The sequence below is a fragment of the Microbulbifer sp. TYP-18 genome, from assembly GCF_040932045.1.
In the GTDB taxonomy this organism is placed as follows: domain Bacteria; phylum Pseudomonadota; class Gammaproteobacteria; order Pseudomonadales; family Cellvibrionaceae; genus Microbulbifer.
Window position 1 is genome coordinate 57,672 of record NZ_JBFRBC010000009.1, and the last position, 57,230, is coordinate 114,901.

Below are 57,230 nucleotides of genomic sequence, written 5' to 3' on the forward strand. Positions count from 1 at the left end.
TTTGAACGAAATTTCAATGTTTTTTCGTGGCGCTTAAATCGTATGCCCAATACTTTATTTTGCTAAGCTTAGATTAGCCCTAAAATTTTTAATCCAGAATCTATTGTTGTGTTAGCGTTTTGTATACGCAAGAGAGCCATTGGTTAAACTTGACTTGCCTTCTCCCTGGGATGAAAAATTCAATTTTCTGCTTAAGGCGCCAAAATGGGCTCTATAGCCATCTTCAGTTTGTAAGAGAACCCCTTTGAGGGAGCCCCATATAACTTTTACCTGTCCGCTCTCGGTAAAAATTTTCTGCTCAGGCCAGCCGTCACTATTGGAATAGGTGCCCAGCAGGTTTGGTGGAAATGCATCCGCTGCGACCACCTGTTTGTGGATAGGTGCATCCGACAATTCGGACTGGATCGACTTGGTCAGGCGTTTTGATTCCTGCTGCAGCAACGCCAGTTTGTTGCTTTTCTGCAGTGCCGAGTTGTAGACATAATTGGCCAGTACATGGGGCAGGGTATAGGCTATATCCTGGTTGGTAAAGGCGATGACCCCGAGCTGGTGTTCCGGCATAAAGGAAACATGAATGCTATAGCCGCCGTAATTACCAAATCGGGCCAGTAGTTTTTCCCCATTGTATTGCGCCGTATCCCATCCCAAGGTATAACCATCCCGCGGATAGGTGAAATAGTTTCGGTCCTGCTCCACCTGTTTTGTATGAAGCAATGCAAAAATATCCTTTTTGGAAAATTTAGTGTAATCCCGGTTTATATTGGTCTGTAGCCAGATCGCCATATCCCCGGCAGTGGAAGCAACACCGCCGGAAGCATGCATGGTTTTATCGGTTTTATGATGGTCGTAATCGAAAATGGTGCCATCCTTTGCGGTGGTAATTGCGGGGAGCAGATTTCTGGCTGCCGAAATATGGGTGGTGGTATTGGTCATTTCCAACGGATCGAACAGGTACTCCGACATTAGTTGATGCCAGTCAGAGTCTAAAGCGGATTCGGCCAGCATGGTGGCCACAATAGGCCCTGTATTCGAATATCTAAAGCGGTTATCCGGCGCGGTTAGGATACGATGGTTGAGAGACTGTTCCAGATCACTTTGATCTGTATAGCCAAGAAAAGCGGACTTGAAGGTATGCTGTACGCTAGTAAAGCCAGCGGTATGGGTCAACAGGTTTTTCAGAGTAATCTGCTTTGTATTTATTTTTTTATTTGTAATCAACTGTTTGTCATAGGCGTGGATACTTTTATCTAAGTCGATTTTATTGGCAGTATCCAGTGTCGCCAGCAGGGTGGCGGTCATCGCCTTGGTATGGGATGCAATCAGAAACTGGGTGTCTTTGCTGATAGTGGTGCCATTCCCGGAGTGGGTGGCAAAGGAAGCCAGGCCGTTTTTGTCCACCAGCGCCACAAAATGAGAGCCCACCAATTGGTTGGTATCGGCCAAATCAATCAATAGCTGTTGTATTTCAGATTCCTGCGCTTCGCTGAGCGCAAGGGATTCGGTGCTGAAAATCAGTCCGGACAGAAACAAGATGATTGATAGGTTTCGCATAAATTGGATATCCATTTTTCTTGTGGTTTATCGGGCCTGAAAATGTATTTATGCCGCACCGGTTGGCTGGATTTAATCCAGGCCTTATTCATAGCGGACTTTATTTTTGTTAGGGAAACTATGATTTATCTTTTTTGCCAAAGCCAATGGCACGCCCCAGTTTTTGCCAGAGGGCCACTTCCCAGGCCATCAGACGGGCGACCCATGGCGGCATATCGGCAGCTGTGGTCAATTTTTCGGCGACCTTTTCCGGTGGCTGATGCTTGCGGAAGGCTTTCCAAATCAGGATTGCCACCTTGATTTCTATCAGTACCAATACCCCGAGGCCGAGATAGCGCAGAAATCCAAATTCCCGGATCAGCGTTTGCTGTGTTTCGGGAATCAACAATGTCGCGCCCCAAAAGCCGAGGCAGGCCAGGGCGATGGCTTTTACCAGGGCACGCTTCAAGTCGTGACGAAAGCAAAGGATATAGAGAAGTGGAATGGTGAGACAGAAGTCAACAATCACCGCTGTTTCAAGAAAAATTCCAGTGCTTTCTCTATACCAGGGGGAGGCGGCGACCAGATTGGTGGCGACAATGGCAAAGGCGGTAGCAAAAAAAATACCTTTTGGATGGATGCTGAACATTTTTTTGTCCCCGTCTTATTTCAGCTGTGGTCCAATGAAAGAAGATAACATCTGGCAGATGGCGGAAAAAGCCTGTCAGTGGCTTTTAGCGGTATCCCCAAGGCAGTTGGTCGCAAACATTCCGGTCCCGCTATTATGCTTCTTTAAAAAATCAGTTCGATAGTACCAATTGGTTCCCGGGGCTGATCCCGGGAGCCGGTGGAATAACCCTTATTGGCTGCAACTTGACTCTATAAAGCCCGCTCAGATCGATAAAGGTGTCGCTACTTCCATAGGGTTGCTTTGTGTCCCTTATGGAACAGGCTGGTGACCAGTCCATTGAAGCTGGGTCCGGGAGGTCAAAGCGGGGGCTTTATCAACGCGGGTTAATGGTTGGGGCGGCTGGGGAGGGGCAGTATTGGCCGGGCGGCGGTATATAAGACGAAAAGGATGACGCTGCGTCATCAAAGCTTTACGGGACCGTAACCGGAGGGTAATAGGGCTAGGAGAAGCTTGTCTTGGGGACAGATGGCGGCAGGAAGCCCGCTAACGTCTATACTCCCCATAGGTCGCCGAAAGTCGGGAAAGGTGATGTACTGGCGGCGACTCAATGTGAAGGCCGGCTTTATGCCGGCTTTTCTCTTATTACAATGGGACTTTGACTTCCCGGTCGGCGATAAGTTGATTGCTGTCCTTCCCATTAGCGCCTTTCTTCCAGCGCCTTTCCTCCAGCGCCCCGCCGGCAGCCAACCCAGCAGTAGGGTGCAATTGACCTACTACCGCTGCTATTTCACTTCCCCCACAGGCACCAGGGGCAGCCCATCCCTGCAACAGCTGGCTTGCTTTGAAGGTGACGGGCCGCTCAGCGTGGGCCACTCTGCAAATGCTGAATAGGACTGCCGTCTACCGCGGTAGCCCTGGTGTTTTCCAGCTTCTCGATATCTTCCTTGGAGAGCTGTGGGCGGTCTATCTCGATGGTCAATTTATTGAGTTGGGCGGTTAATGGAAACGGTGGCAGATAGTCTGCGTCGTTTACGCCGGTGAGGGTATCCGAACCGATATCAAAACTTTCGTCCCATTGCAGGATCATGGGAAGGGTATGCTTCATGGTGATGGCCTGGACTTCCCTGCCGTCCACTTTGAGGGTGCCTGTGCCGGAGCGGCCCAGGCCGCTCATGCTGTTGTAGGCCAGTGTGCCTATACCAAAGCCGTCATATTTGAAATCGAATTCCAGTTTGTGGCGGCCCGGCGACAGCGCGGTGGGTCCCGCCCACTTCACGCGCTTGAGGTCGAGCAGGTTCCACAGGAATACCGGTTTGCCTTTCAGGAGGTAAAAGCCGTAGCCGGCAAAGCGCCCGCCGGAAGTCAGAATCATTCCCTCGGCGCCCCCTTCGGGAATGGTGATGTCGGCGGTGATGGTATAGGAGGTATTGAGCAGCGAAGGGGAGTCGCCCTGCGGCAGACCCACCATGGGACGGGTGTAAACAAACTGTGTGCGGCCGGCGGCAATATTCGGTCGCGGAGCGATAAGCCGTGCCGCTACGGACGCGTCGAGGGGAAAAACCTGGTATTTTTTCGCCTCTTCCACAAACAGCTTTTTAAGCTTCTTTACCTTGTCCGGGTGTTGGTCGGCAATGTTTTGCGACTGGCTGAAATCCTCTTCCAGATTGTAGAGTTCAAACACCTGGTTATTCAGCGGGTCTGTGTTGGGGGAGCCGAAGCCCTCCCAGGGAGCCCGGTTCACTTTGGTACCCAAGAGCCAGCCATCGTGATAGAGGGCCCACTGGCCCATGATCTCGAAATACTGTGTTTTATGCCGTGAGGCCGCCTTGGCGTTGTTTTGGTCAAAGGTGTAGGCAAAGCTGGTACCGTCGATGGGCGCCTGCCGGATGCCGTCCACGTATTCGGGTGCACGGATGCCGGTCGCTTCGAGGATAGTGGGGACCACATCGATCACATGCGTAAACTGTTCGCGCAGAGTGCCCTTGTCCTGAATATGGCCGGGCCAGGAAATGGCCATGGACTGGCGGATGCCGCCGAGTTTTGACGCATTTTGCTTGAACCAGGTAAAGGGGGTATCGAAGGCCCAGGACCAGCCGGCGGCCATATGATTGTATGTCTCATCGGTACCCCAAACGTCGTACCACTGCATCTGCACATCCACCGGCATATTGTTGATGCCATTGAAGTAGGCGACTTCATTCGGCGTACCCAGCAGGCCCCCTTCGGCGCTGGTGCCATTGTCCCCGTTGATATAAATGATGAGCGTATCGTCCAGCTTGCCCATATCCTCGATGGCCTGGATGACCCGGCCTATCTCATGATCGGTGTAAGCGACGAAGGCGGCAAAGACTTCTACCTGGCGGATAAAGAGCTTTTTTTCCTTTGGGGTTAAACCTTCCCAGTTTTTCAGCACTTCCGTTGGCCAGGGGGCCAACCGGGTGTTGGGGGGAATCACGCCCAGGCGTTTCTGGTTCTCGAAGATGCGCTCCCGCAGCTTGTTCCAGCCGTCGTCGAACAGGTGCATCCTGTGGATTTTGTCGAACCACTCCCTGGTGGGGTGGTGCGGCGCGTGGGTGGCGCCGGGGGCATAGTGCAGAAAGAAGGGTTTGTCGGGGCTGGTTTGGTCGATGCGATTCAGCCAGTCGATGGCATCGTCCGCCATGGCGGTCACCAGGTTCCAGCCGGGCTTCCCCCTGAAGGGGTAGATCTGTGTGGTGTTGCGAAACAGGTTGGGTTGCCACTGGTTGGCGTCGCCGCCCACAAACCCATAAAAATATTCGAACCCCATGCCGATGGGCCACTGGTCGAATGGTCCGATTTGGCTGGCGGCGAAGGCCGGTGTGTTGTGGTTTTTGCCGAACCAGGATGTGGCGTAGCCGTTGTCACGCAGGATGCGCCCTATGGTGGCCTTGTCCTTGCCGATAATGCTGTTATATCCGGGGAAGCCGGTGGACTGTTCCGAGATGACACCAAAGCCCGCCGAGTGGTGATTGCGCCCGGTGAGCAAGGCGGCGCGGGTCGGGGAGCAAAGCGCCGTGGAGTGGATATTGTTGAACAGCAGGCCGTTTTTGGCGATGCGATCCAATGTGGGCGTGGGAATGACACCGCCGGAAGTGCTGGGTACACCGAAGCCCGCGTCATCGGTCATGATCAGGAGGATATTCGGTGCCTTTTTCGGCGGCACGATACGGGGCGGCCACCAGGCTTTCGACTGCATGGCATTGTCTTTGATGACGCCGCCAAACTTTGGTTGGGGCGGAGGTAGCTGCTCGCCGCTGATCGTCGTGGTTGCATTGGGCGATCCGAGTTTACCGGTGGTCTCCTGGGCAGTTGCGGACACCGTTGATAGAAACCCGATGATAAAAACCAAAGCAGTGCTGATAAACCCGGTCGGCCGTTTCATTTCCTGTCCCTGAAATTTCGAAATTTTTCCGTTGCAGTGAGTATTGGCGATCGGAGGGGTATTGCAATTCGCGGTTAGGACCTGTGGCGTCGCTAACATAAGGGGCTTTACGCGACAGGTGCCGCCGACAGGGATAAAGGGTACTGGTGCTGAGCCAATGAGGTCCTGCGGCCAGCCGTTGCTGAACGGATATCTGGCCGCAGACTTTCGATGGTTAAAGGGGGGCAGGGCCGGCACTATGAAAGCCGCCGCCCGGCCCGGCGTTTGTGCGAGGCCAGGCCAATGGACGGGAAGGGGCTAGCTGGATGATACCTCTGTGGGTGTTGTAGCAGTGGACTGATCCTGCGCGGCCGCCGCGCCCTGGATTTCAATCCACTGGTTCATGCGGGACTCCAGCAGGTTGAGTGGTATAGCGCCGGCGCCCAGCAGCTGGTCGTGGAAGTCGCGGATGTCAAACTCTTCCCCCAATGCCTGTTCGGCCTCCGCGCGCAGTTCCCTGATTTTCAGTTGACCCAGTTTGTAGGCCAGGGCCTGTCCGGGCCAGACCAGATAGCGGTCTATCTCCACAGTGATGTCGTGCAGGGGCTTGGCGCTGTTATTTTTGAAATACTCGATGGCCTGCTCGCGGCTCCAGCCCAGCTCATGCATCCCCGTGTCCACCACCAGGCGCACGGCGCGCCACATATCGTAAGTCAGGGCCCCGAACTCGCTGTAGGGGTCTTTATACAGGCCCAGGTCGTAACCCAGGCTCTCGGAGTAGAGGCCCCAGCCCTCCACAAAGGCGGTGTAGCCGCCGAGGCGACGCAGCGGATGTACGTCTTCCAGTTCCTGCGCCAGCGCTATCTGCAGGTGGTGGCCGGGCATGGCCTCGTGCACCGTGAGGGCTTCCATTTCCCAGATGGGGCGGCTGGGCAGGTTGTAGGTGTTGGCGAAGAATACACCGGCGCGGCCGGCCTTGTTGGAACCGGGCATATAGTAGGCGGTGGTCTGGGATTTTTCCGCATAACTGGGAATCCGCTTTACCCCGTAGGGCAGCCGCGGCAGCCTGCCGAACAGTGCCGGCAGTTCGCCGTCGATGCGCTTGGCGATATCCCGGTAGCCCCGCATCAGGTCTTCGCGGCTGCTGTGGTAGAAGCGGGGGTCGTGGCGCAGGAAGTCGGTGAAGGCTTCGAAGTCGCCGTCGAAGCCGGTTTTCTCGATGATTCTGTCCATCTCGGCGCGGATACGCCGCACTTCACCGAGACCGATGCGGTGGATTTCCTCGGGGCTCAGGCTGGTGGTGGTGTTTTCCCGCACCTTGTGGGTGTACCAGCGCAGGCCGTCGGGCATATCGGTGAAGGCGGTACCGACGCGGGCGCCGGGGATATATTCGCGCTCGACGAATTCCGCCATCCCCTGCCAGGCGGGCACCAGGGTTTCCCGGTAGAGGCTGTGGGCGCGCTCCCGGAGCCGGCGCTGCTGGGCGGCGGACATGCCGGAGGGCATTGTGGCGAATGCTTTCAGCAGTGGGCTGTCTTTGGGCTCGGCGGGGATCAGGGCGCGAATCTGTCCCGGCAGGTCCCGCAGGGTGATCTGGGGCGGGGTGATTTTCTGCTCCAGGCCGCGACGCATCAACTCCTGGGTTTGCCGGATCAGCCGGGGCAGTTTTTCCAGTCGCGCGAGAATGGTCTGGTAATCCGCCTCTGTGCTGCGGGGCATGCTGTTGAGGACGCTGGGAACCTGGCGCTGGATACCGTCCATATGGCTGACCGGCATCAGGTGGTCCGGGAACTGAAAGCCTTTCACTTCAGTGAGCAGGTCCTGATACAACAACTGATAATCCAGCTGCTGTGCCGCCGGCAACTGGTCGGCGTCCAGCTGGCGGTTGGCGGCCAGCAGGCGGCGGGTCTGCTCCCGGCGGCGCTGGATAGCTTCCGGGGAGGCATCGGTCCAGCGGTGGTTGACGCCGGGATAGCCCTGGTAGGTGGCCCAGCCGGGAAAGGTCTCCATCAGCCAGCGGTAGCGCAGGTCCTGCAGCGCCTTGAGTTGTACGCCGGCGCTCTCCCCCTTGGGCAGGGCGGCGAAAGCCCGGTCGAAGGCCCGGTTCTCCATGGCCGCCACCTGGGCGGCCGCCAGCAGGACTGTGGCAAAAAGCGTTTGTTTAACAAATAGGGGCACGGGTTTCTCCCGGTGGAATGATGGATGCGTATCGGCCGGGGGCAGGCTGAAGAGCCGTCGGGTCGATAGCGGGTAAATTGACTGTGGCCAGGATTGTGTCGCGATTAAAAGGCCGCCGCCTGGCCGCGGATGTTTTTATTTTCCAACTGGTGCAAACGGCGGCGTACCCGGTCTTCGATACCGGCGGCGTCCAGACCGACGCCAGCGAGCAGCTGCGGGTGCTTGCCATGTCCGACCGCTGTGTCGGGCAGCCCCAGTTGCAGCAGCGGCGCCACTGTGCCGCGTTCATTGAGGTATTCCATTACCGCGCTGCCGGCGCCGCCGGCGATGGTGTTTTCCTCCAGGGTGACCAGCAACCGGTGTTCCGCTGCCAGCTGATCTATCAGCGCCTGATCCAGGGGTTTGACCCAGCGCATGTCCGCCACGGTGGCCCCCAGTTTTTCCGCCGCCGCCAGGGCGGGTTGTAGCAGGGCGCCAAAGCTGAGGATGGCCACGTCACTGCCCTGGCGCAGCAGCCGGCCCTTGCCCAGGGGCAGCTGGGTCATCTGCTGCTGTATCTCGGCGCCGGTGCCGGTCCCGCGGGGGTAGCGCACGGCGGAAGGCCCGGAGTGGAGGTAGGCGGTGTAGAGCAACTGCCGGCACTCGTTTTCGTCGCTTGGGGCGGCGATCACCATATTCGGCAGGCAGCGCATGAAAGTGAGATCGAAACTGCCGGCGTGGGTGGGGCCGTCCTCCCCCACCAGGCCGGCGCGGTCGATGGCGAAGGTGACATCCAGGTTCTGGATGGCGACATCGTGCACCAGCTGGTCGTAACCGCGCTGCAGGAAAGTGGAGTAAATGGCCACCACCGGTTTCAGGCCCTCGCAGGCGAGACCGGCGCCCAGGGTGACGGCGTGCTGTTCGGCGATGGCGACGTCGTGATAGCGCTGCGGGAAGCGCTCGGCGAATTCCACCATGCCGGAGCCCTCGCACATGGCGGGGGTAATGGCCACCAGGCGCTCGTCCTGCTCTGCCATGTCGCACAGCCAGCGGCCGAATACATCCTGGTACTTGGGCCGCTTGCGCTCACCGGGCACTGCCACCTTTACCTTGGGTTCCGGCTCCAGCTTGTTCAGCGCATGGTAGCCCACCGGGTCCTCCTCCGCCGGACCAAAGCCTTTGCCTTTGGTGGTGACCACGTGCAGTAACTGGGGGCCGCGCTGTGTGCGCAGGTTGCGCAATGTGTGTACCAGGTCGTGCAGGTTGTGGCCGTCCAGGGGGCCCACATAGTTGAAACCCAGTTCCTCGAACAGGGTGCCGGGGGTGATCATGCCCTTGACGTGCTCTTCGGTGCGCCGCGCCAGCTGCCAGGCTTTGGGAATGGTGGACAGGATCCTGCGGCTTCCCTCGCGCATGGAGAGATAGGTTTTACTGGCGAGAATCTTGGCGAAGTAGGTGGCCAGGCCCCCCACATTCTTGGAAATCGACATGCGGTTGTCGTTCAACACCACCAGCATGTCCCTGCCGGTGTGGGCGGCGTGGGTCAGGGCCTCGAACGCCATACCGGCGGTCATGGCGCCGTCGCCGATCACCGCTACCACCCTGCGCTCCTCCGGTGAGCCCAGCGCCATGCCCAGGGCGGCGCTGATGGAGGTGCTGGAGTGGCCGACCCCGAAGGTGTCGTAGAGGCTCTCGCTGCGCTTGGGAAAGCCGGACAGCCCGTCCTGCTGGCGCATAGTGAGCATTCGCTCGCGGCGACCGGTAAGTATCTTGTGGGGGTAGGTCTGGTGGCCCACATCCCACACCAGCCGGTCATCGGGGGTGTCGTAGATATAGTGCAGGGCGATGGTCAGTTCCACCACGCCGAGACCCGCGCCGAAATGTCCCCCGGTCTGGCCGACGCAGTAGAGCAGGTATTCGCGCAGCTGACTGGCGACTTCCGGCAGCTGCCGCTCGTCCAGGGCGCGCAGCTGCGCCGGCCCGTCGATAGTGTCGAGCAGCGGTGTATGCGGGCGTGTACGTGGGATTTCGTCGAACATCGAGCGTAACAACTACAAGCGTGGCAACTGGAAAAGGGATTGTATGCCCGTGACAGGGATATTGCATCCCGGCGGCGGTGATGCGGGCGGCAGCGGCGCTACTCAGTGACGCCGCTGAACCACATAGTCCGCCAGTTGGCGCAGCAGGGCGGCATCGCCCCCCAGGTCGTCCAGGGCGGCAAGGGCGTCCCGCTGCAGTTGCTGTAGCTTGTCGCGGGCAGCGTCCAGCCCCAGCAGTGAGACATAGGTGGGCTTGTTGCGCGCCGCGTCGGCACCCTGGGTCTTGCCGAGGGTGGCGGTATCGGTGGTGACGTCGAGAATGTCGTCCCGTACCTGGAAAGCCAGGCCCAGGGCCTCGGCATAGCCGGTGACCGCCTGCAGCTGCGATTCGTCAGCGCCCCCCAGAAGGGCGCCGATACGGGCGCTGGCGCGGATCAGGGCGCCGGTCTTGAGGCGGTGCATCTGTTCCAGCGCCACCGGGTCGAGGCTGCGGTTCACCGCCGCCAGGTCGATGGCCTGGCCGGCCACCATACCGCGTGCGCCGGAGGCCTGCGCCAGTTCGGCGAGCATTTGCAGTTTCAGCGCCGGAGCGGCGTAGCAGTGCAGCAGCAACTCGAAAGCCCGGGTCTGCAGGGCGTCGCCGGCCAGAATGGCCGTGGCCTGATCGAATTCCACATGACAGGTGGGGCGGCCGCGGCGCAGGTCGTCGTCATCCATTGCCGGCAGGTCGTCGTGGACCAGGGAGTAGGCGTGGATACACTCCAGGGCGGCGGCGGGCGCGTCACAGGCAACGGGATCGAAATCGGCGCCACCCAGGGCGCCGGCGCAGGCGTATACCAGTGCCGGGCGCAGCCGTTTGCCGGGCCCCAGCGCCGCGTAACGCATGGCGCTGAACAGTGTTCCGGCGTCTGCCACCTCTGTTTTCAGGCTCGCCTGCAACTGCGTCTGCTGGCGCTCCCCGACCAGTTGCAGAAACTCCGCCAGCGGTTTCTGCAGCATCTGGGCTGCCGCCATTCAGGTGTCTTCCCGGGTATCGTCGGTGTCGAACGGCAGCTCGCGCACTTCGCCGTTTTCCTCCATCAACAGGCGCACTTTCTGCTCGGCGGCAGCGAGCTTCTGCTGGCATTCGCGGGTGAGTTTGACACCGCGCTCGAAGTCCGTCAGCGCCTCTTCCAGTGGCAAGTCTCCGGCTTCCAGCCGCCCGACCAGTTGCTCCAGTTCTTCCAGCGCCTGTTCGAAAGTCGCACTCTGTTTCTTCGCTGCCATTGATCCGCCCTGCGTTCACCGGTTGCTTCGCTGCGCGGCCACCTTAGCGGCTGGCAGCAGGGGGGTCAATTGGCACTGTGGTTTGACCCGCGCCATTAGGCGGGGCCACCTCCAGTGACATCAGATAATGGGCCAGGGCGCGTTTTTGCGGCGCGCTGAAGCCGTAGTTCGGCATCGGCGGGGTGGGAGTGTCGAAGTAGTCCCCCAGCTCCTGCAATGTGTATTTTGCCGACAGGTCGTGCAGCAGCAACTGTTGGGCGTGGCACTGGTCACAGTTGTACTGCCGGTAGAGTTCCTTTCCCCGCGCCGCCGCGCCACTGTCGATGGCCACCGGCTTGTTGGGGGCCCGCAAACGCGGTCGGCCGGAGCCGGTATCCGCGCGCCCCTGCGCCGCGCCACGCTGCACCCGGTAGATGGCACCGGCGTAGTCGTCGGAGACATAGACATTGCCGGCGGTATCCTCGGCGATGGCCACCGGCCGCCCGTAGACCTCCTGCCGGTCCGGGCTGAGAAAACCCCACAGGAAGTCCCGCTGGGAGATACTGCCGTCGTCGCCCCAGTGCAGCGATACCACCTTGTAACCGTCTTTGACACTGCGGTTCCAGGAGCCGTGCAGGGCCACCAGGGCCGCATTGCGATAGTCACCGGTGTGCATCTGACTGCGCAGGAAATAAATGCCCAGCGGCGCATTGTGGGCCGCAAAATCGTGCACCGGCGGCTGTGATGCAGCGATTTTTGCCTGAATTTCAGGCCCGGCGCCGACGCCGAAATCCGGGTCCGGCACCCGGTCACCGTTGGCGTAGGGCCAGCCGTAAAAGGCGCCCCGCTGGACCAGGTTCAGCTCGCAGGGGGGAAAGTCGTCGCCCAGCCAGTCGCGGCCGTTGTCGGTGGCATAGAGGGCACCGTTGAGAGGGGACCAGTCGAAGCCGACACTGTTGCGCAGACCGGTGGCGAAGATTTCAAATTCGCTGCCGTCGGGCTGAAAGCGCATGATGGTGGCGCGCTTTGGATCTTCTTCCCCACAGGCGTTGCAGGTGGAGCCGCTGCTCAGATAGACCCAGCCGTCCGGGCCCATGCCGATGGTCTTGGTCCAGTGATTGCCCTGATCCGCGAGCCCGGTGACGATGTGCTGGTAACTGCCGGAGAGGCGGCCGTCGGAGTGATCGAAAGGTACGCGTCCCACCGCGTCGCTCTCGGCGATATAGAGCCAGTCATCGTGCAGGAACAGGCCGTGGGGGCGCCGCAGGCCATCGATCAGGACACGCTGACCGTCGGCGCGGCCGTCCCGGTTGCGGTCCCCGTAGACCAGGCTGACCTGGCCCAGTTTGGGTTGTGACACCAGGAGATCGCCGCGGCGGGTGACTGCCAGCCAGCGCGCATTGGGCACTGCATCCGCGAACAGAGTAACGCTGTGGCCCGATATGGTGCGCAAATTTGTGGACACCGTCTCTTCACTGGTCTCGGCCCCGCCGGTGATCTGCCTCCAGGGGATATCCACGCCGGGGAACAGGGCGATCACCAGCGCTGCCGCGGCGATCAGCAACAGCAATAGGATCGACGCGTATTTCAGCAGGCTTTTCATGGCGGTGCTTGACCTCATAATAATTGTGGTTATAGTGATGACTGGCCGCATCTGCGGCGTCTTTGTATATCACTGCCCCCCGATTTTCCACTTCCCCTTGTAAGATATCTCTGCGGCATGTGAGATATGTCTCACAAGAAATTCAGCCAATTGCCTCTATCGCTTTTTCCGCGCGGGGTCATAATAAAAATGCAAGGACGCTTAAGGGACTTCAATACCGCGGCAATGGATCGAATGGATTGTGCCGCATGCCCAAAGGATCTGGGCTCCATCCTGTGCATGCACCACCCGGGCGGGAATGCCCGGGTGGTGTTTTAATCATTATCCAATTCCGGCCCCTTTTCAGTTGCAGTGGCATTTCGCGTCTCCTCGGGCTAATGGCGCGCAGAATATCTCTTTTGTAGAAATCGATTTTTTTACTAGCGGATTTCCCCACGGCTACCATACTTAGAGCGCAGGGAAGCCCAAGGGATTGCAATCTGCGGCGAAGGATACAGGGACTGAGCCGCACGCCCAAAGGATCTGGGTACCATCCTGTGAGTGCACCACTTGGGCCGGATTGCCCGGGTGGTGTTTTTATTTTGCCCCATCGAAAGATCCGCTACCCACCGGCAGCCCCTGTTCAAACCCCATCCCTGCCTCTGGCAATTTGTTACTGGCAGATTGTTGAAAAAGCCCTCCCTGGCTTTTCGCAAACCCTCCACGAGAAATCAAGCCGTTACACGCTTGAGTTGCGGCCCGAACACCCCTGCTGGTAAGAAACGCCAGAGTGAATTTTTCCGCCAACTTCGGCCCGACACCTTTTTACTGCATGGTGTCTGTCACAATTCCGGCAATGGAACTGCCCTTGCGTATGGAAACTGAAACAATTATTCGCTTTAATCAGATCGAACCACTCGCATTACACGCGACCTGCGGAGGGTTGAGCCTTCAGAATCTCAGTGCCGCCCATGCATGCTGTCCCGGTACCTCCCGAGCCCTGGTGGGCTCTGCCACTGTCGTGCCCCGAGTCAAACCCGCGCGCTTTTCAGTGCCTCCCAGGGAATGGGCTGGACCCGTATAAAAAGGGGACGGCGGGATGATGGAAGCCAAAATCCTGCGCCTGAACCTGGCCGGGCAGCCATTGGAATGGCTGAACTGGCAGGAGGCCGCCTGCCTGTATGTGCGCGAACTGGTGACCTGGTCCCTGGGGGGGCTGGTGCTGAGGGTGCACGGCGGCATCAACCGCGAAGGGGAGCGTTCCCATCTCGACCTAGCCGCTATCATCGCCTGTAACGGTTCGCGTATGGCGCAGCCGCGCCGGCGCCCGCCTCTGACCAATCGCGCACTCTTCTTCCGCGATGCGCACACCTGTCTCTACTGCGGCAGCGGGTTTTCCGCTGTGGAACTGACCCGGGACCATGTACAACCGGTTTCCCGCGGCGGTCGCGACACCTGGGAAAACGTGGTCACCGCCTGCCGGCGCTGCAACCAGCACAAGGGCAGCCGCCTGCTGGAGGAAATAGGGATGGAGTTGCTGGCGTTGCCCTTCTGTCCCAATGCGGCGGAATACCTGGCGCTGATCAACAGTGATCGGATCCGCGGCGATCAGATGGAATTCCTGCGCGGCCAGTTTTCCCGCCTGCGCCAGGATAGCTGGCTGCGCTGCGGCAACGGCTGACGGGGCCAGCGGGAGCCCGCCCGATGTCGGCGGGATTGTCGATACCGGGTTCAGCTGTGTGCGGAAGCGGTGGCCCGGCGAATCAGGCTGGCCAAATAGTGGGAAAAAGAGTGGCCCATATTGGCCAGCATTTTCGGGAACATGGAAATAGGTGTCATGCCCGGAAAGGTGTTCACTTCATTGAGGTAGATATCCCCCTCGTCGGTGAGGAAGAAGTCAATCCGCGACAGATCTTTCAGGTGCAGGCCGAGGAAGGCGCGTCGGGACGCTTCCCGCACCCAGCCCAACTGGGCGTCGCTGAGTCCCTCGGCCTCCACAAAGGTGGAGGCGCGGCTGTGTTCCCCATATTTTTCCTCGTAGTTGTAGAAGGTATCCGCGGGTGCGCGGACCTCGCCGGGTGGGGTGATAATCAGTTCGCCGTCATAGTCGTAGGTGGCCACTTCCAGTTCCCGCCCGGTCAGGCACTTCTCCACCAATACATAGGGTGACAGCTGGAAGGCCTGTTCCACGGCGTGTTGCAATGCGTCGGTGTCGTCGGCCCGGTAGCAGCCTACGGAAGAGCCCTGGTTGGACGCTTTGACGAATACCGCGCCCCACTCCCGCAGGGCCATGCCGGCCTTGGCGAACTCCTCCGGCTCATTGGCGAACAGGAACTGGTAAGGCGTATTGTCGATACCCAGTGCCCGCAGCCACAGCTTGGTGCTCACCTTGTTGAAGCAGAATTTGCTGGCCTCCGGCCCGCAACCAAAATAGGGGATGCCGAGAATATCCAGTTCCGATTGCAGGTCGCCGGTCTCGCCGGGATAGCCGTGAATGGCTGGGATCACATAGTGCACCGGCCAGTTGTGGCCCGGCTCTCTGTGCAGGGAGCGGTCAGGCCCCAGTTGGCAGACATTGCCGTCGGTATCCATTAGCTGGCCATTGGCGCTCATCTCTACACGAGTCACTGCGATATCCGCGACTTCCTCCAACTGGCGCTGGATAAAGTCCGCCGTGCGCAGTGACACCTCGTGCTCGCTGCCACCACCGCCGCAAATAAGCAGGGTATTGATCATGCCGTTTTTGTCCTTGTCTTTCCGACGCGGTGAACTTCAGCGCGCCTCCAGTACACGGGTGCATTGCGCGGGCAATTCCGGTTTGCGCTGCGGCTCCCCGAGCGGCACCTCACCGCGCAGAATAGCGAGGGCTTCGTCGCTAAACCACCAGTCCAGATCCTTGCCACAGGCCGCGTCGCGCACCGGTCGCTGGGGCTTGCAGCTATTGTCGCCCGGTGGGCAGGCGAGGCGCACATGGAAATGGTAGTTGTGTCCCCACCAGGGGCGCACCTTGCGCAGCCAGGCATTGTCATCCCCGGCCAGGTCGCACATTTTGCGCTTGATGGCCGGGTGCACAAAGATGCGCTCCACACGCTCGTCCCCGGCTGCCAGGCGCAGTATTTGCGGCACCCGGGGGTCCCAGTTTTCCTCGATCAGCGCGTGGCGCTTTTCGTCCGCCAGGGGAATGGCGGAGATATTGTCGCGCTCCCACCGACTCAGGGGGCGCTGTTTGGCGCGCCAGTCCTGTGAATACCAGATATCGACGTCGAGCCCCATCTGGTGACTGCGGTGGCCGGAAGAGAAGGGACCGCCGCGGGCCATGGAGATATCGCCAATCTGCAGCCGCCCCAGGCCGCGCCGCGCCACGGCGCGGGAAAACTGCTGCAGGAATGCCACTGTCTGCGGATGGGCAAAATAGCGATGGCGGCCGGTGCGCACCAGTTGGAAACCCTCGCCCCGCAGGGGCATCGGCTGGGCACCCGCCAGGCAGCCGTTGGTATAGGTGCCGATACTGGCGGGGGGCTGGGCGCTGGGATCCTCTATCTCCTGCCAGGGATTGTCTGCGGCCCGGGCCGCGGCACACAGGGTTGCGAAAGCCAGCCAAAATACTTTCGGCAATCTGCTGAACATTAACTCCCCCACTGCTGACCTCTGAGTGGACCAAGAGCGCGCCCGCCGGTTTCAGCGCACCGTTGAATTCTGGTGTGTGGCGATAATTTCCCTGCACGCCTCCAGCAGCTGCGCCATCTCAGTGTCTGTGCCGATGGAGATGCGCAGGTACTGGTTGATTCGCGCCCGATTGAAGTGCCGAACCAGAATACCGCGCCGGCGCAATTCGGTGTACAGCTGCCCGGCCTCCATGGTACCCGGTCGCGCCAGGACAAAATTCGCTTTAGAGGGCACCACCTCGAAATCCAGGGCGGTCAGGGCTTCGGTGACACTGTCCCGGGTGGCGATCACTTTTGCGCAATTCTCCTCCAGCCAGCGGTGGTCCGCGATGGCCGCGGCGCCGACCCGCTGGGCCACACCGTCCACCGGATAGGAGTTGAAACTGTTCTTGGTTCTCTGCAGCCCCTCGATCAGGTGCGCCTGCCCCACAGCATAGCCCAGCCGCAATCCCGCCAGGGCGTGGGATTTGGACAGGGTGCGGATCACCAGCAGGTTGGGATGGCGGTCGACTAGGCACACGGCGCTGTCACCACCGAAATCGATGTAGGCTTCATCGACCGCCACCACCCTTTCCGGCTGCAGCCGCAGCAGTTGCTCTATGTCTTCCAGTGGCAGTTGGCGACCGGTGGGAGCATTGGGATTTGGCAGTATTACACCCGCCGCTTCGCCGGCGTAATCCTGTACTGAGATGGAGAAATCCGCCCCCAATGCCGGGGTGCGAAAATCGATGTCGTAGAGCTGGCAGTAAACCGGGTAGAAGCTGTAGGTAATATCCGGGAACAGCAGTGGCTGGTCGCGGCGAAAAAAACTGTAGAAAGTGTGTGCCAGCACCTCGTCGGAACCGTTGCCGACGAACACCTGGTTCGTTGCTACATTGTGCTGCGCGGCGATGACGCTGCACAATTCGCTCGACTCCGGATCCGGGTAGCGGCGCAGCGCCCGGTGCAGTGCCGGATCACTCAGTGCCGCCAGCGCCTGCGGCGATGGCGGATAGGGATTTTCATTGGTGTTGAGTTTGATCAGCCGCTGGGCACGCGGTTGTTCCCCGGGGACATAGGGCTCCAGTTGCGCCAGTGCGGGGCTCCAGAAAGGGCTGCTCATGGTGCCGCCCCGGCGACGTGGTTTGGCGCTGCCCGGCGGGCGCTGTCGCCTGTCCCAGCTTCCGCCTCGTCACTTTGATCGGAAGGCGGCTCCTGCTCCCGCTCTTCAACGGGGATATCGAACAGTGTCCGGGTCCCGGCGATAAACGGCTGCAGCGGTTCCGGCTTGCGCCAGAGCAGCGATTTATATTTGATTTCGGTGGAGATCTGCGGCACACGGTGGAACTTGCTCAGGCTGGTGATCTGCTCGGACAGGCCCAGGCCGAGAAATCCCAGCGGCAGTACCAGGGCCACACCCAGGCGCCAGCGGGGCGATATATTGGTGGCCAGGTAGCAGGCGCACCACAGCATCGTGGGCAGCAATACCGCCAGTACGGCAAAATTCAGCAGTGGCAGCGCCAGCCTGCCCAATGCGTAGTTGTAATCCAGCAGGCTGCCGAACCACTCCCACAGGGTGTAGAGGAGTGCGCCCAGCGCGGCGATGGTGAGGTGGGTAAAGAACTGGGAATCGTGGCGCACCACGCGACCGATAAATGCCCAGGCGGCAGCGTACAACAGAATGCCCAGCAGGGTGCCGGCCACCAGGTTGAGGGCCAGGGTCCACTCGTAGGCGCGCGCGTATCCCAGGTAGCTCAACAGCAGGGCGGAGCCGCCCATCGCCAGCAGAAGGGCGATGGCAACCATGGGGTTGGACAGCTGGTGCAGAATATTTTCCAGCGAGTGCACCGGCACCGCCGGCGGCAAGGGGGTGTTGCTGTCGATCAGGCGCAGATGGGTCTTGCCCACTTGAATCTCGTCGCCGGACTCGATCACCCGCTCGTTTTCTATCTGGTGATAGCTGACCGGGCGGCCGCGGCTGTTGCGCAGCAGCTGTATACCGTTGACGCTATCCAGGTCCCGCAGGTGATAGCGGCCGTTTTCATCGCGTAGAATTTCCGCGTGGGCGGTATCCGCGTGCAGGTCCTCGATAATGGCATCGTTCTGGTAGCCGCGGCCGAGGGTGAAACGATCCCCCTCCATGCGATAACGGGCCCGCACCCGGTTGGCGCGGTTCAATTCTTCGATGATCAGTGCCATTGGATTTCGCTCGTAAATTTCTCACTAAACGCTGCGGCGGACTCCTGGGTAAAGCCGGACAGGGTAAAGTGACTGACCAGCGCGCGGTCTTTCTGGTCGACACTGAGGCTCAGGTAGAAGACGTCGAACAAATCCGGGAACTGCTTGTAGCGGCGCACACAGTAGCTGGTGCGGGCGATAATAGGATCGGCATCGCTATCGCCGTTCTCACCGCGGGGCTGGGAGGTGAATAGCTGGCGACAGTTAAAATTGGTCACATCCTCCTCGCCCGCATCGTTGCCCGGTGCGAAACTGCTCATCTGCTGCTCGTAATCCGCATAGAAGCGCGCCGGGTTCAGGTCATCTGCCTGCAGCCAGAAAAACTCGTATTCCACCCGGCCGGTGTTGAAGTCCTCAGAGAGGAAAATCACATCCTTGCCGGTGCAGCCTTTGTCGATGCGCTTGATGGTGCGTTCGTCATCTTCCTGGGTGTTGCCCCAGCAGTGGATGGGCGGGACTATCTCGCCCACCACCATGGCGTCACCCAGGGGCAGCAACTGCCATTTGGCGCCCAGAATCCGGTCGATGATGTCCTGCTGGTTTTTCAGCAACTGCTGACGGGTGACGGTGTGCAGGTCCAGTTCATTACCTTCCCGGCCGTAGTGTTTCGCCAGTCTGGCCAGCTTTTCCACCGGTACCAGGAAACTCAGCTGATTGCCCGCGGTGGCCACGTTGATACCCACTACCTGGCCCCCGGAATTGATCGCCGGACCGCCGCTCATGCCGGGATTGATGGACCCGGAGAAATGAATACGGTCGTAAAAGCTGCCACCGGCGATGCCGTTGTAGGTGCCGGGAATCAGAGTCATCCCCAGGTCCAGCGGGTTGCCAAGGGCGAAAATGGTCTCGCCCTTTTGTGGGGTTTTCTGCGCCAGGCCCAGGTGCTTGGCACCCGGCTTGTCCATACGCAGCAGGGCCAGGTCGTTGACCACATCTATGTCCAGCAGCGTCAGGGCGCCCAGGGTGCCGTCGGTGCTGAGGTATTCCAGCCGGTACTTTTCCGGGTCGTTCACGGTTCCCGCGACCACATGGTAATTGGTGGCGATGAGACCGTCGGGGGAAATCTGGAAGCCGGAGCCCAGGCCGGCCTTGGAATTGGAGGCTTTTTCGATCAGGCGGACCTGATACAGGCTGCCGCGGTATTTGCTGTAGAGGTTTTCGTAGCTCTGCGCCGCGGCGAGACCGGAAGTACAGCAGAACAGCAGGGCTAGCAGGCGCGCGCAAATGGTCGGCATCGTATGTGATCAAACTCTGGGCACAGGGTCGGGCATGTTACGGGATAAAGCATAGTGCAACAATCCCGGCGCCCCGCGGGCCGGCAGGATTTCCGTGACCGGAGTTCCAGAATGGCCGAACAGACCCTGGAAGGCGCGTATTTACAGGGCCTGTGCCTGTCCCTGTGACCGGGTGTAATAGGCTGTGCCGGCCTGTAATCGACGCTGGGTGGCGAAGGCGCTAAGGTGGCCGGCCTTTAAAGCAAGAATTATAAACGACAACTGTCATTGATCCCGCCGCAGGCTGGCGGTGGGCTTTGCGTATCAGTCAGGGCACTGGCGGAGTTGCCGGCCCGATGCGCCATTTAGCAGTGGAGATTCCGCATTGAAAAGCGATGCGCACGTCGCGCTGATCAGTACCCAGGGCAGCGGGGGGGTGATTTACCGCCTGCGCGAATTGCCGCCATTTACCACCCGCAGATCTTTCCAGCTGTTGGTCTACCTGGTGTACAACCGGGGGGTTGTCTTCCCGCGCGAGCGTCTGGCGTCGCTATTCTGGCCACAGATCCAGCCGAGCCTGACCCGGCGGCGTCTGAGGACCGAAATCTGGCGGGTAAAGCAGTACTTCGATAAACACCTGTTCGACCTGTCCCCATATACAGTGAACGGCAAAAACGAGTTCGGCCTGACCGAGGAAGTTCCGGTACGCCTGGACATGCATCCGCTGCTGGAGATGGACCGGAGACTCCGCGACGGCCAGCCGCTGCCGGACGAACCGGAGCAGGGCTGGCTGTTGCACCACTGCAACAGGGATTTTCTGCCCTATGTCTACGTCCCCTGGGCCGAGGGAATCCGGGAGCAGCTAAGGCAGAGATACCGCAACTGCATGGAGTCCCTGTACCAGTGGCACAAGCGGGATGGGCGCTGGCGCAGCGCGCTCGACTATGCCCGGGCGATACTGGAACTGGATGAGCTGGACGAACACATACACTACGAAGTGATGCTGTGTTATTTGCGCTGCAATATGCGCTCCCGGGCTATCCGGCAGTACACCGAGTGCCGCAGAAGGCTCAACCAGGAGCTGGGCCTCACCCCGGTCCCGGTGATTGAAGACCTGTACCGGGAAATTTTGCGCAGTGATGCCCGCTCAGTTGGCTAGGGCTTTTTAACCGTTTGCTGAAAAAGCCTTCCTTGCCTTTTCCTGCCCATGTTTGCGGCGCATATCCGCAAAGCCTCCAGGACAAATCAAGCGGTGACAGGCTTGATGTACGGCCTGAATATCCCTGTTCGCGACAGCAGCCTGTTATTAACCCGGCAGTTCACTAGCAGGTTGTTGAAAAAGGCATCCTGCCTTTTTCAACACACGAAAAGCGAAAAATGTGATTTTCACTTTTCTCCCAAAATCAACGACTTAGGCGTCGCCGATTTTGCCGGAACATCCATATTCCGGTAGTAGGCATCGAAATTCTTCGAATTTCAACAGCCTGCTAGACGATCCCCCGGCGATTGGGTCGCCGCCCTTGAAAGTCTGCCCATTTATCTGCAGTCAATTGTTTTTCAAGGGTTAGCGCCGGGCTAATTTCCCCTCACTCCACAGCCCCTCTTTCTCCCCCCTATTTTCCCGTTCCCCGGGAGTGTCCCACTCAGGGCCGGCCGGCGAAAGACCGGGACATATTTGTGACGTCAGCGGGGCGAAACTGCAGCGGTGCCGAAACTGCATTGCGACTTCACTGTGTTGCGCCGGGAGTAAATTGTCCCGCAATTACTTGGTAGGGAGCATGGCCATGTCGACTGCAGGGCAATGGCGCTGGATGGAGACGGATTATCCGGCCACCCGGCGCGCCATGGGGCGGGACAGAAAGATTGTCACTGACCGCGAGCTGGAGCAGCAGCTGGCCGAGCTGTTCCCGGGCGCAGCGCCGGAGGACGTGGAGGACTTTATGCGCAACCTGCAGCGGTTTGGCCGCCAGGCCGCGCCCTACGCTGTGCGCGCATTGTCCGGTGCCGTTCAGGGTGGATTGGCCGGCGCTGTTGGCGGCGTTCCCGGCATTGTGGCGGGTGCGGTTCTCGGTGGAGCGGCCGGCGCCCTGACCACCCCCAGGGGTGGGGCGGCTCGCCAGGCCCCGACACAGGCGCCCCCGACACAGGTACCCCGGACACTAGCGCCGCCGATACAACAAGTACCCCGGCATGCGCCGGCGCCGCAGGCCCGGACACCCCACAGCCCGCCCGCGGGGCAGATGTCCCCACAGTTGCTGGGCGGTCCCGGCCCTTTTGGTGCCGCGCCCGCGCCGCCCACCGCAGCGGCCCAGCCAGCGGGAGCGCAGCAAGCGCTGCAACAACTGCTGCTTCTGCTGTCGCGCCCGGAAACCCAGCTGTCCCTGCTGGGCTTGTTGATGGGGCGCAATCACGTTTCGCTGGGCGCCAGCCGGGTACCCGCGATTGCGTTCGCCAGCGCTATTGCCGAGCTGGCCGGCGAGGTGGCGGCTGGCGATCTGCCCGCCGCCGACCAGTCCTTTTTCCTGGATGACACTGGAGAGCCGCGCTGCGATCTCGCCGATCCGGCACAGAGGACGCAATTGTTGATTCGGGAAGTCTACCAGGCGGCACAGAGGCAGGCGGCCGAGACCGGCCATTAACCGCGCAATGACAGGAGCAACAGACACTATGCAGTATTCAACCGCACCAGACCCCACTGCCGCGGACCCGCAGCCGGCCCCAATAGATATGGCCGCCCTGATCAGGCTGCTGGATCAGAACCGCCGCCAGGCACTGTCGGACATAGTCGCTACGCCCCAGGGCAGGGGTGTGATCGACAAGCTGCTCGGCCTGCTCAACCTGTCTCCGGGCAACCGGCGGTTGGCGGACAGCTGGCTGGAGATTCTGGCGAACGCAGAGGAAGACGAGGAGCCCGGCTATTTGATCGAGTCCCCGCCCGACGACGAGGACCTGCAGCGGGAACTGGCGGATTTGCGCAACGTCAACGACAACCTCGCCGCCGCCCTGGGTGCCTGTGCGGACTGTTGGGGTGCCGATCCAGACTGTGAATTTTGCGACGGCCACGGCGAGGCGGGTTGTTACCAGCCGGACCGGCGGCTGTTTCGGGAATTGGTGGCGCCGGCTGTAAAGCGGGTGGGTGCCAACAAGGCGAGGCAGCTGCGCCTCGCTCACGCCGGGCGCTAGGGCCAACTCAGTTAATGCGAACTGGCCCTGGTTGGCAACAGGCTTTTGCCCTTGGAATCCGGAGCTTGCTGCGTCATGGCTCCCCAATTTTTTAGAGGAAACATTATGAATCAGGAACTGCTTGACAGCGCGCTGGAGGCGGACGCCGAAGTATCGGATCTGTATCCGGAATCATTCGACTACGAGATGGATGAGGAGGAAGAGCTGGACGATATCTTCGAGGCATTGATGGAAGATGATGACGAGGATTTCGACGACGATGAAGACGACGATTTTTCCGAGCGTCGCCGTCGCCGCCGTCGTCGTCGCTCGCGCAAGAAAGGCTACCGCACGGATCCGCGCGTCAAGCGGGACCTTGTCGCCCTCAAGCGCAAGAACCGCCACCAGGACAAACTGATCTATCAGAACCGGAGACGCTCGCTGCAAAACCGCAAGCGCTCCCTTGCCAATGCCAGAGTCAACCGGGTTCAAAACAAGCGGTTGGGGCAGTTACAGCGGCAGCAAAAGCTCGACGGAGCACTGGAGATTGCCCGCAGTATCTCCGCCGCCGACAACGGCCTGGATATCGATCTGGTGCAGCTGTTCCAGGGTGCGGTCAAGTCCGGCATGTTCGGCGACTTGAGCGGCGCCCTTGGCAATCCGGCGCTGATGGGTGGCATAGCGCTGTTGCTGAACAACCGGCAATTGCTCGGTGGGCTGGTAAAAGGCAGCTAAAAACCCGGCCTAACGGTGTGGGAACGGCGCACCCGGTTGTTGCTGGCCGGGTGAATGGCCGTGCACTTTTCAACAGGGAAATTCGGTTATGAAAATCAATATTCCACTGAATGTGGATTCGGACACAAATGGGTGCGAGGCCGCCCATCGCGGGGCCAGGTTGCGTCTGCCACTGGGGTTGTCCCGATCGAAGCTGGGGCTCGTCGAGCCGAGCCGCCTGCAGTCGCGGACTTTGCGCGCTATAGCGGCCGCCGTCAGCGTACTGAATCCGGCCAAGGCGCTGGAGATTTCCCAGCAGGCGGAAGAGAGTCCGGAAGATGTTGTCGGCGCCACCCTGGAGGGCGCGGCACTGGAAAAACTGAAACAACTTTCCAGCGCCATCGCAACGGCGGAGACTGAACTCGCCGACCTGCCGGTGCCGGGCGAAGTGGTGAGGGTCGCGGCGCGGGCGGTGGACGCAGATGCGCGGCTGGTGGGCGTGGCCATGGCGCGGATTCGCGGCGAGGGTAAGGACAAGCTGGACAGCCAGATGTACTCCGCGGCCCTCAACTGGGTAGCGGCCATCGACTTTCAGTTGTTGCGCAAGGCACCGCGGGAAGGAGTGCGGGAGCGCCTGATCAATCTGGTGCCGGAGGCCCCGGACAGCGACGCCGAGCTCGAGAGCCGCGTCGAACAACTGGAAACGGCGCTGCAGAAGCTGCGGGAGGAATGTGCCAAGGCTGAAAAGGCTAAGGCAAAGTAGGTGAGCGAACCCATGACAGGGACCGCCGACCGGGACCCAGCGCTTGCCGAAGCCATCGCCGACAGCGGTGAAGGCGAGCTGGCGTTGGTGGCGCAACTGGCGGAGAACTGGGAGCTGCCGGCCGGGTTTCTCGGTCGCGCCCGTATCGTCAGCCGCTTTGGCGACATCGCCACTCTGCGGGTGAAGCGGGAAGGGCTCGAAGCCCTGCTGGCCCTGCCGGAGGTGAGCTGGGCCGAGATATCCCGCCCGGTGACCGAGCAGCGGCCCCCGGACTGGCCGCAAGAGGACACGCAGGAGCCAGCCGGCGGCGGAGATCTGCGCCGCCCCGAAGGACTGGCTTACGGCGGCCGGGGGGTGGTTGTCGGTGTACTGGACTGGGGGGTGGATTTTACTTCCCCGGCGTTTCGCAACGAGTCGGGGCAAACGCGCCTGCTCGCCCTGTGGGATCAGCGTCACCGCCCCGCCGCCAGTGCTTCAGCCAGCCCCGGGGCGCCGGCAAACCGCTGGGGCTACGGACGTATTTTCTCCCGCCAGGCCATCGACGAGGCCCTGAACGGCGAAGACCCCTTCGCACAGCTGGACTATCACCCCGGCGATGCCGACTCCCGCGGTGGCGGTGGGCGCTGGCGCGGCAGCCACGGTACCCATGTGCTCGATATCGCCGCCGGCAACGGCCGCGGCGGCGGACCCAGCGGGGTGGCGCCGGAGGCGGAGCTGGTATTCGTGCATTTATCGCGCACAGCGGACGTACTGGGCACACAAAACCTGGGTGATTCCGCCTCGCTGCTGGAGGCCATCGACTTCGTTCAGACGCTGGCCGGGGATCGCCCCTTTGTGATCAACATGAGTGTCGGTGCCCACGGTGGGCCCCACGACGGCAGCACCCTGGTGGAGCGGGGTATCGACCGGGCCGTGTGGATGAGGGATGGCCGGGCCATCGTCAACAGTGCGGGCAACTACTTCGCCGCGCGGGCACACGCCTCCGCGCGCCTGAACCAGGACGGAGAACACTGGCTGGACTTTCAGGTGCCGCACCACGACCACTCCAACAGCGAGGTGGAGATTTACTACGCCGCGGGTGACAGTTTCAGCGCCGAAATCTATGCCCCCGGGGACAGGTTGCTGGCGCGGGTGGTGCCGGGCCGGGAGGCCTCTCTGGAGCTGGAGGGCAGCCGCGTCGGGCGCGTCTACCACCGGGCACGATCCCGGGCCAATGGCGACCGGCATATCGATTTGTTTATCCATCGCTTCGCTCCCGGGGGCCACTGGAAGATCCGGCTGGTGGGCGACGCCGTGACCGACGGGCGCTTCCACGCCTGGATAGAGCGGGAAAAGGGTCCGCGACCGCGTTTTCTCGCCGACGACCGCACCGGTACCCACACCACCGGCACACTGTGCAACGGGCTCTACTCCATTACCGTGGGGGCCTTCGATGCCCACCGGGAATCCCACCCCATGGGCCATTTTTCCAGCGCCGGGCCCACCCGCGACGGACGCCCCAAGCCGGAGGTCACCGCTCCTGGCGTGGGTATTCTGGCTGCGCAATCGACTCCGCCGGGGGAGGCGCCAGGCCTGCGCAACACCCGCAAGAGCGGCACCAGTATGGCAGCGCCCCATGTGGCGGGCACTATCGCCCTGATGTTCGAGGCTGCCGCGCGACCCCTCCCGATCACCGAGACCCGCGCCCTGTTGTTTGCCTCTCTGGCGAGGCCGGAGGACGATCAACTGACTGGCCCGGCGGAAATCCACCGCCTCGGTTTTGGCCGGCTCGATGTAGCGGCGGCGGTGGCTGCCGCGGAGCAGCGGCGCCGCGCGGATGGCTCTGAACAGGCTTCGCCCGAGGCCCCGGTGGACCCGGGCTGGCAGGGGGAAGTCAGTGACCTGCTGGAAGCGGCACCCGGGTCGGGTCAGGTGCCCGGGAACCATGGGCAGCTGCTCAGCGCCTGGCAACAGATACCCGAGCGCCACCCCCAGATCGATTCAGAGAGTCTGCTGCTGGATGTAGCCGAACTGATTCTGCGACAACTGCGGCGCAGCGACGATCAGAGTGAAGCCCACGCGGATGCGCAGCGCCCGCGGCTGCTGCCGCGCAGCGGCCTGCCGCGGGCCGGCGATGTGCTGTTGCGCCGGCGCCCCGCCGAGGGCATCCACTACGCGGGCCTGATCACATCCCTGCACAGCGCCGGAGACAGGGGCGAACTGTTGCTGGACCTGGTGGAGGTGCCCTATCCCGGCGCGGGGGTGCGCCGGGCGCAGCGGCGTTATTCCACCGGAGCCAGAGTCAAGGGTGACGCAATATTCCACCTATCCGCGGCCGACGGATGGGTTAATCATGAGGAGATACAGGGATGACCACGCCTGTGATCATAGTGCCGGGCATACTCGGCACAAGGCTGGTGAACAGCACCGGCCGCTCTATCTGGGACCCGGATGAAGGGTGGACCTTCGACAATGGCCGCGGCCTGCTGCAACTGCGGGATATGCGCAATGCGGCCAGGCCCAACCCCAGGGCGAAACCGGCGGTGGAGCGGCTGCTGCGGCACCGCGGGGTGGTCAATGGAGGCAACCTGGTATGGGACCGGGGTTACGGCAACCTGGTGACCGTATTGTCGGGCCCCCGGTTTGCCGCCATCTGTGGCGGCAGGGTAAAACTCTATTGCGCCGGCTATGACTGGCGCCAGTCCAATATCGACTCGGCCCGCCGGCTACGCCTGGTGGTGGAGCGGGCTTTGCGCGAGACAGGGGCGCGGCGGGTGGTGCTGGTGGCGCACAGCATGGGTGGGCTGGTGTCGAGACTCTTCTGCCGTTTCTCCCGCATCGGCGGGCGGCCCGGCAGCGATGTGGTCGCCCGCCTGATCCTGCTGGGCAGCCCTGTGCACGGTGCTTCCAAGGCCTATCGGGTGCTGCGCCAGTCACTGGTGGAGGCCGACAGCAGTGAACTGCTGTCGGATATCCAGCTGGACGAAACCACCGAGGGTGCGGTGGGGGCCTTCGCCGGCCGCGCCCTGGCGAGCCTGGCGCGCCGTATTCCCTCGGCCTACGAGCTGCTGCCGACGCGGGCATTTTGTAGCGCCAATCCCGGCTGGCTGCAGTTCGACCATCGCAGGGCCGGTCTCACCAACGCGGCAGATCCGGCGCGGGTGTATCGCAACCGTGTCACGGGTATCGACGGGGACCCGGCCCTGCTGCGTATGCGCGACGGTCTGGACCGGGGGCTGGGCAGCTATGTGCCGGCCCAGTCGGTGGTTTTGTATTCCAGCCAGCTGCCCACCGAAACCCATTTTCGCATCGATCGCAGCGGCAATTTGCGCCGGCATGGTTCGGCAGTCGCCAACCGCGGTGACGGCACAGTGCCGGTGTTCTCCGGCAGTGCCGCCGCCAGCCGCACTTCGTCCCTGGTGCGCGAGGATCTGCGCAGTGTGGATCACGGCGGCCTGGCCAATAGCCCCGTTGCCATCGCCCGTATTCAACACTACCTGGCCGCGCTGTGCCGGCCGGCGGCTGCCCCCGAGGTCAGCCGGGCCATCGGGTTTTGACCTGTCGGGGATGTGGCGCGATCACCAAATAGGGTGTCCGCCGGCCCCGGCCGGTCGGGTCGATCAGATTGAGGAAACAACCATGTCCGAGTCCAGTATTTGTGCCAATTGCGCAGCCCACACAGGGCCGGCGCAGGCCCACGCGGGCTTTCCGCCCGCCGCCCTGGAAACCGAAGACCTGCTGTGGCCGCAGGGGGAAGAAATCCTGGAGGAGGTGGATGACGCTGAGACGGTGCTGTGGCCGATTCCGGGCATCAACCGCTGTAGTTTCCGCGAACAGCAGCCGGGCCGGGACGGGGTCGGGCCCTATCATATCAACACCCACATCGCATTTTTCCGCCCGCCGGCCGGGTTCGATCTCAACACCGCCTGCGACCGCCTCTTCAGGCGGTTTCCCGCAGTTTTTTCCCCGGGCAACCTGGCGCGGGCTGAATTTTCCAACTGTCGCTTTAACGGCAAGCGGACGGTGAAGTTCACCCTGAATGAATTCGTCGGCAACCTGCGCGACGACTGGGTGGCGATGGACAAAAAACGCTACAACTTCGTCGCCACCACCCTGGAGCGGCAGTGGTACGAGCTGCTGGAAGCCGCGGCACACAGCGGCAGTGTGGTCGGCGCGCCGGGTATCGGCACCCTGTTCGGCCGCATAGCGGTGGATATCAATCGCCGCCACTTCCTCGCCGGCCGGCGCTCCTGGACACTGGGGCGCCTGCCCAACGGCCTGCACTTTATAGAAACAGCCGCCTTTGAACGCTATTCCCACCAGGCATTTATGGCTATGGAGGGGCCGGCGGGAATGCGCAGCAAGATCCTGGAGATCTGGACCAATCTGCTGCGCAACTATGTCCACTCGGTGGGCGGGCACCTGGACGCCTATCTGCCGGCGGGTTACCGCCACCACCGCGGCGTCTGCCACCGCGAGTCCCAAAGCAGTAATCCCCGCGCCCTGCGGGGCGGCTGGTTCGCCCGGGTGCTGCGCCGTCACCCGGGGCTCTGAGGCCAGTCGGTGAGGGGGTTCACTGTGGTCATTGCATCTTGCGTGAGCAGGCGCTAACTTCCCGTTGATCCGGGGCTGCGCTCCCGGTCCTGTAGTTCCCGCGCCTGTTTGAGGATTTCCGCCATGGCACTGTCCTCCACCGATAGGGTATCGATGATGGCCGCCAGCAGGTCCGCCGAAAACATGCACTTGCTCACTTTGCTGCGCAGGTTTTCCGTCGTGATTGCGATTCCTTTCCCGGCCAGGGCCAGGGCCAGATCCCCGTAGCGCATACCCCGCAGGGCCATAGAGGCGCGCACATAGCGCGCTATGGCCTGTTTGTATGGAGCCAGTGCCTGTCGGTTGTCGAGGCTTTGCTTGTGGTCCATAGGCGCTACTCCATTACGACTGATGCTGCAAATGGGGAAAATACTATCTTTATGTGTATTATTTGCAACATAAATTTGAAATAAGTTATTGACCGCCATTTTTTCGATGCGATATATTGTGACCAATATTCCACAGTGAGGGAGTTTAAATGACCTGGAACAATGACAATCTGCGCCAGTTGGCGGAAAACCATCCTGGCTGGGTGGTGGAGCCCGAGGGGGACTGCCTCAGTATCTCCAACGATGAGGGCATCGATGCGTTCATCTATGTGGGCGAACAGCAGATAGTGGTGGAGAGCATCCTGTTTGCCGTCGATCAGGTGGAGGATGTGGCGGCACTCAATGAGATGGTCTTGCAGACGCACCAGCTGGTGCCCCTGACGGCCATCGCCATCAGGAATATCGGCGGCGAGAAGTATTACGTTGCCTTCGGTGCTCTGTCCGTTTCCAGCCGGGACCAGGTGGTGATCGAGGAGATAGAGACCCTGTTTTCCAATGTGGGGGATTTTCTCGACTTGTACGCGGATCATTTTGAAATGGAGGGTGTGGCATGAGCCTGAGTAAAATCTGGACCGCTCTGAAGGGTGCCGTCAACGAAGGGGCGGAAGCGGTGGCGGACAGCCAGTCCATTCGTATCCTGGACCAGGAACTGCGCGAGGCGAAAAGCGAATTGAAAGCCTGTGACGAGAATCTGACCAAGATTATGGCCAAGCGCAAGCTGGTCGAGAACAAAGTGAAGTCGCTGCAGACGGACATCGATACCTACAGTGCGCACGCCATCAGCGCCAGCGAGAAGGGCGACAACAACCTGGCCCTGGAGTGTGCCGAGCGGGTCACCGAACTGGAGACCCAGCTGGAAACGGAAAAAAGCCTGCTGGAGGGTTTCCTCAACTCCGAGCGCTCACTGAAAGCCAATATTGCCAAGGCCAAGACCAATGTGCGCCGCATGGAGCAGCAGATCGACCAGATCAAGGCTACGGAATCGGTGCAGAAGGCGCAGGTGGCGGTGTCCTCCCGCCATATGGGGGCCAACAGCAGGGTCAAGACCGCCCTGGACAGTCTCGACCGCATCAAGGACCGGCAGCAGCAGCGCGCCGCAGAACTGGAGGCGGCGGAGGAGCTGGCCTCGGAAGAGAGTGGCTCCAGCCTGGATGCCAGGCTCAAGGCCGCGGGTATCCAGCCCGGTGGCCAGGTAAGCGGCAGCGACAAGCTGGCGCAGCTGCTGGCAAGTCGCGAAAAAGCTTAGGATGCTGTTATATCGGGTGCGACGCCTTCTGGCGTCGCTTTTTATTAAGGCCAGTGCCAGTACCGTGATCTTCGCGGTGGCCGGCTATGTGGCGAGCTGTTACCTGTTGCTGAGTGCCGTGGGGGAAAGCGACCTGACCGCTCCCGGCAATTTTATCTACTGGCTGGTGGTCACCGCCTCCACAGTGGGTTACGGCGATCTCTCACCGGTGACGCCGGCGGGCAAGCTGGTGGTGGTGGCCTGGGTGATACCCCTCGGCCTGAGTCTCTTTGCCATGGTAATTACCCAGGTGGGCTTCGCGGTGTCGGAGTTTGCGCAGCGGGGAAAGAGAGGTTTGCGTATGACAGATCACAAGAATCACACGGTTATTATCGGCTGGAATGGCACGCGAACCCTGCGCCTGATCGAGCTGTTGCGGTCCAAAACCAACGGCGCCGCAGCGGAGATAGTGCTGTGCGTGGAAGCCGATATCGAAAACCCCATGCCCGGCAAAATCGACTTTGTGCGGGTGGAATCCTTTTCCCACATAGAGGGGATGCAGCGCGCCGGGCTGGCCGATGCGGCGCGCATTATCATCGACAACCCCCTCGACGACGTCACCCTGACCACCGCCCTGTTCTGCGACAAACTGAGTCCCCGCAGCCACAAGACCGCCTATTTCCAGGATGAAAATGTGGGCGAATTGCTGCGCGCCCACTGTCCCAATATCGAGTGTATTCCCTCGGTGGCGGTGGAGTTGCTGGCCAAATCCTCCCTGGACCCGGGCTCCGCCCGTTTGCACCGGCAGCTGCTGGACAGCACTTACGGCATGACCCAGTACAGTGTGGAGTACCGCGGCGAGCAGCCGCTGCCGATTGCCGCCCTGTTCGATCGTTTCAAACGGGATCTGTCCGCCACGCTGATCGCCGTGCGCCGTCCGGACCAAGTGAAGATCGATGTAAACCCTGCGCTGACCGCGCGGGTGGGCAAAGGGGACATGCTGTATTACATTGCCGCCCAGAGGCTGGATGAAAAACAGTGTTTTGACATAAAAACCCAGGCAGAGGAAGGTGTTGGTCAATGTTTACCGGACTGATCGACAAGCTGAAGGGAAAGCGGACGGCAGCGGTGAAAACGCCGGAAATCATGGGGTTGCGCCTGGGGGCCAGCTTCGAACTGGACCCCCTCGCCATTCGCCTGATACTGGACGAACTCACCATCGAGTCCTGTTCCCCCACGCAGATCATCCGCGCCGCCGGCCTGGTGGAGCTGGACGGAACCTGGGTTTACCGCTTCTATACCGACGACGATGCCTGGCTGCAGGTGGTGGCGGAAGGCGGCCAAACTGACGAGCATGTGGTGGACGTAAAACTGTTTCACTTCTACGACACCCTGGACGTCGCCGGCCAGCAGGCCTGGGACCGGCTGTTGCAGCGTGAGATAGGCGCCGCCAGCTATAGCCTGCGGGAAAGAACCTACGGCCGGGTCTGGACGTCCGCCGGCGATTATCACAACCCGGTGCACATGGCGGAGAAAACCTATGACGGGGACGGGGAGCATTCGCTTACGGACCAGTTCACCATGCTGTTCGAAAGGCCCCTGTCCGACCAGCGCACCGAATCCCTGTTTCTCTCCGCCGAAGAGAAGCAGGAGCAGGCCGGATATCTGAGCCGCAGCCTGGTGATCAGCACCGGCATCACCCTGACCCCTTCACAGCTGACTATTCACGGATAACAAGGAGAAAACCCAATGGACCAGCCCTATGATTTACTGACTGGTATCCTGCATTTTGGTGCTTATTTTGGCCTGTCACTGGTATTTTTGATCGCGTTTAAATTTCTCTACGCACTGGTGACGCCCCACGACGAGTGGAAACTGATCCGCGAGGACAGGAATGTGGCGGCCGCCATCGGGTTTGGCGGGGCCGTGCTGGGTTTTGCCATCGCCGTCGCCGGCGCCGCCAGCAATTCGGTTTCCCTGGTCGACTTCGCCACCTGGGCGCTGGTGGCGCTGGTGGCGCAGCTGCTCGCCTTCGCCATCATCCGCTTCGTCTTTATGCCGCGCATCGTCGAGCGAATCGAGGACGGCGAGCTGAGCGCGGGTGTCATGCTGGCCGCCACCACCATTTCCGTCGGTGTGCTCAACGCCGCCTGTATGAGTTACTAACCGGAGAGTGGCCATGAAACGTACCGGATATATCGACCTGGCCAGGATGCGCAAGGACAGGGGGGCAAATTTTGTGTTGCGCCCCCTGGTGATCGGCGTGGCCGCCGCACTGATGGGCTGCTCTGCGGACGAAGAGGTAAAGGTGGTCTCCTCGGTGCAGGACTGTGTGGACAACACCAGCCTGGATCAGGCCAAGTGTGAGGCCGCCTACCAGCGCGCCCTGGCGGAGGCCGAACGCACCGGGCCCAAGTACGCCAATTTGTCCCAGTGTGAAGCCGAGTTTGGCAACTGCAGGGAAACTGGCAGCGGTGTCTGGATGCCCCTGATGACCGGCTTTATGGTGGCCTCGCTGCTGGACAGCGACAGACGCCACTATTCCGGCTATTACAACCCGGTTTATCGCTACTCCGGCTCCCGCTACCGGGACCGGCTGATGACCGCCGACGGCCAGGTGATCGGCCGCTATGGCAAAACCAGCTATACCGTCGACAAGAGTGCAACCCAGCCCAAACCCAAGGTCACCAGGACCGTTTCCCGCGGCGGCTTTGGCGCCGTGGCCTCCGCCAAGTCCAACTGGGGTGGCGGTCGCTCCGGTGGCCGTTCCGGTGGCTGGGGCGGCTGAGCAGTGCTGCGCTTGCCGATTGGGGAGCGCCCGCGCTGGCAGGAGCGGGCGCGGGAGTTCGGTTTCCATTTCCATACCATGTACGGCCAGCCCTACTGGGATGAAAGCGCCTATTACCAGTTTTCCCTGGAGCAGATAGAGCGGGACATCGAGGACCCCACCGAGGAAATTCACCAGATGTGCCTGGAGGTAGTGGCACAGGTGCTGGAGGACGAGGCTCTGCTGCAGCGCTTCTGTATTCCCGCACAGTACTGGGATTTTGTGCGCGATTCCTGGCACAACGGCGACCCCAGCCTCTATTCTCGCCTCGATTTCGCCTATTCGGGGCAGGGCCCCGCAAAGCTGTATGAAAATAACGCCGACACCCCCACCAGCCTGTACGAAACGGGTTTCTGGCAGTGGCTGTGGCTGCAGGACAATGTGGATCGGCGCGCACTGCCGCTGCAGGCGGACCAGTTCAACAGCCTGCAGGAAAAGCTGGTCAACCGCCTGCGGGATCTGCAGTTCCTGACCCCCGGCCGGGAGTTGCACTTCGCCTGCTGCAGGGACACGGAGGAGGATCGCGGGACTGTCCAGTATCTGCAGGACTGTGCCGACCAGGCGGGTATCGCCAACCATTTTGTTTTTATCGAGGACATAGGCCGGGATGCCCAGGGCCGGTTCAGCGACTTGCGCGATCAGGTGATTACCTGGATGTTCAAGCTGTACCCCTGGGAATTTATGTTTCGCGAGGAGTTCGGCGCCCTGTTGCCCGGCAGCCAGGTGCGCTGGCTGGAACCGCCGTGGAAAGCGATTCTTTCCAACAAGGCGCTGCTACCGATGTTGTGGAAGCGATTTCCCGGCCACCCCAACCTGCTGCCGTCGTTTTTCGAGGACGAACTGCATTTGGCCGGCGATTTTTCCGAGCTGGTGAAAAAACCGGTTTTCTCCCGGGAGGGAGCCAATATTTCCATAGTGCGCGGCGGCGAGGTACAACCGCTGTCCGACGGGCCCTACGGTCAGGAGGGCTATGTGTATCAGGGTATGCACCCGCTGCCGAAGTTCGGCGACAACTACACATTGGTGGGCAGCTGGCTGGTGGACGACAGGGCCGCTGGTATCTCCATCCGCGAGGACCGCGCTCTGGTGACCCAGGATATGAGCCGCTATCTCCCGCATATTATTCTTTAGCAGTTTGTTGCAAAGGTGTTTTTGCAACAGGCTGTCGCCCTTTAATCAAAGGTTCCTTTACTTGTCAGAGTCGGGCTCCGGCCTGCTGACCAGATAGCCGGCCACCGTCACAAACAGCAGGGCTATCCCCGCCAGCACCCAGGTGCTTTCCAGGCGGTGATAAAGGATTGTCCAGCTGACCACTAGCATGATGATTGCCAGCAGCTTGGCGCCTCTGGAGATGGCACCCTGTTGTTCCCAGTCGATCAGCAGTTTGCCCAGATGGGGGTGCGCATAGAGCCAGCGATGCAGTCGCTCCGAGCCCTTGGCGGCAAACCAGGCGGTTAACAGCAGGAAGGGCACTGTCGGCAGACCGGGAACCAGAATCCCCACCAGCGCCAGGGCCAGGAAAAGGTAGGCTAGGATCAGTGCCAGGAAACGGCGCATCTCGGCATTCCAGTGGGTGGAGTCCTTTGAACCGCCGCGGCGATCCGGGTCGGTATCGCCGGGGTGGTGTAAACAGGCCCCGGGGTGTCAGATATTAAAGACCACTGTCGCCAATGAGTGTGTTTTCGGGTAAATCCAACCACCCCCCGGTGTTAGACCGCCCCGATTTACGCCAGGCAGTCTGATTGGCTTTATGGGAATTCAGCGAACCGGGCCATGCTAACACGCAATATGATTGGCCGCACCCGGGATGTCCAACCCCCAGCCATAGTTAAGGTTGCTCCTTCCCCCAGGGTAGCGTATCAAGTTCAGGCGTAAGATTGTGACAGGGGTCACCGCAATTGCTTGAATTGATTAGCTGAAAGGGCTCACTAAAGCTGTGATACTCCCGCAGTCGTGTTCCAGCGGATTTTCCATAGCTGGAAATTTTGGATTTAAAGTCTGTTTTAAACTCCCTTTTATATAAACCTGCAACGATCATTGGTCGTAAAGGCACAGGTATTCAGTGCTTTTCAATCTATTTGCCCGGCAATTAAATAAGCTGGCTGGTGAATAATCGTCCGGCAGGAAGCGATAAATAGAAGCTACAGATAGAAATTTGGGATTTTTTTGTTTTTTTGAGGTTTTCAATGCATAGAGCAGCAACTCCTCGGTTGACCAGCCGATTGATCAGTTTTGTAACAGTTTTGCTTGTTAGCAACAGTGCGGCAGCCTTCACGCAAATTGGCGGCGGCGGCACTATTCCAATGGGCCATGAGTGGCTGACGCGCACCTCCGCGCTGGAACTCCTGAACGCGGAACACATTATTGCGGCCGACCCCAATGATCCACGCTCCGGCTGGAGTCAGGGGCTGGCCAAAAACACGGACTTGCAGCTGGCGCAGAATGAGGTAACCCGGTTGACAGGTTTTCTGAACAGCAATACGCAGTTTGAGCCTCGCTACGACTACATCTACGCGGCCATTGTTGGTGAACGCTGGGTGGATACCGGCGGCTTCAATGTTGCCAAGGCGACGGTTGGCGGAATCGACTGCTTCAATGCCGTTGCGCAAGAGCCGGCAGAGCTTCAGCGAGATCACTTTATGCGCCGTTACGATGATGTGGGGGGGGAAGGCGGTGTCGATGCGGCGATTCGCTCCCAGCAGCGGTTTGTCACACACTTCGTCAACGCGGCAATGGCCGAGCAAAAAGATGCAAAAGTGTGGGATGGCGGCGCCTATTCCGCACATGTCAATGTCGATCTCAACTATTTTCTGTTTGGCCGCGCCGTGCATTTATTCCAGGATTCTTTCAGCCCGGAGCACACGGTGCGCTTGCCTGATGACAATTATGAAAAAATCCGCCAGGTCAAGGCGTACCTGTGCTCTGAGGGCACAGAGCAGCATACCCACGACGCGACAAAGGCGGTGAACTTTACCAGTGGTGATGTTATCTGGTATCCCGATACCCGGCTCGAGGCCGGTTGGGGTGCCTACAAAGTCAGCTCCATGAAACCAGTAGCCCTGGTTGCCATGGAAGCCAGCAAGGACTTATGGGCGGCTTTTGTCCGCACCATGGCAACCCCCTATGCGCAGCGGGAGAATGTGGCAACCCAGGAGGCTCAGGTACTGGTGGACAACTGGCTGTCCTTCGATGAAGCGGAAATGCTGGGTTGGTATGACGATGAATCCCACCGGGACGAGACTTATGTTCTCGCACCGGAACAGACGGGTCCTGGTATGACCCAGTACGACTGTATGCTCGGGCTCGGGGTGGAGTCTGGCAGCCAGGCGGCAAGAGTGGCGGAGCTGGAGCAACAACGCCGCCAGTGTCTGTATAATATCGAGCCTGTGGATGGCTACAGCGACTTAAATGATCCCTATATGCAAATGCCATTCAATTGGCAGTGGAAGTCTCTGAGCTGGCTAAATACTCCCGCGAATTGGAGTATTCCTCAGCTGCCGGCGGATTCCGGCAATTCCGTTGTGATCAGAAATTCTATCGATATGGAGCCATTGGTTGTCCGTGGCAGCCTGTCCAACAATGAAACCCTCTACTCAGAGAGTGGAGTGGCAATTGAGTTCATTGCGGTAGAAGCCGGTGATAAAACTTTCTTTCGCACAAAGAAGAATGCGGACTTGTTTTTAAGTTACGATACCCTTTCCGGTCGTGGAAAATTGTATAATTCCGCCAGTCAGGCCGGCTATGAATTGAATCCGGCGGGTAACTTGTGGACCATCAAAAATACTTACTGGAACGACTATTTGTGGTTTTATTCCGGTAACCGCAGCCCCTATCTGACGGGTACAGGAGACCCCAATCTGTCCCACTCCCAGTGGATCGTCGAAGGCTTATAAATCTCTTAGCAGGTTGTTGAAAAAGGCATCCTGCCTGTTTCAAAACACGAAAAGCGAAAAATGTGATTTTCACTTTTCTTCCAAAATCAACGGCTTAGGCGTCGTCGATTTTGCCGGAACATCCATATTTCGGTACCAGGCGTCGAAATTCTTCGAATTTCAACAGCCTGTTAGGGCTTAGCCCTGTGGCCGTTCAATCGGCGGCCACAAGGGCTGGGCAAGCCCGTCTGCGCAGCTCCGGCCTCAGCAGCTCCGGGGCTGCAGCTTTTACGGCTGGCTTTCCGCCAGTTGTTTCAGTTTAGCGAGAAACCTGTCCCTAAAGGTCGCCTGGCGCTGGCTGGCGAAGTCAGCGGATACCCGCGTTGCCCGCTGGGGGTTTTCCGCCTCGTAAAACCAGTGGTAAATCCGGTTCATAAACAGGGAAACCAGGGTCTTGCCGTCGGATTCCGCAATGGAAATCATAGCGATGCCCTGTGACTGCCCCTGTCGGTATGGGGCAGATTGGCCAGCAGAATCATTTTCCGGGGAATTATCTTCACCACTTCAATAGTGACATCGCCATAGAGGTTCACCCGGTCACCGGCTTGCTGTCCCCGCCCGCCACGGCCATCCAGGGCATCCACTGGCCCATGCGCAGCAGCTGTGGTCAGACACGGTCAGCGGGCTTGTCGATAGTGATTTCAAAATGGTCCGTATAGTAATAGGAATCGCCCAAGTCCGTTTCCAGGTCGTAAACCTGGGCCGCGGCCGAGGCCGAAACCGGGGAAAAAGCGATTGCGGAGATTATTCTCGGTAATTTTATTTTAAGCATTTTAACTACCCAATTTTTTTCTCTTATGATTCCGACAATTTATTGATAAACCCGGCAAATCAATCGAAGGGGGTATCGGTTGGATTGCCGGGTTAGACCATATTGGCACTACTGGAGCCAAAGTAAAGATGCGCCGGCAATGGATATTCCGAATCCCCAATGAGTGATATGGGTAACTGGTACTTATGTCCTGTCTTTGTGGTGCCAACTGTAATGAACAGGGGGTTGCATCGCATCCCATGGCGGCGGATGGCTGTGTGTCTCTTTCCCCGGAACCGGTCAGGGAAGGCCCGGGGTCTGAGCATTGGCTGTAATAGCGTGTAATGACGTGTGATCGACCTGTAATCCCTGTCCCGGTAAATTGGTCCCCAGTGAGAGACGCGGTGTGTGCTCTCCAGCAGGATCCGACGGACCCACCGCCGTATTCCCAGTGAAGCGGCGCGGTACGGACCCCATTCGGCGCAAGCCGGATCACCGGACTGACGCGACAGCCACAGAGCCTACGCTTGTCGTGTTTCTTGGAAAGGTCTGGTGGGGGCAGGGATGCTCCTTTTCGCTCTTGATAGTGTTGTTGTAACCGTCGATGGTTGGGACCATCATTTACGGGCGGCGGTCAGGATAGCTGACCGCCGCTTTTTTTATTCATTTTTACCCCTTTGATCAATGTGCTGCGGGCCAGTAAAAACGACGGCTAGGCTACGCCGCCGCGGTATTGCATCCATCTATTCTGGATCGATTTCGGCTTCCGGTCCGGCTTTGATATCGGTCTGGGTCAGCATTTGCGCCTCTCCTCTTTATAGTTGGTTAAAATCGCGGTGGACAAACTGCGCCGCCTTTCGTTTTTTAGCCCTCTGGGGGGTCAAGTTCAGCGTCGGGCCCGGCCTTGATATCGGTCTGGGTCAGCATTTGCGCTCCTCCTTTTTATGGTTGGTTAAATCGCGGCGGACAAACTGCGCCACCTTTCGGTTTTTAGCCCTCCGGCGGGTCGAGTTCGGCTTCCGGTCCGGCTTTTATATCTGTCTGGGTCAGCATTGGCGTTTCTCCTTTTTATAGTTGGTTAAAATCGCGGTGGACAAATTGCGTCGCCCTGGTGTTTTTAGGCCTCCGGCGGATCGAGTTGTGCGTCCGGCCCGGCCTTGATATCGGTCTGGGTCAGCATTTACGCTTCTCCTTTTGATTGGTGATTAAAATTGCGGCGGACAAACCGCGCCGCCGCTTTGTGTCAGCCGAGCCGGGTTATTCCGGATCGATTTCGGCTTCAGGTCCGGCTTTGATGTCAGTCTGGGTCAGCATAGTGACTCTCCTCTCTGCTCTTGGTTGTCGTTAATATCCGGCCGAGGCCGGACGGCGGCTGCGCGGGCCAGAGCCCGCACAGTTCGGCGCTGCCGGGGCAGTGCCGAATTCGGTCCCCTGTCTTGTTTACCTCTCTTCAGTTGCAAACTCCGCTCTTGGCGGCTTAAGCCCATCAGGGGTGGGCGATCACCAGCAATGTTTTCGCATGTTGTTTGACACAGTCCAGCGACTGGCGCAAGGTCCGGGGGTCCAATGCCCCGAAGCTCTCGTCCAATACCAGTAATTCCGAGTTCTGCAGCAGGGCGCGGGCAATAAACAAACGGCTGCGCTCGCCGTGGGAAAGCTGCCAGCCCATTTCCCCCACCGTCTGCAACATGCCCGCCGGCATCTTTTCCAGCAGCGGGGTCAGGCCCAACTGGTGGCAGATGGTGTGGGCGCGCCGCAGGCTGTCATGGCTGGGGGGCCACCGGTCCCCCAGTAACAGGTTGAACAGAAAAGTTTCCGCCAGCACATGGTTCTCGTGGAACTGGGGCGCCGAGGCCACCAGCCGGTGCCAGCCATCTGCGCCCAGGCTGGCGCGGTCATAGCCCTGCACCAGCAGCAGGCCGTCGTCCGGCGGCTGGGTACCGGTAAGGGCGTTGGCGAGGGTGGACTTACCGGAGCCGGAGGCGCCGCGCAGCAGCAGGTGCTCGCCGTGCCTTATCACCAGGGAACAGCCTGCCAGCGCCGGGCGCTGCTTGCCAGGGTAGTGCAGGTGCAGGTCGCGCAAATAGCAGAGCGGCTGCTGTGGGTTTTCCTTGCAGTTGCCGCGGGTGGCGGGCAGTGGGGCGGCCCTGGCGGGCGGCGGGGCCAGGGCGAAAACCTGGCGCACTTTTTCCCAGGCCACCAGGGCGTTGACGGCGCTGGTATAGCCGTATACGGCTTTGACCGCGGCGCGGTAGCCCAGCAATACCCCGCCCAGGGCGATGGCGGTGGAGGCACCGCCGCCGCCGGCCACAAATGCCGGTGCCAGCCCGGCGATACCCAGCAACAGCCAGGCCCGGGGCAACAGGGCCACTAGTTGCGCCATGGCGGTATCCATGGCCGTCGAGTCCCGCAGATAGTTGCCCAGTTCCCGGTCCTCGCCCCTGTGCCACTGGGTAGGCGCCTGCTGCGCCAGGCGGGTACGGTGGCCGGTCATTTTTTCGATCAGGTCGTGGGTCAGGGCCAGGCGCCGGGCGGTCCACTGGCGTCGCCGGTGATACTGGCGCCGGCCCAGCACAAAGGCCAACAGCAAAAACAGCGGCAGCGCCAACAACTGCAGGGTACCGCCGGCACCCAGCAGCAATACCGGCACTGCCAGCGCCAGCTCCACCGCGCCCAGCAGCAGCAGGAAACCGCCGTGCAGTGTGTCCGCCTCTATATGTTCGGCGTCGAAGACGCGGCTCAGCACCTGTCCCGAGCCCAGGTGACGCACCTTGCCGGGGGCCATGCGCAGGGCACTGGCCAGGAGCCTGGTCTTGAGCAGTGCGCCCAGGTCGATGGCGATGTCGCCCTGCAGGCGTGTCGCCAGCAGCGCCAGGGGAACCTGGGAGACCAGCAGCAGCACCCAGGCCGCCAGCCAGCCACTGTCCCCATGGCCGCTCAGCAAAGCGCGGCCAATTACCCACCAACTGGCCAGGAACAGGCTCACCTGTAATGTGTGACAGCTCAGCAGCGCGGCGCCGCGCCGGTAGAGGCCGTGCCGTCGCAGCTGCTGCCGGAAGGGGCGGTGGGCGGGAGCACGCAGCAGCCAGCAGTCATCCAGGGTCTCGCCCCCCAGGCGCTGTTGCAACAGTGTTCGCGCCGCCCGCCAGCGGCGCCGCCTGCTCACGCCGGCATCATCCAGCAACTGTTCCACCGACTTTCGCTGAGGCGCCGCCAGGGATTCCGCCAGCTGTGCTGCCACCCTCGCGGTGGCCAGGCGGCCGATGGTGAGATCCGGGCACAGCACCTGTAGCCGGTGGCGGCCGCCGCGGCATAGGGCCAAAAAGCGTTCCTCGTTGCCAAAGCGCAGCCGGACCAGCGCCGGCGCTGCGCCTGCCAGCAGTGGCTCCAGTTGGTCCAGGCGGCTGCTGACACACTGTGCCTGCAGGTCCAGGGTGGCGGCAGTGTCCGCCAGCCAGGAATTCAGGTCGGCCTGGGCGCCTGGCCCCTGGGTTGCACCGGCCCCGGCGGGCCCCAGTCCGCTGTGGCGCGCCAGCGACACCAGTGCCAGGTGCAGCTGGTCCCGGGGCCAGCAGAGGCTGTGCAGCCAGTCAGTGTTCACGGGCTGGCTCCCCCGCCAGGGCCACTTCGCTGAGGTGCCCCTGTTCCATACGCAGGTGCCGCCAGTCGGCGCTGTCCCAGCAGTCGGCCCACAGCTCCCGCTCGGCACTCAGCAATTGCCCATAGTGGGACTCGGGGTCCGCGGCCAGGGCAGCCGGTGCGCCGTCCTCGACGATACAACCGTCGGCCACCACCAGTACGCGGCCGAAATGCTGGGTTTCGGCGATGTCGTGGCTGATGCAGATCAGGGTGCTGTGCCGCCACAGCTGGCGCACCCGGCCCAGCAGTTGGCGGCGCTGCTGGCGGTCCAGGCCGCGGAAAGGTTCGTCCAGAATGGCGCAGGCGGGCGCGTCCCTGCCCAGGGCGCGGCCCAGGCGCACCCGCTGGCCCTCGCCGCCACTGACCAGGGCGCCGCCCTCGCCCAGTTGGCTCTGCAGGCCGTCGGGCAGGTCCGCCACCAGTTGCAGCAGCTCCGCCTGTTGCAGCAGTGGATACAGGGGTGTTTGGGGGTCATTGCCGTAGTGGAGGTTGTCCAGCAGGCTCTGGTTCCACAGCTGCACCGCCGGGTCCACCCAGGCGCAGCGGCGGCGGAAGCGCGCCAGCAGGGTTTTCTCCAGCGGCTCGCCGTGCAGCAGCAAGCGGCCGCTGGCGGGCCTGTGCCAGCCCAGCAGCAGCCCGGCGAGGCTGGACTTGCCGGCGCCGGACTCGCCGACAATGGCCAGGTGTTCCCCGGGACCTATGGCGAGGTCGATGTCGCGCAGTATGGCGCGGCCGCTGGCGTTGACGCAGACACGCTCGAAGCGCAGTGCCGCCGGACCCTCCAGCGCAGCGTTGATTGCGTCTTCTCCATCGGGCGCCGCCGATGGCCCCACATTGTCTTTTTCCACCTCAGAGTCCGCCGCCTGCAGCGGTTCCAGCGCCCGCAGCAGGGTGTTGCGCTGGCGCGGGTAGTCCCGCAACAGGGTGGCGATGTCCTCCCCCAGGGGGGGCAGCGCCAGCACCCAGTAGATCAGCAGCAACAGGTCCGGGCCGGCCCCCTTGACCGCCAGCACCCACAGCACCAGTGCGCTGGCCAGGGCGGTGTTGACCATCAGCTGTATGGCCTGGCTGCCGATCTGCAGGCCCAGGCTGGTGCGGCCGGCCCCGGCCCACTGGGCCAGCAGCTGTTCGTGGGCGCGGCGCACCGATTCGCCGGCGCCGTGGGTGCGGATGGGGATGACCCCCAGCAGGGCGTCCATATAAAAGCGCGCCAGGGCGCCGGAGTGGGTCTGTACCCGCATCTGGTGGTCCCCCAGCAGGGGCTGGAACGCCAGGGGTATGGCCAGCTGCAGGGCGGCCATCAGCAGCACCAGGGGGACTGTGAAGGGGGCCAGCCAGATGATGCCGGCGGCGGTGGCGAGCAGCGACAGGGCCTTGAACAGGATGCTGCCCCCCAGCACCGGGATTTCCCGCAGCCCGGCCAGGCGGTGACCCCGCTCGCCGGTGTCCGAGGCCGGGCGGCTGTGGAAGAAGTGCGGCGGGATGCGCGGCAGCGCGGCCTGAAAACGCATCCGCAACCGGTTTTCCAATTGGCGCCCCAACACCAGTTGCACCTTGGCGGCGGGGTATTGCACCAGCAGCAGGGTCAGCATAAAGCCCAGGGTCAGCGCCACCGCCCCCAGCCGCTGGGCGCCGCCGGTCAGTTCTCCATGGATATCGATAAGGCCGCGGAACAGCAGCACCTCGGCCATAAGACCGAATACCGAGCCGAACATGGCTAACACCAGTACTGTTGGCGCCAGCAGACCGTCCTGGCGCAGCAGGCCCCAAAGTTCCCGCAGCGGCTGCGGCGGCGGTGTATTCAGGGTCCGGGCCAGGGTTTCGGATTCCGGTTTTGGCGCCTTCTTTACGCCGTTTACCCGCAGCAGCACGGCGCCGGTAAATTCCAGCAACGCCGGATTTGTGGCTAAATCTCCGCTCTCGGCGGCTTCCCGGGAAGGCGGGTGAGGGGAGCTGTGGGGGCGGGCGCACCAGAAATTTTCCGGCACCAGTTGCATGGCCTGCTCCGGCGCAGTGCGGCAGCGGTCGGAGAGGCTGAGCAGCAGCCCCCGGGTCTCGCGGCCGCGGGCGATGGCGCCGGCTTGGCGGAGCGCCGCCAGCATACGCACGGCGGCATCCAGAAACGCCAACGGCAGCCAGTCGCCCGGGGCCAAAGCCTGCTGGCAGAGGGCGTCGGCGTCTTCACCGGTGAGGCCCAGGTGTTTTATACGCTGGCACAGGGGGTGGGTGAAATCGGTGCCGCCGGCCCAGGCGCGCCAATCCGCCGGGGACACTTTGAGAGTGTGGTGGTGCAGGTCGCGCAGAAACCCCTGTGCCCGGGGCCAGCGCCGGCCGCTGGCCGGGTCCATCACCTGCACCCAGGGGCCCCAGCGGCGCCAGGCCACCACAAAATGGGTGTTGCCGTTGGGCAGGCGCGTCACCGCCAGGGCCGGCAGATAACCGGGCTCCCGCAGCAGCACATGGTCCACCGGCACCACCATCTGCGCCGCGTCCAGTCCCAGTGCCCCCGCCACCTGTTCGAGGGTATTGATGGAGGTGCCGTCCACGTCCGTGTGGCAGGCGTCACGCAGATGCCCGTAGTGGGCATTGATACCAAATCCCTGCAACAGGCACTTCAGGGCCGCCGGGCCACAGTCCATATTGGAGGTCTGCACCACCTCCGGCGCCAGCCAGCGACGTTCGGGGCTCACTGGCCCGCCCCTAGGGTTGCTTCCATCTCTGCCTCTTGGGGGGCCAGCAGCCGGCCGGCCCGCTGTAACAGCAGCTGCCAGGGGCTGATGCTGGCGGTGGCCACTTCCACCCGGGCGGGCAAATCGTGCAGCAGCGGCAGCCCCGCCGGCGGCGGATCGTCGATGCGCAGTTCCACCGCTATCCGGCCGTCCTGCACGGCGCTGGCGACACGGGTTACCCGCGCCCTTATCTGGCCGTACCTGGCCCGGGAAAACCCCTGCAGCTCCACCCGTGCCGGCTGACCCGGGCGGATATGCCCGAGGGCGTCGGCGGGGTTATAGAGGGCGCTGACCCGCAGGCCGCCGTCGGCGCGGATGGCGCCCACCACCTGGCCCGCCGCCAGTACCTGGCCCGGGCGCAGCTCCGCCAGAGACGACAGGGTACCGGCGATGGGCGCGCGCAGATGCTGCTCCTCCACCGCCAGACTGTGCTGCTGCAGGCGGGTATCCGCCTCCTGTATCTGCCGCCGTATCTGGCTGCTGCGCTGGGCCAGGGCGGCCAGTGCGCGCTGGTACTCCTGCTCGCCGCGCCGCTGCCGGGTTTCGGCCGCCTCCACTGCGCTCCTGGCCTCCAGGGTTGTCATCAGCGCCTGCTGCCGGTCGCGCTTGGCGCGCAGGTAATCCAGCTGCGCCGCCTGCTGCTTTTGTGCCAGTTTCTGGAAACGGTCGGCGACGTCGGTCTGGATGGCCAGGTTGCTCTCCTGCAATTGGTGCAGTTGGCGCAGCCGTTCCAGCTCCGCTGCCCGGGCTTCATGGTCTTTTTGGTATTGGGCGTCCAGCAGTTGCCGCTCCCTTTTTATGGCCTCCAGCTCTGTTTCGAGGCTGGCGGAGACCCGAATTTCCCCGGCCCGCTGTAGTTGCGCCGGGCTGGCGTCCAGTTGCACCACTATATCCCCCGCCGCCAGTGTATCGCCCAGCCGGGCCGCAACTGCGAGGATTTTGCCTCCCCGCTGGGCACTGATCTGGACGCTGTTGTCGTCTTGTTCCAGCCGCGCGCTGGCGCTGGTTTTATACAGGGTGATATCGGCGCGCAACAGCCACAGGGACCAGGCGGCCAGCAGCAGCAGACCTGTGGCAGTGGCGGCCAGCAGTGGCCGCGGCCTGTCGGCGGCGAGAGCCCGCGTGGTGTGGGGAAATGGTGTGGGCAACCGGTCAACCTGCTTCCTGGGGTGAACCGGCGCGGCGGCCCACCTGTTTTTTCTATTTTTTTCTATTTTTTTCGGCTTGGCGATCGACGTAAAAATAGTTTTTTATCCAGGAGCCAGTCAGGAGTATCGTCGAACCAAGTGACATCGGGTAAAAAGTATATTTTACCGCCGCCACCCCTGGCAAGGCGACACCTGTTGGCAAGGCGACACCTGTAAGGCCGTGTAATGGCATTTTCTCGTACTGGTGACCGGATGGTGGTAAATTTCCCGCCTTGCATCACACTGTTGACTTGCCAGCCAGATGGCCGGCGGCGAAGCCGCTCGCTTTGCGCCACAAACAGTGTCGGTGCAATCACCATAAAAAGCACCCCGCGCGGTTGGCGGGGCTACAACAGGCGATAGAGTTTCGGGAGTGGACCATGACAGAAACAGTAATGGAAATGGATATGGCGGCACCGGTGGAAGTGCCCAAAGAGGGCAAGGTGCGGGTCAACTATACCCTCAAGCCCCGCGGAGACGGCGAGAAATGGCTGCTGCGGGACGCCCACGGCAATGACGCCGATATACTGCGGCTGAAGTTTTTGGGAGTGAAGGAAGGCGGTCCCCAGGCCTCTGGCAAGGCGGTGCTGGTGGTACAGCTGGTGGATACCGATCTGGTATTTGCCGACAAGCAAATGACCGAAGACGACAAATACGATGGAATGGAAATCTGTGGCGAATGCCATGGGGGCAGTGCGGGGATCAAAAGAGTGGAGAAGGTGTGTGGTAAGCCACAGACGCTAAAAATCCGTATCAAGGCTCCATCACAGGAGACTTGCGGCTTCTCCTTTAAATGGGCAGCCCAGGACCCCTGCGGTCAGTTGGTACTCTCAGCGGACCCGGAAGCAGAAATCGATCCGATTTAATCAGCGGCAGAGGGCGGCCGAAACTTTTTCGGCCGTCTGGGGCCGGGTGCAGAGGGGTTGAAAGGCAGGTAGCTGAAACCAGGCTGCACCCATGCCTCGCTCAATCAGTCGGGCGATATAGTAGCCAGCCGAAGGCCACTGGTCGCAGAGGGCATATATCTGGGCGGAGAAGTATTCGATATATTTATCGCCCGGGGCCTCCTGTATCAACTGGTGCGTCAAGGCAATAGCTTCCGCCTCATGGCCCAGATGGGCCAGGGCCCGGTAGCGCCTTTCCCGCAGTCCGGGTGCGGCTTCGGTTAGTGCTAACGCTTCAGTAAAACCCTTCCGGGCCGCCTCCTTTTGCCCCAACATTAGTCGAGTTTCGGCAATATGGACCCTGGTGGAGACATCCTCGGGTACCTGCGTCAGTACATTGGTAAATTCTTCCAATGCCTCTTGATAGCGGCCGCCGAGAAAATAGCTGACCCCCAGGTTTTTGCGAGCACGCCAGCTGCGCAGTGGTTGGGGAATAGCGGTAATAGCCGCCTCGGCTGCATCCAGATTGCCATTTTCGAGCTCAATCACCCCCAGCAGCGAAAAAGAGGACCAGTGATCGGGATAACTCCGTGTTAGCGTGTCTAAAGTGGCACGCGCTGCAGTGTAGTCGCCACTGGCAGTTTGATTGATAGACACCAGATAGAAGTTATCCGCTGAGGCATGAAGTGCGACGGCCTGTTGCGCATAGTCCAGCCCGGAGGCGTAATCCCCCTTGCGGAAAAAGAATCTGGCCCGGTTGTTCATTAGTGCGGCGAGTGGAAAGTTTTCCTGTTCCAGTTTTTTGATGAGAAGTTCAAATTGGTCCTGTCGCTCGCCAAAGGTGTACAGGAAGAGTTTGAGTTCCGTCATAGCCGTTGCGGAAATACCAAACGCAATGGCATTGTCCAGTTCCCGGGCGGCAGTATCCAGATAGCCGGGGTTGCCGGTTAAAGCGAACAACCGTGCGGCCGTATCGGCAATACCCCGGTAGATGGCACGGTTTTTAGGGTAGCTATCGCTGAGCTGAATCAGGGTATTCAGATCCGTTTCATCCAGTTCCTTGCTTTCCAGCCGGCCGATAATATTTAAATAGTCTCTATAGTCCGAATCCGACATCAGCATCTGTTCGCTGGGCGCCAGCCGGTAGCCGCTGGGAAACAGCGCCGTGGCGCTATTAGCGATACGATACTGGGCCTCCTGGCGCTTGTCCGCCAGAAAGGCAAAGCCGGTTTGCTGTTTGATCTGACTGTCCGTCGGATTTATGCGCTGTAGTTCTATTTCACAGTGCAGCCGGGCGCACTGCAATTGTGCCAGCAGCGCATCGGTGACGCCCTTGTCGCGCAGTTTGCGCAGTTGGGCATCGAAATCCTGCCCCGCTTTGGGGGTAAAGCTGACCAGGGCGCTGGTCTTTAGCTGTGTTGCAGCACTGAGCAGCGCCTGGCGCACCATAGCGGTGGTAAGTGCTTCGGCGCTATCGCCGCCCTCAACCTGGCCCCGAATCTGCACCGGCAGCACGGCGATATACTGGGGCTGCAGTTGGTTCATCTGCTTCCAGCCCCAGGCACCGGCGCCGGCCAGCAGGGCTGTGATCCCCAGACCAATGAGTAGGCGCCGGCGGCGGTTGGAGGGTTTGCGCAGCAGCCGGGTGACGGTGGCGGAGAATTCCGGGCCGCCGGCATCAGGGCCCTGGGCCTGCAGCAGCGCCAGTGCCTCGGCCACCTGGGTGGCGGACTGTGGCCGCCGCTGGGGCAGCTTGCTCAGCAGCCGGTCCAGCAGCGCCGCCAGGGCTTCCGGCAGTTCCGGACAGGCAACCCTGGGGGGGGTGTGGGGCTGATTCACCATTATATGCGCCTGGGCCACGGCGCCCCCCTCGCCCCGGGCAAAAGGTTTGGCGTCGCACAGCAACTGGTAGGCCAGGGCGCCGAGGCTGAACAGGTCGCTGCGGGCGTCCAGTGGCTGGCCCTGCAGTTGTTCCGGAGACATGGCCTCCAGGGTGCCGGCCACCTGGTCTTCGCGGGTGAGGGTGTCGGAGTCCCCCTGCAGGGATTTGGCGATGCCGAAGTCGGTGATCTTGGCGACGCCAAAATTGGTGATCAATACATTGTCCGCCTTGAGGTCCCGGTGGACTATGCCCAGGGAGTGGGCCTGGGCCAGGCCGCGGCAGATCTGGATCAGCAGCTGTAACTTCTGCGCCAGGCCCGGGTTGTGCTCCCGCATCCACTGCCGCAGGGTGCAGCCCTCCACATATTCCATCACCAGGGCGACGCCGTCGCCCTCTTCCAGTACATCGTAGAGCTGCACGATATTGGGGTGGTTGAGCCGCGCCAGCAGCTGCGCCTCCGACTGGATGCGCCGGGCGGCGGTGGCGCTGGTGGTGTCCTTGCGCAGTTTTTTGATGGCCACCGGCCGCTGCAACTTGGTGTCACGCGCCAGATAGACAAGGCCCATACCACCGGCGCCGAGCTTGCGCTCTATGCGGTAGCGATCCAGTTGCTGCTGTTCCGGTTCGGCGATTGTCATCGTTTGTTGTTCTTGTGGTGGTAAGAGCCCATTACTACCCGAAGCGGTGCCGGCGATTGGGATGTCGCCGGCACAAACGCAGCAGTGTATCACTGGATGGCAGGTGCGACTATTTTTACGCCAGGTACTGGCGCACAAAACCGCTCCTGCCCGCCGGCGTCGGTCATTCCCGCATTGCGGCCCCGGCGGAATCGAATTCCAGCGTTGTGCCTTTAAAAATTTCAAACCCTGCGCAGCCCAGGCGGATCTCCCAGGAGCGCCGCTCCACCAGGTTGGAAGTGTCTATGGCATCCGGCAGGGATTCCGCTATCTGCTTGCGCGCGCGGAAAATCTGCGTGTTGAGATGGTTGACATTAATGCCAAGCTCCCGGGTGGCCAGCTGGATGGAAACCCACCCCAGGGCGTCGGGGTCGGCGCCCCGGCGCAGGTCCCGCATCCGCGCGCGGGCCAGGTACAGCAGCAGATAAGTGTGGGTGCGCGCCGGCAGGGAAAGCTTGATGTCCTCCCGGTGCAGCTGCAGCTGTACATGTTCCTCGTGGTGGCTGACGGAAAAGCGCAGGGAAAAGTCCGCGACGGACAGCCGGTGCAGGGACAACTCCGCGGTGGCGCCCTGGCTGTCGCCCATAAACAGCCGCCAGCCGTGGCCGCCGCAGCGGATATCCTGGCCGTGGCTGACCACCTGGGTGCTGTCGGCGTCGGCGACCAGTTCGTAGAGCCACTGGCCGGTGACCGGGTTCTGGTGCAGGCTGGCCAGCGGCTCCTGCTGTTCCGGCAACAGGTGATACTGCTCCAGGGGCAGTGCGCGGCCGGTTTGCAGATCGATCAGCAGGTTGCGCGGCGCATCCAGCCCGGCCACGCGCCAGGCGGGATTGTCGCCGCGACCGAAGCGGATGGTGTCCGCCGGCTTGAGGGGGTAGTTTTTTGCGGGTACCAGTTGCTGGTCGTTGAGCCAGGTCCCGTTGCGGCTGAGGTCGCGCAGGTTCCAGTGGGTGCCGGTCCACTGTATGGCAGCGTGGATGCCGGATATTTCGGCATCGGCAATATGGGTGTCCACAGCGCCGGCGCGGCGGCCGATGGTGTGGTGCGCCATCAGGTACTCGGGGTGACCCGGGTGCGGGGGCTGCAGGCAAGCCATCTTTTTATTGTTCCTTCGTTTTCTGCATCGCTCTTAAATTCAGCAATCCAACGGATGATCCCGTATCCGCTGGACTGTCGCCCGTGAAAGCCCGAGCAATTGCGCGGAATCGCTTGCTTGTCATGGGCCTGCGCCGGTCCCCGCCCGGCGGCGGCACATCCTTGTGCCGCATTAACCCGACAACCTATTTCGTTGCCGGTTTGATAGTGTTGGGGCCTGCAGGGGACGGGCATTGGGCAGTGCACAAAGCCGTGGGAATTCCCTTGCGGGTTCCGCTGCGCCAACTCGGTATGTAAACAGTCACCAGTTGAGCCCCTGGCCGTTCTTTAGTGCGGTTTTCAGTCTTGCTTTGTGCGTCGGCGTTCCCCCTGTCCGGAGCGCGGCAAGGGGGTGTTGTCCGCGCGTCCCACCTAGGGGGTTCATTTATACGTATCCTGAGACGGATTGCAATCTCCACGGACCTTTCACCGCGTTAACTACTGTCAACGGTGTTGGACGGCTGTGCCAAAGTCGGCAATTGCCCGTTAGAGGTGCACTCTTGTGCCGGGTTGGGCGTCTGACCTGTGATTTAATTGAAGGGAAAAAATAATAAATAGTCAGATTTGTGCGCTAAGGGTTTGTGCGCAAGGCAAACAAAAATGCCCGCGCTTGGCGGGCATCTTTGTGTTTCCGGAATGGATCAGATTCTGACGCCTTCCAGGTCCAGGATCATCTCCACTGTCTGGGAGGCGGGGCCCAGGTTGTAGTCGATACCGAAGTCTTTCAGGGGAAATTCGGTGGTGCCGGTGAAACCCTGGCGGTAACCGCCCCAGGGGTCTGAGCCACCGCCCAGGTGGGTCACTGCGATGGTGACCGGTTTGGTGACGCCGCGCAGGGTGAGGTCGCCGGTCAGCTCGCCCTTGCCGTCCCCCAGGTCTTTATAACTGGTGCTTTTGAAAGAGGCGGTGGGAAACTTCTCCACAAACAAAAAGTCCTCTCCGCGCAGGTGTTTGTCGCGCTCGGCGTGATTGCTGTTGAGACTTCTCACGTCAATGTCAACGTCGATACTGGATTTTTCCGGTGCCTTTTCATCAAAGAAGAAATTGCCGCTGAAATCGTCGAAGCGGCCGTACAGCCAGCTGTAGCCCAGATGCTTGATACGAAACTGGATAAAGGCGTGGGCGCCTTTGGTATCGATTGTGTATTCCGCGGCCTGCGCGGCGCTGCCCAGCAGTGCCGCGCACAGGAGAAGGGCGAATTTGTTCATGGAATGCTCCTTTTATTGAGTGGTTGTGACAGCTTTGGTTGGGAATCTGTATCGTTCGTCTCCAGGGGCTGTGGCCTGCGACGGGGCAGCAGTATTTTGCGCAGTGTGCCGTCGCGGTCGATAAAGTGGTGTTTGAGCGCGGCCAGCGCGTGCAGGGCCACCAGCGCTATCAGGGTCCAGGCGAGCAATTCGTGAATCTCGCCGGCGATGTCCTCCTGGTTGGGGATGCCCCCGATGGTGGCGGGCAGGCTAAACAGGTCAAAGACTTCGATGGGGCGGCCATCGGCGGTGGAAATCAGATAGCCGGAGATGCCGATGGCGAACAGCAGCAGGTAGATGACACCGTGGGCCAGCCGCGCGCCCAGCTGTTGCCAGCGGGGTGTGCCCGGCTCGGGGGCGGGGCTGCGGTTGTAGAGTTTCCACACCAGCCGCAGCACCAGCAGGACCAATAGCAGTACACCGATGCTTTTGTGCAGCTCGGGGCCCTGGCGATACCAGGGGTCGTAATAGGACAGCTGGCGCATCCACCAGCCGAGGGCGAAGAGTCCGATGACCACTGGCGCCATCAGCCAGTGCAGGGCGATGGCCACCCAGCCGTAATGATCCTGTGTGTTTTTGACGTTCACTTATTGTTCTCGCGGAGTCGGCTCCGCTTCCTGCTTTTTGTACTTTTGTTAATCCGACAACCCAATAGAGGATCTTTCATCGATTAGAGTGCTGTCCCTGAAAACCTACGCAATTGCGTGGCATCGCTCGCTTTTCAAGGGCCTGCGCCGGCCTTCGTCCGGCGGCGGCACATTCTTGTGCGGCCCTAATAATTTTCAATCTGGCCCGGTCGGCGGTGGATCGGGCTGGGTGCAGATTATAAAAGTGGCTCCCTGTGCACCAGTGAAATAACCCGGACGAAACTATCGAAAAATTAGCAGGATTACTATGCTTGACGCGGCAATCCTCAGTTATCCCTCCAGGCTGATCCGCCACTGCAGCGGTGGGGCATTTCTGGAGCCCATTAACCCCCTGGGTTCCTTAATGGCATTAGGTGCCGACTCAATCGGTGGGTGCAGAGCTCTATGGAGACGGAACTTAATCTGTAATGGGCTGTAATTGACCGCCAAAAAGTCATAATTTATAAAGATTCTTCAGTGGTTTTGTGGTAGCGGTTACTGTTCGTTAGCTGACATAGGAACTCGAGATGAAGAGAATCAAAATCCACCAGATTAGCAACGGGATTTTATGGGGGGCGGCCATTATCGCCTCGGCAATACTGGGCGCACCCCAGTTGCTGACGTTGGTCCTCCTCCCTCTGCTCGCCTTGATGGCGGTGGGCAACTTCCGCGATCCAGGCTGTTTGCGCAGCACCCGCTAGCGGGCTGCGACAAAAGGCGTTGCCACAGGCTTGCTCAGTTAGTGTCAACAGGCCTTAGTGCGGGTGGCCCCGCTGGCCCTCGCGCTCGGCGGCAACCAGTACCCGCTCCAGGGTTTCCCGGTCCAGGGATGGGGCGCGCCTGGCTATCTGGTCCGCCAGCCAGCGGGTGGAGTGGCGCTCGCCGTCGAGGGCGAGCTTTTCCAGTTGCCAGATGACCCGCAGCAGGGTTCCCGGGGTCAATTCACCACCCGGTTCGCGATTGCAGAAAAGGCCCGGTTCCAGTTGCTCCAGGTCACTGCGTCTCAGCAGCAGTTCGGCAAATCCGGGATACCAGCGGGCACTGTAGGGCTCCGGTCGCCGGTGGGGCTCAAAAGTGATGCGCAGGCGATTGCCGTCGACATCCTCCAGTAGCGGCGTGTCCTGCTCGTAGGCCGGCAGCGCCGGGCGCTGGCGCAGGATACCGACGATGGCTTGCCAGTCGCTGGCATTTTCCGAACAAAGGCGCATGGGCCGGGAGAATTCCAGGGTTTGCGGCCGGTCCAGGTAGGCGAGGGTTTGCCCGGGCCGGTACCAGTAGAGCTCCAGCCGGTGCTGCTCGGCCAGGTCGGCCAGATCGGCGCTGGTCACCTCCTCCTCGGCTACGGCACTCAGGTGGTCCACCGCCTGCTGCACACTCAGCCACTGCCTGCGGTGGAGGGGTTTGGTGTTTGAAATTTCCATGGCTGCCTCCGGCACTGCGCGGCTCTGTGTGCCGTTTTCCCGCCTTCCTGCGGTGGTCCCCTTTTGTCGATCGCCGCGGCCTGTTTAATCATAGCAATCCACCGGCGGTCTCCCGCACAGCGGCGCCGCTAGAGCCAGCCCTTTTTCTTGAAATAGGCGTAGGGGGCGATACCCGCCAGCAACATCAGCGTCAGCCCCAGGGGATAGCCGCCCGGCCATCCCAGCTCGGGCATATGCTCGAAGTTCATGCCGTAGATGCTGGCCACCATGGTGGGGGGCAGAAAGACCACCGCGGCGATGGAGAAAATCTTGATGATCTGGTTCTGTTGAATACTGATAAACCCCTGGGTGGAGTCCATAAGGAAATTGATTTTGTTGAACAGGAAACCGGTGTGGGACATGAGGGTGTCGATATCCCGGGTGATGTCGGCGAAGTTCTGCTGCAGCTCGGTGTCGATATGAATATGCCGCTGCAGGAAGATGATGGAGCGGCGGGTATCCAGCAGGCACAACTGCACCTTGCCGTTGCTGTCCTCCAGTTTGGCCAGTAGGTCGATGGCCTCCTGCAGTTCGGCGTCATTGTCTTCCAGCACCAGGTGGCTGACGTCGCCCAGCTTGAGGTGGATATCCTCCAGGGCGTCGGCGAGGTTTTCCAGTTTCTGCTCGAATACCCCGACGGTGAGTTCCTGGGCGCTGCGCGCCTCCACCTGCCCGCGCCGCGCGCGCATGCGCAGCAGGCGAAAATCCGCCAGTTCGCCTTCGCGCACTGTGATCAGCCGCTGGGGTTGCAGGATAAACGCCACAGTGGTGGTGTTGTGGCGGCCCTCGCTCTGGTAAAGGAACAGGGAGTGGATGTGTACACCGACGTTATCGATAAAGTAGCGCGCGGTAGCCTCGATCTCCTGCACATCCTCGGATTCCGGCAGTTCGGTGCGCAGCAGTTGCTCCAGCAGTTCGCGCTCCTGCGGCTCCGGCTCCTGCAGGTCGATCCAGGCCGCCTCGGCCAGGTCTCCGCTGACGGCCGGCCGGGCAACGGGCCGCTCGCTGACGCGTCCCCGCGATATGTCAAAAAGTCTGAGCATGGCCTCTATCCCTCTGGCCCAGCTGGAATGTCCGTAACAAAAACGTCCGGGAGCACAAAACAAGGGGGTAGCCGCTTGATTTGTCGTTCAATGTATGTGGGCACCTGCCGCGAAATCAGGGGCAGCAGGGCTATCTCAGTTAGAGCCAGATGGGGAGCTGCGCGCGAATCTCGTCGCTGTCGCAATGCACCAGGTTCTTGCCGGATTCGCCGGCCACCCGGGCCAGGGTGGGCGGTGTCATGGCTTCGCGCAGGTTGCCCACCATGGAGGGCTCCGCAACGATATACAGCTTTTCGTATTTGCCCTGCTGTCGGCCCCGCTCCAGCGCATGGGCGATTTCCCGGGCAAACTTCTCTCCACCGGACTGGCGCACGTCGCTGGGATTGCCCATGGAACGGTTGGCGTAACCCATGCGCGCAAAAGCGCGGCCGGGCGCGTCACTGACAAGTTCACCGGATTTGAGACGCCCTTCGGGATAATTTAGCACGCTCAGTTCCCGCAGATCGCTGGCGCGATGCTTTGCTTCAAACATACGGGCGTGGGAATGGTTGGCGACGACTACCCAGGCTTTTGCCATGGCGCTTCTCCTCTTTTCTACTTTTTTGCTCTGCTACAGGAATAGTAGTCATGACCGTCGGGATTCTGTCGTCAATCGGCGCCTGTATGGGTGTTTTGATGACTGGAATTTTGCCGGCGTCACCACAGAATCTGCGGTTGCTGACCGATTGGAGGCCTGCGGTTACGGTCGGCAATCAGGGCTTCTGTAAGTGGCGGGCGACCCTTTAGCTACTGATTGACGTGCCACTCATTACAATGCCTCTGTAGCCGGCCGGACCGCGGCTGCGCAGGGGGCTGTGCAACCCCGTCACTGGCTGCGTTGCGGCTGGATTTCGTTGCAAAACTGTCCCTGGCAAGTTGCTGAAAAAGCCTTTCCAGGCTTTTCCCGGCCCGGGTGTGGGGCGTATTTCCGCGAACTCTCCACGACAAACCAAGCAGTTGCACGCTTGATTTACGATCCCAACCCCTGTTCGGGACAGCGGGTTGCAAAGGTTTTTATGACCGCCGGGCCAGTCGCCCTCCGGGGCGGCGGGCACCGGACGCCGCGGTGGTTGCCGCGAATTTACCGAGGAGATCTGATTATGAGCCTGATACCACGGGGATCCCTGTTGGATCTCGACAATATGCTGGAGCAGATGCTGTCGCCGTCCCGGATGATTGGCGAAGGCGCCGAGGGGCTTTTCTCACCCCGCATCGATGTGCGTGAAACCGACGACGCCTATGAAATCAGCGCGGAAATACCCGGCGTGAACAAGGATGACATCAGCGTGACGCTGGAGAATGGCATCCTGACACTGGAAGCCGAAGTGCATCAGGAGGAGAAAAAAGAGGAGCACAAAGGCAAGGTTATTCGTCAGGAGCGCCGCTACGGCAAATACATGCGCAGTTTCAATCTGGGCAGCGACGTGAGCGAATCGGATATAGACGCCAACTTCAAGGATGGTGTGCTGACACTGCGGGCCCCCAAGCGCGAGCCACAGCAGCCGCTGAGCCATCGCATCGAAATTCACTGACGGTGGCAGAAGCGGCGGCAACGGGATGTCTGCGGCAAGCCGCAGTGTAAGTTGACGCGCTACTGCCGGGCCACGGGAGATGAGGAATGAAAGTCAAACAAGCTATGCACGAGGGCTGTACCTGGTGCTCTCCGGATACGCCCCTGGATGAAATTGCAAAAATTCTCCGCGATGAGGACATTGGGTCGGTACCCATCGGTGACAATGACCGCCTGATCGGAATGGTGACCGACCGCGACATCGTCTGCCGTGGGGTTACCGCCGGTGGCGACCTGTCGGCACTGACGGCGCGGGACGTGATGTCCGAGGGGATCGAGTGGTGCTGGGAGGACGAGGATATGAGCGCGGTGTTGCGGCATATGGAAAAACAGCAGCTGCGCCGCATGCCGGTGATCAACCGGGAAAGGCGCATGGTGGGAATCCTGAGTATGGGTGATATCGCCCACTCGGTGGCGCACCGGCAGAGTGGGGAATTCGCCGCTGCGGTGTCCGCACACCACCATCAATAGCCCGGCAATCCGCCGGGCCTGGGCGGTATCGCCATCACGCCACCGATAAGCGCCGGTCTTCCTCCGGTAGCTTTATAGTCCCAAGGGCCCGGCAACCTGTTCGGTTGCCGGGCTGGGGCCGTAGGGACAGCGGCCCGCAATTGGCATGGGATAGCACTTTTCCCTGGCGCTTATCCGTTTATCATGGGATCCGTTTAGAACCCGGTAACTAAGTTGCCGGGTTAATGGTGTTTACGGGATGGTGCGAATAAATACAAGCAGCGCCTGTGAGCGTCGATCAATAACCAAAACAGGCTGGGAGGTTCAATGACCCCGATTAGATGCCGGGCTGCTGTTGCCTGGAAGGCGGGTGCGCCGCTGTCCATTGAGGAGGTAGAGGTGGCGCCGCCAAAGGCGGGCGAGGTTCGCGTCAAACTGGTCGCCACCGGCGTTTGTCACACCGATGCCTTCACCCTGTCCGGGGAGGATCCGGAAGGGGTTTTCCCGGCGATTCTCGGCCACGAGGGTGGCGGTATTGTGGAGTCAGTGGGGGAGGGGGTCACCAGTGTAGCGGTTGGCGATCATGTGATCCCCCTCTATACCCCCGAGTGTGGCGAATGCAAGTTCTGCCGCTCCGGCAAGACCAATCTGTGCCAGAAAATCCGCGCGACCCAGGGCGCGGGGCTGATGCCGGACGGGACCACGCGCTTTTCCGTGCGCGGCGAA

General features: G+C 61.0%; 50 protein-coding genes (1 of these 50 only partly in view). 22 read left to right on the top strand and 28 right to left on the bottom strand.

From position 1 onward, the window contains the following. Positions 1-111 precede the first annotated feature (111 nt). The 8 genes from ABVT36_RS09695 to ABVT36_RS09730 all read right to left on the bottom strand — a co-directional run bounded on the left by ABVT36_RS09695 (position 112) and on the right by ABVT36_RS09730 (position 12,605). Positions 112-1,566 carry a serine hydrolase domain-containing protein gene (locus ABVT36_RS09695; RefSeq protein ID WP_368456392.1) on the bottom strand — a complete coding sequence of 485 codons (1,455 nt, stop codon included), beginning with the start codon at positions 1,564-1,566 and terminating at the stop codon, positions 112-114. 103 nt (positions 1,567-1,669) lie between these two features. Beyond that, complete coding sequence (locus tag ABVT36_RS09700; RefSeq protein ID WP_368456393.1) at positions 1,670-2,179, bottom strand: hypothetical protein; 510 nt, start codon at positions 2,177-2,179, stop codon at positions 1,670-1,672. Between the two features lie 841 nt (positions 2,180-3,020). After that, complete coding sequence (locus tag ABVT36_RS09705; RefSeq protein WP_368456394.1) at positions 3,021-5,564, bottom strand: arylsulfatase; 2,544 nt, start codon at positions 5,562-5,564, stop codon at positions 3,021-3,023. 297 nt (positions 5,565-5,861) lie between these two features. Continuing rightward, positions 5,862-7,721, bottom strand: coding sequence for a DUF885 family protein (locus ABVT36_RS09710; protein ID WP_368456395.1), 1,860 nt, complete (start codon positions 7,719-7,721; stop codon positions 5,862-5,864). Between the two features lie 104 nt (positions 7,722-7,825). Beyond that, entirely contained in the window at positions 7,826-9,739 is a 1,914-nt protein-coding gene (gene dxs / locus ABVT36_RS09715; protein ID WP_368456396.1) for a 1-deoxy-D-xylulose-5-phosphate synthase, read from the bottom strand. Between the two features lie 102 nt (positions 9,740-9,841). After that, positions 9,842-10,753, bottom strand: coding sequence for a polyprenyl synthetase family protein (locus ABVT36_RS09720; RefSeq protein ID WP_368456397.1), 912 nt, complete (start codon positions 10,751-10,753; stop codon positions 9,842-9,844). Beyond that, positions 10,754-11,005 carry an exodeoxyribonuclease VII small subunit gene (gene xseB / locus ABVT36_RS09725; protein ID WP_367150562.1) on the bottom strand — a complete coding sequence of 84 codons (252 nt, stop codon included), beginning with the start codon at positions 11,003-11,005 and terminating at the stop codon, positions 10,754-10,756. 43 nt (positions 11,006-11,048) lie between these two features. Further along, positions 11,049-12,605 carry a PQQ-dependent sugar dehydrogenase gene (locus ABVT36_RS09730; RefSeq protein ID WP_368456399.1) on the bottom strand — a complete coding sequence of 519 codons (1,557 nt, stop codon included), beginning with the start codon at positions 12,603-12,605 and terminating at the stop codon, positions 11,049-11,051. 1,063 nt (positions 12,606-13,668) lie between these two features. Between ABVT36_RS09730 and ABVT36_RS09735 the strand changes: the two genes are divergently transcribed. Then, complete coding sequence (locus ABVT36_RS09735) at positions 13,669-14,247, top strand: HNH endonuclease (RefSeq protein ID WP_367150567.1); 579 nt, start codon at positions 13,669-13,671, stop codon at positions 14,245-14,247. A gap of 50 nt (positions 14,248-14,297) precedes the next feature. On the opposite strand, the gene ABVT36_RS09740 is transcribed toward ABVT36_RS09735, so the two are convergent. The 5 genes from ABVT36_RS09740 to ABVT36_RS09760 are packed head-to-tail and all read right to left on the bottom strand — an operon-like array spanning position 14,298 to position 19,683. Beyond that, positions 14,298-15,302 (bottom strand): D-alanine--D-alanine ligase, encoded by a 1,005-nt coding sequence (locus ABVT36_RS09740; RefSeq protein WP_368456400.1) that lies wholly within the window; start codon positions 15,300-15,302, stop codon positions 14,298-14,300. 36 nt (positions 15,303-15,338) lie between these two features. Beyond that, positions 15,339-16,193 (bottom strand): penicillin-insensitive murein endopeptidase, encoded by an 855-nt coding sequence (gene mepA / locus ABVT36_RS09745; protein ID WP_368456401.1) that lies wholly within the window; start codon positions 16,191-16,193, stop codon positions 15,339-15,341. A 51-nt stretch (positions 16,194-16,244) separates the two neighbouring features. Next, positions 16,245-17,333 (bottom strand): histidinol-phosphate transaminase, encoded by a 1,089-nt coding sequence (gene hisC, locus ABVT36_RS09750; RefSeq protein WP_368456402.1) that lies wholly within the window; start codon positions 17,331-17,333, stop codon positions 16,245-16,247. Beyond that, the gene (locus ABVT36_RS09755) at positions 17,330-18,409 is read right to left on the bottom strand and encodes an FHA domain-containing protein (protein ID WP_368456403.1); all 1,080 of its coding nucleotides are present in this window, start codon (positions 18,407-18,409) and stop codon (positions 17,330-17,332) included. The genes hisC and ABVT36_RS09755 overlap by 4 nt, the downstream gene beginning before the upstream one ends. Beyond that, positions 18,400-19,683, bottom strand: a complete 1,284-nt coding sequence (locus ABVT36_RS09760) for a S1C family serine protease (RefSeq protein WP_368456404.1) — start codon at positions 19,681-19,683, stop codon at positions 18,400-18,402. Before ABVT36_RS09760 ends, ABVT36_RS09755 begins: the two co-directional genes overlap by 10 nt. Before the next feature lie 364 nt (positions 19,684-20,047). On the opposite strand from ABVT36_RS09760, the gene ABVT36_RS09765 reads away from it, so the two are divergent. From ABVT36_RS09765 to ABVT36_RS09800, 8 genes are all read left to right on the top strand, one after another. Beyond that, the gene (locus ABVT36_RS09765) at positions 20,048-20,821 is read left to right on the top strand and encodes a BTAD domain-containing putative transcriptional regulator (RefSeq protein ID WP_368456405.1); all 774 of its coding nucleotides are present in this window, start codon (positions 20,048-20,050) and stop codon (positions 20,819-20,821) included. Positions 20,822-21,446: 625 nt separating this feature from the next. Further along, positions 21,447-22,301, top strand: coding sequence for a hypothetical protein (locus ABVT36_RS09770; RefSeq protein ID WP_368456406.1), 855 nt, complete (start codon positions 21,447-21,449; stop codon positions 22,299-22,301). A gap of 28 nt (positions 22,302-22,329) precedes the next feature. Beyond that, on the top strand, positions 22,330-22,845 hold the full coding sequence (locus ABVT36_RS09775) for a hypothetical protein (protein WP_368456407.1): 516 nt from the start codon (positions 22,330-22,332) through the stop codon (positions 22,843-22,845). A gap of 105 nt (positions 22,846-22,950) precedes the next feature. Continuing rightward, a complete protein-coding gene (locus ABVT36_RS09780; RefSeq protein WP_368456408.1) occupies positions 22,951-23,559 on the top strand; it encodes a hypothetical protein in 609 nt (202 codons plus the stop codon). Positions 23,560-23,647: 88 nt separating this feature from the next. Continuing rightward, positions 23,648-24,301, top strand: coding sequence for a hypothetical protein (locus ABVT36_RS09785; RefSeq protein WP_368456409.1), 654 nt, complete (start codon positions 23,648-23,650; stop codon positions 24,299-24,301). Positions 24,302-24,313: 12 nt separating this feature from the next. Continuing rightward, positions 24,314-26,653: a S8 family serine peptidase gene (locus tag ABVT36_RS09790; RefSeq protein WP_368456411.1), complete on the top strand. Its 2,340-nt coding sequence runs from the start codon at positions 24,314-24,316 to the stop codon at positions 26,651-26,653. Further along, a complete protein-coding gene (locus tag ABVT36_RS09795; protein WP_368456412.1) occupies positions 26,650-27,837 on the top strand; it encodes an esterase/lipase family protein in 1,188 nt (395 codons plus the stop codon). Before ABVT36_RS09790 ends, ABVT36_RS09795 begins: the two co-directional genes overlap by 4 nt. An 82-nt stretch (positions 27,838-27,919) precedes the next feature. Continuing rightward, the gene (locus tag ABVT36_RS09800; RefSeq protein ID WP_368456413.1) at positions 27,920-28,834 is read left to right on the top strand and encodes a hypothetical protein; all 915 of its coding nucleotides are present in this window, start codon (positions 27,920-27,922) and stop codon (positions 28,832-28,834) included. Positions 28,835-28,887: 53 nt separating this feature from the next. Here the strand turns inward: ABVT36_RS09800 and ABVT36_RS09805 are convergent, their stop codons facing one another. After that, a complete protein-coding gene (locus ABVT36_RS09805; RefSeq protein ID WP_367150546.1) occupies positions 28,888-29,202 on the bottom strand; it encodes a DUF6471 domain-containing protein in 315 nt (104 codons plus the stop codon). Between the two features lie 149 nt (positions 29,203-29,351). Between ABVT36_RS09805 and ABVT36_RS09810 the strand changes: the two genes are divergently transcribed. From ABVT36_RS09810 to ABVT36_RS09840, 7 genes are read left to right on the top strand one after another with little or no spacing between them, the layout of a single operon-like run. Continuing rightward, positions 29,352-29,756: a DUF2170 family protein gene (locus ABVT36_RS09810; RefSeq protein ID WP_367150545.1), complete on the top strand. Its 405-nt coding sequence runs from the start codon at positions 29,352-29,354 to the stop codon at positions 29,754-29,756. Continuing rightward, positions 29,753-30,448: a PspA/IM30 family protein gene (locus tag ABVT36_RS09815; protein ID WP_367150544.1), complete on the top strand. Its 696-nt coding sequence runs from the start codon at positions 29,753-29,755 to the stop codon at positions 30,446-30,448. The genes ABVT36_RS09810 and ABVT36_RS09815 overlap by 4 nt, the downstream gene beginning before the upstream one ends. 1 nt (position 30,449) lies before the next feature. Then, positions 30,450-31,523, top strand: coding sequence for a potassium channel family protein (locus ABVT36_RS09820; protein ID WP_368456414.1), 1,074 nt, complete (start codon positions 30,450-30,452; stop codon positions 31,521-31,523). Continuing rightward, on the top strand, positions 31,508-32,161 hold the full coding sequence (locus ABVT36_RS09825) for a YjfK family protein (RefSeq protein WP_368456415.1): 654 nt from the start codon (positions 31,508-31,510) through the stop codon (positions 32,159-32,161). Before ABVT36_RS09820 ends, ABVT36_RS09825 begins: the two co-directional genes overlap by 16 nt. Positions 32,162-32,176: 15 nt before the next feature. Then, positions 32,177-32,593, top strand: a complete 417-nt coding sequence (locus ABVT36_RS09830) for a DUF350 domain-containing protein (RefSeq protein WP_367150541.1) — start codon at positions 32,177-32,179, stop codon at positions 32,591-32,593. A 13-nt stretch (positions 32,594-32,606) separates the two neighbouring features. After that, on the top strand, positions 32,607-33,215 hold the full coding sequence (locus ABVT36_RS09835) for a DUF1190 domain-containing protein (protein ID WP_368456416.1): 609 nt from the start codon (positions 32,607-32,609) through the stop codon (positions 33,213-33,215). 3 nt (positions 33,216-33,218) lie between these two features. Further along, positions 33,219-34,385 (top strand): glutathionylspermidine synthase family protein, encoded by a 1,167-nt coding sequence (locus tag ABVT36_RS09840; RefSeq protein WP_368456417.1) that lies wholly within the window; start codon positions 33,219-33,221, stop codon positions 34,383-34,385. A 57-nt stretch (positions 34,386-34,442) separates the two neighbouring features. Here the strand turns inward: ABVT36_RS09840 and ABVT36_RS09845 are convergent, their stop codons facing one another. Then, positions 34,443-34,811 carry a YbaN family protein gene (locus tag ABVT36_RS09845; protein WP_368456418.1) on the bottom strand — a complete coding sequence of 123 codons (369 nt, stop codon included), beginning with the start codon at positions 34,809-34,811 and terminating at the stop codon, positions 34,443-34,445. A gap of 746 nt (positions 34,812-35,557) precedes the next feature. Here ABVT36_RS09845 and ABVT36_RS09850 point away from each other — a divergent pair. Beyond that, positions 35,558-37,147 carry a hypothetical protein gene (locus tag ABVT36_RS09850; RefSeq protein ID WP_368456419.1) on the top strand — a complete coding sequence of 530 codons (1,590 nt, stop codon included), beginning with the start codon at positions 35,558-35,560 and terminating at the stop codon, positions 37,145-37,147. 267 nt (positions 37,148-37,414) lie between these two features. Here ABVT36_RS09850 and ABVT36_RS09855 read toward each other — a convergent pair whose 3' ends face one another. The 6 genes from ABVT36_RS09855 to ABVT36_RS09880 form a co-directional block, all read right to left on the bottom strand. Next, complete coding sequence (locus tag ABVT36_RS09855; RefSeq protein ID WP_368456421.1) at positions 37,415-37,609, bottom strand: hypothetical protein; 195 nt, start codon at positions 37,607-37,609, stop codon at positions 37,415-37,417. Then, a complete protein-coding gene (locus tag ABVT36_RS09860; protein WP_368456422.1) occupies positions 37,606-37,770 on the bottom strand; it encodes a hypothetical protein in 165 nt (54 codons plus the stop codon). Before ABVT36_RS09860 ends, ABVT36_RS09855 begins: the two co-directional genes overlap by 4 nt. Before the next feature lie 23 nt (positions 37,771-37,793). Next, a complete protein-coding gene (locus ABVT36_RS09865) occupies positions 37,794-37,958 on the bottom strand; it encodes a hypothetical protein (protein ID WP_368456423.1) in 165 nt (54 codons plus the stop codon). Between the two features lie 1,465 nt (positions 37,959-39,423). Continuing rightward, complete coding sequence (locus tag ABVT36_RS09870) at positions 39,424-41,538, bottom strand: ATP-binding cassette domain-containing protein (protein ID WP_368456424.1); 2,115 nt, start codon at positions 41,536-41,538, stop codon at positions 39,424-39,426. Further along, entirely contained in the window at positions 41,528-44,266 is a 2,739-nt protein-coding gene (locus ABVT36_RS09875) for an ATP-binding cassette domain-containing protein (RefSeq protein ID WP_368456425.1), read from the bottom strand. The genes ABVT36_RS09870 and ABVT36_RS09875 overlap by 11 nt, the downstream gene beginning before the upstream one ends. After that, a complete protein-coding gene (locus ABVT36_RS09880; protein ID WP_368456426.1) occupies positions 44,263-45,453 on the bottom strand; it encodes an HlyD family secretion protein in 1,191 nt (396 codons plus the stop codon). Before ABVT36_RS09880 ends, ABVT36_RS09875 begins: the two co-directional genes overlap by 4 nt. Positions 45,454-45,872: 419 nt before the next feature. Between ABVT36_RS09880 and ABVT36_RS09885 the strand changes: the two genes are divergently transcribed. Then, entirely contained in the window at positions 45,873-46,358 is a 486-nt protein-coding gene (locus ABVT36_RS09885; RefSeq protein ID WP_368456428.1) for a hypothetical protein, read from the top strand. On the opposite strand, the gene ABVT36_RS09890 is transcribed toward ABVT36_RS09885, so the two are convergent. From ABVT36_RS09890 to ABVT36_RS09905, 4 genes are all read right to left on the bottom strand, one after another. Next, the gene (locus ABVT36_RS09890; RefSeq protein WP_368456429.1) at positions 46,359-48,896 is read right to left on the bottom strand and encodes a protein kinase; all 2,538 of its coding nucleotides are present in this window, start codon (positions 48,894-48,896) and stop codon (positions 46,359-46,361) included. It lies immediately after the preceding gene. Positions 48,897-49,059: 163 nt separating this feature from the next. After that, on the bottom strand, positions 49,060-50,031 hold the full coding sequence (locus ABVT36_RS09895) for an FHA domain-containing protein (protein WP_368456430.1): 972 nt from the start codon (positions 50,029-50,031) through the stop codon (positions 49,060-49,062). Positions 50,032-50,710: 679 nt separating this feature from the next. Further along, positions 50,711-51,277 carry a YceI family protein gene (locus tag ABVT36_RS09900; RefSeq protein WP_368456431.1) on the bottom strand — a complete coding sequence of 189 codons (567 nt, stop codon included), beginning with the start codon at positions 51,275-51,277 and terminating at the stop codon, positions 50,711-50,713. Continuing rightward, positions 51,274-51,903 carry a cytochrome b gene (locus ABVT36_RS09905; protein ID WP_368456432.1) on the bottom strand — a complete coding sequence of 210 codons (630 nt, stop codon included), beginning with the start codon at positions 51,901-51,903 and terminating at the stop codon, positions 51,274-51,276. The genes ABVT36_RS09900 and ABVT36_RS09905 overlap by 4 nt, the downstream gene beginning before the upstream one ends. Positions 51,904-52,469: 566 nt before the next feature. On the opposite strand from ABVT36_RS09905, the gene ABVT36_RS09910 reads away from it, so the two are divergent. Beyond that, positions 52,470-52,643 (top strand): hypothetical protein, encoded by a 174-nt coding sequence (locus tag ABVT36_RS09910; RefSeq protein ID WP_367150523.1) that lies wholly within the window; start codon positions 52,470-52,472, stop codon positions 52,641-52,643. Between the two features lie 54 nt (positions 52,644-52,697). Here ABVT36_RS09910 and ABVT36_RS09915 read toward each other — a convergent pair whose 3' ends face one another. From ABVT36_RS09915 to ABVT36_RS09925, 3 genes are all read right to left on the bottom strand, one after another. Further along, the gene (locus ABVT36_RS09915) at positions 52,698-53,363 is read right to left on the bottom strand and encodes a hypothetical protein (RefSeq protein WP_367150522.1); all 666 of its coding nucleotides are present in this window, start codon (positions 53,361-53,363) and stop codon (positions 52,698-52,700) included. A 128-nt stretch (positions 53,364-53,491) separates the two neighbouring features. Further along, positions 53,492-54,445, bottom strand: a complete 954-nt coding sequence (gene corA, locus ABVT36_RS09920) for a magnesium/cobalt transporter CorA (RefSeq protein ID WP_368456433.1) — start codon at positions 54,443-54,445, stop codon at positions 53,492-53,494. Between the two features lie 139 nt (positions 54,446-54,584). Then, on the bottom strand, positions 54,585-55,022 hold the full coding sequence (locus ABVT36_RS09925) for a host attachment protein (protein WP_367150520.1): 438 nt from the start codon (positions 55,020-55,022) through the stop codon (positions 54,585-54,587). Between the two features lie 562 nt (positions 55,023-55,584). Here ABVT36_RS09925 and ABVT36_RS09930 point away from each other — a divergent pair. From ABVT36_RS09930 to ABVT36_RS09940, 3 genes are all read left to right on the top strand, one after another. Further along, on the top strand, positions 55,585-56,016 hold the full coding sequence (locus ABVT36_RS09930) for an Hsp20/alpha crystallin family protein (RefSeq protein ID WP_368456434.1): 432 nt from the start codon (positions 55,585-55,587) through the stop codon (positions 56,014-56,016). Between the two features lie 86 nt (positions 56,017-56,102). Next, positions 56,103-56,525 carry a CBS domain-containing protein gene (locus ABVT36_RS09935; protein WP_367150518.1) on the top strand — a complete coding sequence of 141 codons (423 nt, stop codon included), beginning with the start codon at positions 56,103-56,105 and terminating at the stop codon, positions 56,523-56,525. 306 nt (positions 56,526-56,831) lie between these two features. Further along, positions 56,832-57,230, top strand: the beginning of a protein-coding gene (locus tag ABVT36_RS09940) for an S-(hydroxymethyl)glutathione dehydrogenase/class III alcohol dehydrogenase (protein WP_368456435.1). Its footprint extends 723 nt past the window's final position; only the first 399 of its 1,122 coding nucleotides appear in the window; it begins with the start codon at positions 56,832-56,834; its stop codon lies off the right edge, out of view.

What these genes read in the sequence shown, in the direction of transcription:
- ABVT36_RS09695 (WP_368456392.1), bottom strand. Translation starts at nt 1,566, where the DNA reads ATGGATATCCAATTTATGCGAAACCTATCAATCATCTTGTTTCTGTCC.
- ABVT36_RS09700 (WP_368456393.1), bottom strand. Translation starts at nt 2,179, where the DNA reads ATGTTCAGCATCCATCCAAAAGGTATTTTTTTTGCTACCGCCTTTGCC.
- ABVT36_RS09705 (WP_368456394.1), bottom strand. Translation starts at nt 5,564, where the DNA reads ATGAAACGGCCGACCGGGTTTATCAGCACTGCTTTGGTTTTTATCATC.
- dxs (WP_368456396.1), bottom strand. Translation starts at nt 9,739, where the DNA reads ATGTTCGACGAAATCCCACGTACACGCCCGCATACACCGCTGCTCGAC.
- ABVT36_RS09720 (WP_368456397.1), bottom strand. Translation starts at nt 10,753, where the DNA reads ATGGCGGCAGCCCAGATGCTGCAGAAACCGCTGGCGGAGTTTCTGCAA.
- xseB (WP_367150562.1), bottom strand. Translation starts at nt 11,005, where the DNA reads ATGGCAGCGAAGAAACAGAGTGCGACTTTCGAACAGGCGCTGGAAGAA.
- ABVT36_RS09730 (WP_368456399.1), bottom strand. Translation starts at nt 12,605, where the DNA reads ATGAGGTCAAGCACCGCCATGAAAAGCCTGCTGAAATACGCGTCGATC.
- ABVT36_RS09735 (WP_367150567.1), top strand. Translation starts at nt 13,669, where the DNA reads ATGGAAGCCAAAATCCTGCGCCTGAACCTGGCCGGGCAGCCATTGGAA.
- ABVT36_RS09740 (WP_368456400.1), bottom strand. Translation starts at nt 15,302, where the DNA reads ATGATCAATACCCTGCTTATTTGCGGCGGTGGTGGCAGCGAGCACGAG.
- mepA (WP_368456401.1), bottom strand. Translation starts at nt 16,193, where the DNA reads ATGTTCAGCAGATTGCCGAAAGTATTTTGGCTGGCTTTCGCAACCCTG.
- hisC (WP_368456402.1), bottom strand. Translation starts at nt 17,333, where the DNA reads ATGAGCAGCCCTTTCTGGAGCCCCGCACTGGCGCAACTGGAGCCCTAT.
- ABVT36_RS09755 (WP_368456403.1), bottom strand. Translation starts at nt 18,409, where the DNA reads ATGGCACTGATCATCGAAGAATTGAACCGCGCCAACCGGGTGCGGGCC.
- ABVT36_RS09760 (WP_368456404.1), bottom strand. Translation starts at nt 19,683, where the DNA reads ATGCCGACCATTTGCGCGCGCCTGCTAGCCCTGCTGTTCTGCTGTACT.
- ABVT36_RS09770 (WP_368456406.1), top strand. Translation starts at nt 21,447, where the DNA reads ATGTCGACTGCAGGGCAATGGCGCTGGATGGAGACGGATTATCCGGCC.
- ABVT36_RS09775 (WP_368456407.1), top strand. Translation starts at nt 22,330, where the DNA reads ATGCAGTATTCAACCGCACCAGACCCCACTGCCGCGGACCCGCAGCCG.
- ABVT36_RS09780 (WP_368456408.1), top strand. Translation starts at nt 22,951, where the DNA reads ATGAATCAGGAACTGCTTGACAGCGCGCTGGAGGCGGACGCCGAAGTA.
- ABVT36_RS09785 (WP_368456409.1), top strand. Translation starts at nt 23,648, where the DNA reads ATGAAAATCAATATTCCACTGAATGTGGATTCGGACACAAATGGGTGC.
- ABVT36_RS09790 (WP_368456411.1), top strand. Translation starts at nt 24,314, where the DNA reads ATGACAGGGACCGCCGACCGGGACCCAGCGCTTGCCGAAGCCATCGCC.
- ABVT36_RS09795 (WP_368456412.1), top strand. Translation starts at nt 26,650, where the DNA reads ATGACCACGCCTGTGATCATAGTGCCGGGCATACTCGGCACAAGGCTG.
- ABVT36_RS09800 (WP_368456413.1), top strand. Translation starts at nt 27,920, where the DNA reads ATGTCCGAGTCCAGTATTTGTGCCAATTGCGCAGCCCACACAGGGCCG.
- ABVT36_RS09805 (WP_367150546.1), bottom strand. Translation starts at nt 29,202, where the DNA reads ATGGACCACAAGCAAAGCCTCGACAACCGACAGGCACTGGCTCCATAC.
- ABVT36_RS09810 (WP_367150545.1), top strand. Translation starts at nt 29,352, where the DNA reads ATGACCTGGAACAATGACAATCTGCGCCAGTTGGCGGAAAACCATCCT.
- ABVT36_RS09815 (WP_367150544.1), top strand. Translation starts at nt 29,753, where the DNA reads ATGAGCCTGAGTAAAATCTGGACCGCTCTGAAGGGTGCCGTCAACGAA.
- ABVT36_RS09820 (WP_368456414.1), top strand. Translation starts at nt 30,450, where the DNA reads ATGCTGTTATATCGGGTGCGACGCCTTCTGGCGTCGCTTTTTATTAAG.
- ABVT36_RS09825 (WP_368456415.1), top strand. Translation starts at nt 31,508, where the DNA reads ATGTTTACCGGACTGATCGACAAGCTGAAGGGAAAGCGGACGGCAGCG.
- ABVT36_RS09830 (WP_367150541.1), top strand. Translation starts at nt 32,177, where the DNA reads ATGGACCAGCCCTATGATTTACTGACTGGTATCCTGCATTTTGGTGCT.
- ABVT36_RS09835 (WP_368456416.1), top strand. Translation starts at nt 32,607, where the DNA reads ATGAAACGTACCGGATATATCGACCTGGCCAGGATGCGCAAGGACAGG.
- ABVT36_RS09845 (WP_368456418.1), bottom strand. Translation starts at nt 34,811, where the DNA reads ATGCGCCGTTTCCTGGCACTGATCCTAGCCTACCTTTTCCTGGCCCTG.
- ABVT36_RS09850 (WP_368456419.1), top strand. Translation starts at nt 35,558, where the DNA reads ATGGGCCATGAGTGGCTGACGCGCACCTCCGCGCTGGAACTCCTGAAC.
- ABVT36_RS09855 (WP_368456421.1), bottom strand. Translation starts at nt 37,609, where the DNA reads ATGATTTCCATTGCGGAATCCGACGGCAAGACCCTGGTTTCCCTGTTT.
- ABVT36_RS09865 (WP_368456423.1), bottom strand. Translation starts at nt 37,958, where the DNA reads ATGCTTAAAATAAAATTACCGAGAATAATCTCCGCAATCGCTTTTTCC.
- ABVT36_RS09885 (WP_368456428.1), top strand. Translation starts at nt 45,873, where the DNA reads ATGACAGAAACAGTAATGGAAATGGATATGGCGGCACCGGTGGAAGTG.
- ABVT36_RS09890 (WP_368456429.1), bottom strand. Translation starts at nt 48,896, where the DNA reads ATGACAATCGCCGAACCGGAACAGCAGCAACTGGATCGCTACCGCATA.
- ABVT36_RS09895 (WP_368456430.1), bottom strand. Translation starts at nt 50,031, where the DNA reads ATGGCTTGCCTGCAGCCCCCGCACCCGGGTCACCCCGAGTACCTGATG.
- ABVT36_RS09900 (WP_368456431.1), bottom strand. Translation starts at nt 51,277, where the DNA reads ATGAACAAATTCGCCCTTCTCCTGTGCGCGGCACTGCTGGGCAGCGCC.
- ABVT36_RS09910 (WP_367150523.1), top strand. Translation starts at nt 52,470, where the DNA reads ATGAAGAGAATCAAAATCCACCAGATTAGCAACGGGATTTTATGGGGG.
- ABVT36_RS09915 (WP_367150522.1), bottom strand. Translation starts at nt 53,363, where the DNA reads ATGGAAATTTCAAACACCAAACCCCTCCACCGCAGGCAGTGGCTGAGT.
- corA (WP_368456433.1), bottom strand. Translation starts at nt 54,445, where the DNA reads ATGCTCAGACTTTTTGACATATCGCGGGGACGCGTCAGCGAGCGGCCC.
- ABVT36_RS09925 (WP_367150520.1), bottom strand. Translation starts at nt 55,022, where the DNA reads ATGGCAAAAGCCTGGGTAGTCGTCGCCAACCATTCCCACGCCCGTATG.
- ABVT36_RS09930 (WP_368456434.1), top strand. Translation starts at nt 55,585, where the DNA reads ATGAGCCTGATACCACGGGGATCCCTGTTGGATCTCGACAATATGCTG.
- ABVT36_RS09935 (WP_367150518.1), top strand. Translation starts at nt 56,103, where the DNA reads ATGAAAGTCAAACAAGCTATGCACGAGGGCTGTACCTGGTGCTCTCCG.